The sequence below is a fragment of the Burkholderia sp. AU45251 genome (assembly GCF_030482905.1).
GTDB classification, from domain to species: Bacteria; Pseudomonadota; Gammaproteobacteria; order Burkholderiales; family Burkholderiaceae; genus Burkholderia; species Burkholderia aenigmatica.
Genome location: NZ_JAUJQH010000025.1, coordinates 1 through 57,671 on the forward strand (window position 1 = coordinate 1; position 57,671 = coordinate 57,671).

A 57,671-nucleotide genomic window follows, 5' to 3' on the forward strand; every position below is an offset into this window, starting at 1 on the left:
GCGTTCGTCTTCGCTCAGCACCAGTTCCACCTTCGGTCGTCCCATCGCCATGCTGATGTCTCCCGTTCCGTTGACGTCAACATGCTACGTGAACATAGATCAGTTAACAACGGAACGGGATACTAGCCACCCGCCGTCGGTGTCATGAAAATCTGACCATCGAAATAATCCTGGACGACGAGCGAGATTACGATCAGCCCCATCGCAAAAAGGTGACCGCAGCCCTGACCTCGGTCGCCGAGCGCCTGCCCGGTGCCTCGATCGCCGGAATGCTGTTGGGCAGCAACGTCGATCAGGCCAGCTCAGGTATCGACGACCTGCGCATCGTTCAGCGCGGGAAGGATCGGCTTGAGCTTCGCGAGCGCACGCGGGCTCCGTCGCGCTACCTTATGCTCGGTTTCCTGCGACATATCGGCATGAATCGGATGACTAACAGACCGATTCATCGCCCCCCGCGAGGCCGCGGTCTCGAATGCAGGCAATCCGATCCGTGCCCCGGAAGCGCGACGAAAACGGCGGTCCTTGCCGTATCGAGGCCCCACATCGGTAGATCGCGCAGTATCCGAGCGCTGCCGACATTCGCGTACACAATCGCACGCGGCGTTTCGCAGATCAGTTGATATGTGAAGCGCAATCGTAATGGCATCTATATCAAATTTCAACTGACATTCTTTCGGACATGATCGCGGGGCCATTCGCTCGGCGGCCGCATCCCGCGAAGAGTGTCGACTGCAGGCCAGCGCACATTTGTCTACCGCGGGAGAGGGGCTTTTCGTCAGCGGATCGGTGGACTTCGCCACGGCCATCGCGTTGTGCCGGGGGGGGGACTAGTGGCAAAACTTTACATAATTGACTCTCTCGTCGGACCGCATGCGAGCATCATCGCGGCTTACAGGGCGAGTCCCGAACGCAACCGAGCCCGTGAGGGCAACTTTTGGGGAATTTTGGCGGGAAACTGCTCGGCGTCCCTTTGCCATCAGGGCATTGCGGTCGATATTGGATTGCCGCTGAGCCCAATATGGGTAGGGAGGCTATCCGCAACTGCGGGAGTCTTACCTGGCGCGTCTCCGCGAGTGATAGTTGTAGTCGGCTGCCTTCCGCCACAACAGTTTTCCGCGATGTGCGCGCCCCGGGTGGCGTGCCGTGTATTGCGCGTTCGACGTGGCCGACTCGTGCGCGAGCACGCGACCTGCCATGTCGAAGTCAATTCCTCCGTCGATCCTTTTCGACGCGGCGCGATGCCGCCGGTCGTGACAGGGACATCCTTTCCCCCCAAGTAGCAGGTGCGAAATTCTTCAAATTCGCATTCCGAAGTAAATGGCGGCGTGAATTGCCGCGGGCCTGGTTTGGACAGCAGGATTTCAGCGATTGCATAATAAATGGGCTTGATTGTGCATTGCGGAAATTTTCCGGTTTACATCAACTTGATCGATGATCCGCGCACCGAATCCGAATGCCTGGATAAGTGAATAAGTGAATTAACGTGGCGATTAAAACGCTGGCGCGATTGTGTGATTTCCAGAAATTATCAATCTGATTGCTGAGCGTATTTCGATTGGGAATGTTTTGTGACATCGGCTTTACAAATCCGATGCATCATCCGGCTGGACGGCAGTCTGGCGGTGCGGAACCCCGATGCGCCGCGTGCAACGAGATTTTCGACCTCCTGATTTTTCCCTCGAAATCTGTCGAAAATGTAAGGCGATTACAAACCGAAATCGCGGACTGATTATTTCGGTTGCTGTGCGTGACTTTATTTGGCAGGATTTTCATCTGGTTGCTCGGTTCAAAAACAACAAAGCGGTCGACAATTCAATTAACCGAAATGACACGCTTCCGGAAGAGCAGCGGTTTGACAGACGGATGACAAAAACAGGTGGCGAGGCGGCGAACAGGCGGCATTGTTCGCAATTGGTGAATCAATCGCTTGCCCGGCAGTGTCGATGCGTCACTGCATCGATCCGGGCGAATCCGACGCGGGGCGGTCATGGCGATACTCAAGAACGGTTCTTCCGGAGAAGCGTGCCTGCTCCGCGCATATCACGTGTTCGGTCGCGATGCCGCGCGCTGCGACACGGTCATCCGGGATGCGTCGGTGTCTCGCGTCCACGCCCATGTCCGCTGGAGCGGCGGGCAGTGGGAACTCCACGATCACAGCAGCAACGGCACGTTGGTTTCGGGCGTTCCGTTGCGCGACGGCGAGCATGCGGTGCTGCAACCCGGCGACGTGATCCGGTTCGGCCGGGCCGGTCTCGCCCCCTGGCATGTCGATGCGCTCGACGATCCGGCCGATACGCTGTGGCCGATACGAGGCGCGGCGCCGCCGATCGTGCTCGCGCCGAGCCAGATCCTGCCGGCCCGCGCCGCACGGCCGGTCACGATCGTCCGGTCGGCGGCCGGTGAATGGCTGTGCGACGACGCGCTTCCACCTCGCACGCTCCACGACGGCGACGAAGTGTCGACCGGCGACTGCACGTGGCGCGTGGCGCTCGTGAGCAGAGGCTCGACGATGATGCTTGCCGTGCCGGCCGATCCGGCCACGCCGGCGCAACTGCTCGAATTCTTCGTCAGCCGTAACGAAGAGCACGTGCGCATGCTGCTGCACGTTCGCGGCGGCGTGGTCGACCTCGGCGAGCGGGCCCATCACTACAGCCTCGTCACGCTCGCGCGCGCACGCTCGGCTGACATGCAGGCCGGTTACGACGCCGCCTCGCAGGGCTGGATCGACCTCGGGCGGCTGGCGCACATGCTCGGCATCGATCCATCCCATGTCAACGTGCAGATCCACCGCGCCCGGAGCCAGTTCGCGGCGCTGCCGGGGCTCGACGCGAGCCTGCTCGTCGAGCGCCGGCGCGGCAGCGTCCGCTTCGGCGATTGGCCGTTCCGCGTGATGCGCGGCGAGCATCTCGAATGCCAGTCGGTGCCGGGCGTCGAGCTGCGGATGGGCGCGCATCGTCCGGTGCCGGGCCAGGTCGTCCATTACTCGTGAACGCGGACGAGCCGGCCGTGATGCCGACCGTGTCCCGCGCCCCCGTCGTGCCGGGAATGCCTGAATCGTGGCAGCCCGCCGCGCCTTTCGCGGCGCTGGCCGGCAAGTGGCATTACCGGCTCGGCGCGCTGCTCGGCGAAGGCGGCAACGGCGTCGTGTTTCGCGCGACCTGCGGCGAAACAGGGCAAGCGGTCGCGATCAAGCTGATGCGCGACGACACCGGGCGGACCGCGGCGGAGCGCGCGCGCCAGCGTGCGCGCTTTCGGCGCGAGACGAGCCTGTGCGAAGCGCTGCGGCACCCGAACATCGTGGCGCTGCTGGACCAGGGGGAAGCGCCGGACGGGCGGCTGTTCGCGGTATTCGAGCTGGTGCAGGGCCGGACCCTGCGTGACCGGCTCGCGGCGGAAGGGCCGCTGTCGGCGGTCGACACGGGGCGGCTGATGACGGAGGTGCTCGACGCGCTCGCGGCCGCGCATCGGCGCGGCATCGTGCATCGGGATCTGAAGCCGCAGAACATCGTGATCACGATGGCCGATGACGGCCCGCACGCGAAGCTCCTCGATTTCGGTATTGGTGCGCTGTTGCCCGGCACGCAAGACATCGCGCGCCAGACCACGACGTTGGAGACCGAGGTGCTCGGCTCCCCGTCATATTGCGCCCCGGAGCAATTGCGCAACGAGTCGCCCACGCCGCGCAGCGACCTGTATGCGTGGGGCCTGGTCGTGATCGAATGCCTGACGGGCGACGTCGTGATGCACGGCGCAAGCGTGGCCGACATTCTCTATCAGCAGCTCAGCCCGGTGGATGTCGCGCTGCCGCCTTCGATCGCGTCGCATCCGCTCGGTTCGGTATTGCGGCGCGCGCTGAACAAGAATCCGGAGCAACGCGCCGCGTCGGCCGACGAACTCGCGGCGCAGTTCCGCGCGCTCAACTTCGCGGCGCTCGTCGGCCGGTTCGAGGCCAGCCGCGCAAGCCGGCGGGTGCATCAGCACCCGTTCGCGCCGCGCAGCGAGACGATCGAAGCGGCCGACGAGTACCGGCAGGTCACCACGCTGTGCTGCTGCGTGACGATCGCCGGGGAGGGCAGGCAACGCCATGCGGGGCCCGATCACGGCGATTTGCTCGACGGTTACGAGGAGCAATGGCTGACGAAGTGCGCCGACATCGCCGTCGGCTATGGCGCGCACGCCGGCGGACGGCTCGGCGACACATTGTTGTTCCATTTCGGCTTGCAGGGCGACATCGACCGGCCCGAGCGCCGCGCGGCGCGCGCGGCGCTCGACATGGTACGGGTGGCCGAGCGCGCGCGGCTGCCGGTGCCGGTGACTGCCGGCGGCATCGGCGGCGGCGAAGGCTGGCGTGTCGAAGTGGCCGCCGCGATTCACGTCGGGCAGGTGCTCGCGCACGCATCGCACATGTCGGGCGTCTCGACGTCCGCCGCGGCGTCGCGATTGCTGAGGCTGGCCGGACCCGGGCAGATCCTGATCAGCGACGATGCGCGGCTTGCACTCGAACGGCATGCCGACCATCGGCCGACTGCAATGCGGTTGACGCGCGCCGGCCTCGTGCCGCAGCCGGTTCACGAATTGCTCGGCGAACGGCGCGCCGATACGCCGTTCGATGCGCTCGACACCGGCATGCGGGCGCCGATGGTCGGACGTGCGCGCGAACTCGACGCGCTGTTGCGCGCATGGCAGGAGACGCTCGCACGGTATCGCCGCGCGATGCGAGGCGAGCCGGCACCGCACGGCGTGCCGCGGCTGGTCGTCGGCGACGCCGGCATCGGCAAGTCGCGCCTCGTGCACGAACTGTGCGAGGCCGTGCGGGGCCAGGGCCACGCGTTCGCCCATTGCGGGTGCCTGCCCGAGCGCGAGAATCATGCGCTGTTTCCGATCCTGAGGTTCATCGGCGCGCACTGGCATATCGATGCGGACAGCCAGGCCGGCGGCGCGCTCGCGGCGATCGACGCGATGATCGCGCCGCTCGAATGCGATCATGCGGCGGCCCGCGCCGCGCTCGCGACCTGGCTGGGGGTGCCCTGCGATGTACAGGGGTTCCTGTGGTCGAGCGCGCGCGAACAGCACGCGCTGTTCGACGTCCTCGAGCAACTGATCGTGTCGCTCGGCAACGGCGCGCCGGTGTTGCTCGTCGTCGAGGACGTCCAGTGGCTCGACCGCTCGACCGAGGATTTTCTCGCGCACCTGCAGCGCTCGCCGCGCGCCGCGGCGCTCGCCGTCGTGTTCACATCGCGCCCCGCCAGGCTGGAGCGCTGGCGCGGCGCGACCGAACGCCTGATGCTGCGCCGCCTGCCGCGCGACGACGCGCAGCGCCTGATGTCCGCGCATCTCGGGCGAGGTGCGTTCGATCCGGCCTGGCTCGACCAGCTGGCCCACCGCACGGCGGGCATCCCGCTGTTCATCGAGGCCGTCGCCCGCGAGCTGATGGCGAGCGGCGCCGACGGCTCGCTCGCGGGGCTGCGGGCAGCGGATCCTTATCCGCTTCCGCTCAGCCTGGGCGGCATGCTCGGGCTCGCGTTCGACCGGATCGACGACGCGCGCGACACCGCGCAGCTCGCCGCGACCATCGGGCTCGAGGTGGATGCGCAACTGCTCGCCGACGCATCGCCACATGATCGGGCCACGCTCGACGCGCACCTGCGGCTGCTGCTCGAAGAGCGGATCGTGTATGCGCAGCACCGGCGCGATCGGGTGTTCTATGCATTCCGCCACGCGTTGATTCGCGATGCGGCCTATGAATCGATGCCGCCCGCGGTGCGGCGGGGCAACCATGCGCGGGTCGGCCGTGCGCTGATCGCGGAAGCCGATCGCGGTGCCGGTGCGCACACGTTCGGTGTCGCCGGGCACTTCTCGCGTGCGGGGGTCCTGACCGACGCAATCGCCCACGGCATCGACGCGTCGCGTCGCGCGCTCGCATGCTCGCGGTACGACGATGCGATCCGCTATGGGCAGTGCGTGTTCGACTGGCTTGGCAACGCCGACTACGCGCAACGCGAACATGACAGCGCGCGCATCCGTGCGACGTTGACGCACGCGACGATGGCGCGGTTCGGCTGGGCGGATCCGCAGGTGCGCGAGCATGCGGAGCAGCTGTTGCGACAAATGCAGACGCTCGACGACCCGGAGCTCGAGATCAGCGCGCTATGGACCTTGTCGACCTACTACCACGTCGCGGGCGATCGTCCCACCGTGCGCGGGATCGGCGTGCGGCTCGATGCGCTCGCGAGCAAGCGCGGCGACGCCGGGGTTCAGGTCGCGGCGGATGCGATGCGCGGCATGAGCCTGTGGGTCGACGGCCACTATGCGCGCGCCCGCGCCGCGTTCGACGCGGTGCTGGCAGGTTACGACGTGCGGCGCGACGCGGACCACCGGCGCATCCTCGGGCTCGACACGCGCGCGTGGACGATGGCGGCGCTGGCCAGCGTGCGCTGGTGCATGGACGACGATCCACAGGCCGCGCTCGCGTTGGCGCGCGACGCGGTGTATAGCGCGACCTGCCTCGACCATTTGCCGACGCTCGGCGTCACGATGATGTACCTCGCGCGCACCTACCAGCTCGCGGGCGATCGCGATGCGGCGCTCGCGCTGTCGGAAGCGATCCTGCGCCTGTCGGAGGTTCACCGGTTACGCGCGGTCGGGCACTACGCGGCGATCATTCGCGCGTGGGCGCAAGGGGATCGTGCGGGTGTCGTCGCGCATCTCGATGCGCAGCGGCAGTCGGGCGGACTGCTCGGGCTGACCTATTACGCGTCGCTGCTTGCCGAGCTGGATGCCGCGCGCGGCGATTACGGCGCCGCGCTCGCCTGGATCGAACAATGCCTCGCATCGTGCGAGTCGACCGGGGAGCGCTATTACGAAGCGCAATTGCTGCTGAAGAAGTGCGAGTACTTGCGCCTGGCCGATCCGCGATGCGGCGGCGTGGCCGCGCTGGACGCGTGCCGGCGCGCAGTCGAAATTGCAACAACGGCGGGCATGGGCCGCATCGCCCGGTTCGCCGGAGCGCTGTTGCAGTCGTTGCCGTAAGTGGTTCCATTCGTCAATCAGGAGAGCAGAGAGATGAGCAAGGATCTTCGATTACCGACGTACGAACAGTTTCTCGAATACCGTGCCACCGTCATCCGGGCGATTGCGCTGGCGTGGCATTCGCCGGCGTTTCTCGACGAACTCGAGGCCGATCCGATCAAGGCGCTGCGCGAGCATTTCGACTATCACTTCCCGTTCCGGCTCGACCTGAAGGTGCAGCCCAAATCGTCGGTGTGGACGCCGACCGTCAACGGCGACTGGACGGCCGGCCGCAGAAACAAGCTCACGCTGTACTTGCCGCCCGCACCGGCGGACGAAGCGCAATTCGCGCAGGCGCTGGCCGCCTACAACGCGAACCACATCACCATCATGGAATGACCTCGGGGAAACCGACATGGCAAACAACAACGCCAATCCGACGCTCGAATCGATGCTCGAGTTCCAGAAGGTCTACCTGCGCGCCATCGCGCTCTCATGGCGGGACCCGGAATTCAAGGGCGAGCTGCTGGAGAAGCCGCTGGAGACGCTCGCGAAATACTTCGGTTACCAGTGTCCGTGGATCGTCGACATCGAGGTCGTCAAGACGCCCGGGGGGCATGGCTGGACGAACCACGGCAACGGCAGCGGGAGCTGGAACCTGCCGCGCAACGTGATGACGGTCGGCATACCGGAGCAGCCCGCGATCCTGGACGAGGAGGCCGTCGCACTCGCGGCCTACTGCGACGCCGGGCCGAGCTACCTGTTCACCTGCTGCTGACGCGGCGCGGCTGCGCCGTGTGCCGTCGCGCGGCCCCGAGGCAGGCGCCCCGGGGTCGCGCGACGTTCGTTTACCTGCCGCATGGAACCCCACGATGCTCGATGACCTTTCGCGCGTGTTGCGCTTCAAACCGCATTTGCTCGTGCTCGATGCGGGGCCCGAGACCCTGTTCGTCGTCGACGAATTCAAGCGCGTGATGCTGTCCGGCGCGATCTTCGTGCAAATCGCGGCCTGCTTGCGGGCGCGGATGACGATCGCCGAGATCGTGACGTCGCTCGCCGGTGCGTTCGGCGAATGGGACGTGCTCGCGCGTCTCGATCAACTGATGCGTCGCGGGTACGTGCGCGCCGACGCGCCGCACGACGACGATGCGGCACGCGGCTTCTTCGAGCGCGCCGGGCTCGACGGCGACGCGGCCTGCACGCACGTCGCGCAATTGCGCGTCGCGGTCGAGCGGTTCGGCGCCGACGATACGGCGCTCAGGCGCGCGCTCGACATGGCCGGCATCGACGTCGTGACGGATGCCGGGCTGACCGTCGCGATCGCCGATACGCACGACCGCGACGATCTCGCCGCGTGTGCCGCCCGCGTTGCGGCGCGCGGCGGGGCGTTGCTCATCGTGGCGGCCGGCGGCGTGCAGACGCTGATCGGGCCGTTGCTGGCCGGCAGCGGCGCGCTTGCCGACGCGCCGTGCATCGAATGCGTGCGCTACTGGATTCGCATCAACCGGCCGGTCGAAGCGCTGCTCGCGCGCCGTCATGGCAACGACGCGACGCGTCTGCCCCAGGCCGCGTCGCGTGCCGCGGCGTCTGCCGCGGCGGCGCTCGTGGCGGCGACGGTCGAGCAGATTGCCGTCAATCCCTCGGCATCGGAACGGGCGCAGACCCATCTCGTGGCGCAGCGCATCGACACGCTGGCCGCCGAGCGGCACCGCGTGCTGAGGCGCCCGCAATGCCCGTGCTGCGGCAATCCTGCGTGGATGCGCGAACAGGCGGCACGGGCGCCGCGCCTGACCAATGATGCGCCGCTGGCGCGCGCCGACGGCGGCTACCGGACCGCCGATCCGCAACAGGTGTTTGCGCGTCATGCACACCTGATATCGCCGGTCAGCGGCGCGATCGCGTATCTGCATCCGATGCCGAAGCGGCACGCGGGCCTGCGCAAGGTCTACGCATCGGGCTTTCTCGTGTGCCCGGCCGCGGTGCCGGGCAGCAACCGGTTCGACAGGATCTGCTCCGGCAAGGGCCGTACCGACGAGCAGGCCCGGGCGAGCGCGCTATGCGAGGCGCTCGAGCGATTCAGCAGCGTGTATCAAGGCGACGAGGCGACGCTGACGGGAAGCATGGAAAGCCTGCTCGCCGATCCGGCGTGCGACGCCGCTCCGATCCACGTGAACGACCTTCAGCAGTTCAGCGACCGGCAATTCGACACGCGCGAGGCGATCAACGCGTTGACCCGCGATGTGCGCAAGCAGGTGCCGCCGCGCTTTACGGCGCGCGACGTCATCGACTGGACGCCGGCCTGGTCGCTCGTGACCGGCCGGCGCCATCTCGTGCCGCTGAGCTACTGCTACGCTGAAACGCCCGACAGTGCGCAGGCGCCGGCCGCCTGCGTGCACAACCCGAACGGTTGCGCGGCGGGATCGAGCGTCGAGGAGGCGATCCTGCACGGCATGCTCGAATTGGTCGAGCGCGATGCGGTCGCGATCTGGTGGTACAACCGGATTCCGCGCCCGGGCATCGAACTCGCGAGTTTCGAGGATCCGTATTTCGATGCGCTCGTGCGTGAGTACGCGACGTTCGGATGGCGTTTATGGGCACTCGACATCACCGCCGATCTTGGCGTGCCGACCGTGGCCGCGCTGGCGGAAAACCCGCAGGACGGGCGCTTCTCGATCGGCTTCGGCTGCCATCCGGACGGCCGTATCGCGGTGCAGCGGGCGCTGACCGAAGTGAACCAGTTGCTCGATGTCGCGGCGGATGCCCCGCACCCGTGGGATCGCGACAAGCTTTCGGATACCGGATTCCTGTATCCGGCGACGGATGTGCGTTGCACGGCGCGCTCGACGTGGCAGCCGATCGACGCCGCGTCGTTGCCGGCGGCGATCGCGGATGGCGTCGGACGCATCGCGGCGGCCGGCATGGATGTGCTCGTCGTCGACAAGACGCGGCCCGACATCGGTTTGTCCGTGGTGCAGGTGATCGCGCCGGGGCTGTGCCATTTCTGGCCGCGTTTCGGCGCGCCACGGCTCTATTCGGTTCCCGTTCGGCTGGGTTGGCGCGGGCAGCCGTGCCGTGAGCCGGAATTGAACGAGGCGCTGCTGTTTCTTTGATGCGCCGATCGCCGCAAGCGGGCGGCCCGGCACCGCCTCGACCGCGGTCGTACGGCGGCGCTCGGCCCGCTTGCCCGAGTGCCGCCGCACGGTGTCGCGTCAATGCCGGCCGGTGCCGCGACGATCGACCGGCGTCACGCCAGCGCCTGGGCGGGAAGGCGCTTCGCGACGGCCTCGTCGGACTTCAGCGACGCGGCCAGATGCAGCGCGGTCGTCGTCATGCCGCCCAGGCCGACGATGACGAGCAACGCGAGGAGCGAGATGCCCTCGGTCGAGGCGACCACCGCCTTGACGCCCAGGAAGCGGAACACCTGGCTGGTGATCGTGTCGACGAACAGTTCCGCCGCCTCGATGCCATCCAGTTCCTCGCCGCTCTTCACGGCCCACACGATCCCCAGGGCCAGCCGCGCGCAGCCCCACAGGTTGACGGTGACCTGATCCACTTCCGCGGGGATCTTGTATTTCTTGCCGGCGATCTTGAGCGCCCCGGCCCGTCCATAGCCCACGACGGTGTTCAACAGCCACAGCAGGTTGTTGAGCCCTTTGGCGTCGTTGCACGAAAAGCCGCCCGCATCGCTCGCGATCATCCACGGCACGCTGAAGAATGCGGAGCCGAAGCCCATGAACAGCGAGCCGGTGCCGATCGCCTCGACCTCGACCTCTTCGGTTTGCAACGCGATCTCGATGGTGTCGAGAATGGTCGCGGCAAAGATGCAGACCGACGCCGACACGCCGAAGAAGATCGAGATGGCCGATTTCTGCTCGGCGCTGACCATCAGCGACACGTCGGACTTCGGCGCGATCCCGCTCTGCTCGGCCAGCCACTGCGCGGTGAACGACGACTTGAAGCGGGTCACGCTCGCGGCGTCGGGGAACGGCGCTTCATGTTTCACCAGCTTGTACAGCAACGTGCCGGGAATCGCGACGATCGTCGAGAACAGGTCGCACACCTTGAAGCTCAGCGACGAGCCGGTGATCAGCTTGTAAAGCTGCGACACGAACGGGATTTCCCATTCCGTGTTGAACAGCGCCTTGATCGCGCCGATCACGTCGCCGACCAGGTCGAGAATCGTCAGGACCAGCCCCTTGGCCGCGCTCAGTGCAAACTGGGTGACGGCTTCCATCACCTTGACGGTGCCGGCGAACAGCAGGTCGAGCACGCGATCGGGGGTGCGGCCGATTTGCTCGAAGTACGTGGCGGCGTCGTGGAACGCGTTCTTGCCCTGACCGAACTCGAAGTTGTCGGCGACGTCCTTCAGCTTCTCGCACAGGTCCTGGAGCGGATCGGCGGCGAGGGCCAGCGCATCGCCGCGCGCCAGCACGCGGGTCGATTTGTAGTTGTCCGAAAACGCGTTGAGCAGCACGTTGTGGCTGGTCGATTCGTCGATGCGCGGGTCGGGGCGATCGACGTCGTCCGCGTACTGGCCGATCGCGAGCTTCGGATCCAGTTGCGCGAGGAACGTGTTGACGGCCTTGTCGATCTCCGTCTGCAGGTGATCGAAGCCGGCCGTCACCTGGCCTTTCACGGCATCGACCGCCAGGAGCAGATAGTCGAAGGTCGCGTCGAACGTATGGCGGGTCGCCTCCGCCGACCGCTTGATGTCGCCCCATGCGAAGAAGAAGGCCAGCCACTCGTACAGTTCCTTGAAGAACACCTTGATCTTGTTCCAGATGCCCTCGACGATGTCGAACGCCTGCTGGAAGAGCTTGATGGTCTTGTCGATCAGGTACGTCACGCCGTCGATGAGGAAATTGAAGACGACCTTGATCTCGTTCACGAGGCGCGTGACCGGATCGACGATGGTCGTCACGACGAATTCCTTCAGGCCGTCGACGATGCGGCCGACGCCGTTCTTGATCGCGTTCCAGATATCGCCCCAGTCGATGCCGAGGAAGCCGGCGTTCGCCAGGGTTGCATCGCCGGACGACGCCAGTGTGCGGGAACGCAGCAGGTACGCGCCGGCCTGGTCCGCGGTCAGGTCGTCGTAGTGCACGCCGGTATCGGTGAACGACACCCGCCAGTGCTGCGCGGGGACGTCCTCCGGCACGAGCGCGAACGGATCGGCGGTGCCGCGCACCGTATGCCGCAGCCCGACGACGGAGCGGTTGGCGCCGAGGTAACGCCGGCTCCGGGCCGCCGCGTTCGCCGGCATGCCGAACGACATCGACTGCCGCATGATCTTCGCCATGTTCTCGGCGTTGTCGCGGGTCCGGAATTCCCCGGTCAGCAGGTAGGCGCCGGAGGCGGTCTTCGCGTTCCAGACGGCATCGGTGTCGACCGCGTGCATCTTCTCCTGCAATGCGCCGTTCGGCTCCACGGTGACGCCTTCGCCCGGCTGCATGTACTGCGTGCGGACGTGGTAGCTCGGGCTCGCGAGGCTGTTGGTGAAGCGCTCGATCACCACCTTGCCGCCGCCGCCCGACAGCACCGGGATCGTGTAGTCGGGGCTGGCCTGGTAGTACAGGCCGTTGATGCGCAGCGGCACCATCGACGCGGCATCGATCTGGACCTGCGCATTGACGGCCAGCTGACCCGCGTCGTCGAGCACCGTGATTTCCGTTGCATGGGTCGGCACCGACGTCATCTCGCCCGAGCCCTGCAGGCGGATTGCCTCGTTGGTCCACTGGGTCGTCTTCGGATCCTGCCAGAAGCGATACAGCTTGCTGTCCGACGACACGGAATACGCTTCCGAGTAGCCGGCGGCATTGCGGCCGACGGTGAATTTCGTGTTGGGCACCGGGTTGCCGAGTTCGAACAGGCTCGACCAGCTCACCTTGTTGAGCCCGCTGCTGATCTGCCGCGTATGGTAGAGCCGCTGATCCTTGCCGATCGCGAAGATCTCGAGCAATCCGCCGGCGTTGATGACCGCCCGCAGCGACGTCACCGGGGCCGCGTTGCTGACCAGCACCCAGTCGTCGAACTGGATGCCGGACGTGCTGTACTTCTTCTCGCGCTTTTGCCAGATGCCGAAGTCGGTATCGACGATGAAGATGTTCAGGCGTTTCTCCTGATCGGACACGACGGCGAGGTCGATCGCCTTCTTGTAGCCGAGCGTCGTGAAGTAGGAGAACCGGAAATCGCTCTGAGCGAACAGCACGGCGTTGTCCGGGCCGATGGCGAACAGCGACTGCTGCACCGGATCGTTCGCGCACATCGCGATGCGCTTGACGGTGGCGTTCTCGGTGCTGTCCTGGCTCTTGCGGATCGGCACCCAGTCGGTCGACCCCCAGGTGCCGTCCTTCCTCAGGTAGCTGCTGCCGACTTCGTCGTTGTCGAGCACGACGTTGACGTAGACGTTGCCGAAATTCCGGGTTGACAGCATCTGCTTGAGCGGGCGTTTGGCGCCGGCGGGCTGGCAGTCGGCCTGCGCGTAGCGGCCGTCCTTCCATTGGCTGAGCGTCAGCTTGCCGTTGGTGCCGATGCCCAGGAGGTTGGGGTTGTCGTAATCGTCGCTGCGCGCGAGGTAGGGGCTGACCTGGCTGGCGGTGACGCCCAGGTCGGCTTCGGCCCAGCCGGTGTCCGACTGGTTGTCCGCGCGGATCCGGTAGACCTTTTGCGCGGTACCGGACGAATAGATATCGAGGCGTCCGGCGGAATTGAGGAACGTCGAGATGTCACTCGCGCCGGTGACCGGGCGGACGATCTCGTAGCTTTCCATCAGACGGGTGCTGACCTGCAGGCCCGATTTCGGATCGGGTGCGTTGCCGTAGAGCGAAGCGGACAGGGACGGCGGGACGGTATGAACGCCAGGCATGGAATCTCTCCAGTTGAAGGGGTGGGCGGTGACGGCTAGGGCGTGTCGCGCGTGAGCGTGCGCGCCGTTTGCAACAGGGGCGCGGTCCAGAGCCAGCGCCGGTCGGTGGACGAGAAGACGGTGGCGTGCGCGCCGGCATGGGGAGCGAGCATGCCGGCCAGCTGCGCGGCGGCGGGTGCGAAACCGGCCACGCCGCGCCGCGCGCCGCGGCGCAGCGCATGCACCAGTTCCCACAGGTCGGGGTAGAACGCAGTCAGCCGTGCGCGATGCGCGGGGTTCTCCGCGACGAACGCGATGGCGTCGAGCACGGTGTCGCGCGCCGCGCGGCAGGCTGCGTGGCCGGCGCAGCCAAGCGAGGTCAGCGCCGTCGCGACGTTCGCGTTCACGCACGCATCCACCGGATTGGGCGCTGCACGGCGGTCGAGCCAGGTCCGGCATGCCCCTTGTGCAACCCAGGGATCGACGGACTCCGGACGGTAGTGCAGCCGCCACGGATGCAGCGCGCGGTCCAGCGCGTCGACGGCCTGGGCCGCGCTGCGTCGCCCGAACCGGGCGAGCAGCGTCAGCGCGAGCGCGGTGTCGTCGGCGTCCGCGGGCAGATCGACGCCCAGCCAGGACGGCATGCGGTCGGGCGGGTAGAAATGAAACGCGCCCGCGCAGGTCCGCGATGCGCAGTGCTCGAGGAAGTCGAGGCCGCGGGCGATGGCGCGATCGGCCGTGCCGGCCGGCAGGCGCGCCAGCTCGTCGAGGACCAGGGCCGTGACGAACGCATTCTCGTCCGCGTAATGGCGGTCGCCGACGGTCACGCTCGACGGGAACGCGCCGCTCGGCCGTTGCGCGGCGATGAGCGCATCGAGCGATGTGCCGGCGACGCGGGCGGGCAGCGTGGCGCTCATGACAGCGTCTCGGGCTGGTCCGGCGTCAGCCCGATGGCCACGGTCGCGGGCTGGTCCGACGCCACGACGATGCCGAACATCCCGTGCCGTGTCACGAACCCGCTCGCGTCGGCCAGCGGTTCGCTCAGCGCGCGATAGAAGTGCGTGTTCCATCCGCGGGCGGCGGCGACACGGAGCACCGTTTCGCGGATGCGTCCGTCGCCGCCGAACAGGTCGTTGGCGACCGCGTACAGCGTGAAGGTCGACGTGCCGTCCGGGCCGGCGCCGATGCTGACGCCGAAGTCGGCCGCCGGCAGCGTGGCCTCGATGGCGCTGCAGCAGGCATCCTGCAGCAGACCGAGGACTTCGTCGGCGCGGTGCGCGAGTCGCGCCGACGCCATCAGCAGCGGCACATCCGCGCGGAACAGCCGGCGCGTGCGGAGATAGAGCTCGGCCCGCCGGCCCGCGGGCTGCCAGCCGGCCATGACGGGCCACGCGCCGCGCCGGACGATGCCGGACAGGTCGCCGAGATGGCGGGTGGCCCAGGCCAGCGCGTGCTCGGCGCCGCGCTCGGGTACTTCCGCATAGAGCTTGAAGCGGGGCTTGCCGTCGCCGTGCCGGCCGCCGATCCACGCGCCGTACGCGAGCGCCGCGTTGCCCTGGAAGGACGCGATCGCCGCGAGATCCGCCGGTTCGATCGATTCGTCCGATAGCGCGGCGATGGCCGCGGCCGCGCGGCTCAACCGGCGTGCAGGCGGAATGTCGGGGCCGGCGGGCTCGACGGTGTAGCGCAGTTCCGGGCGGCCGAACGCGATGGAGATTTCCACCGGAAAGCCGCTGCGTCCCAGCTTGCTGTCGTTCCAGGCTGCGGGTTCCGCCGGCGAACGGTCGCGCAGCAGGTGGCGCAGCGCGGCGTCCGGCGCGGGTGCTGCGACCTGGCGTGCCGGCGTCCCGTACGAGGACGCCAGCGCCAGCGCGCGCTGCACTGCCGGGTGGAGTTCGGCCATGGGCATGGTGGGCGTTCGTGCGTGAAGGCCGCGGTCAGGATACGGTCGGCGGCAGCGACAGATTCGGGTTGTCGCTGGCCGCCGGCGCCTTGTGCAGCGGCGATGTGCCGTCGGCCGGATAGTAGGTCGCCGACCACCGGAACGTCGGGCCGTAGGTTCCCGACGGCGGCAGGTAGGCCCACCACGCATCGCCGCTGTTGCGGTCGAAGGCGATGGTCTGTTCGTTCTCCCGTTTCGCATCGCTGCCGGTCCACAAGGTCGCTTCCACGCGGACGTAGCGCCCCCAGGAGACCGATTGGGCGGACACCTGGACCGTCGCGATCTTGATCTCCGGCCCCGCGGGCGTCATCTCGAATGGCGACCGGGTTGGCACGATCTGCTTCGTCTTGCCGCCGCCCTCGGGCGTTGCCATACCCGAGAAAAATAGCGCGACCCGCGCCGGGTCGACCGCGGCGACACGCGTTTCCCAGGTGGGTGCGCTCGGGGTGAGGCTGATCGGCAGCAAGGTGGTCTGGAGCTGCCAGCCGGAACCGACTTCCCGCGTCTGGACCGACGTGAGCGTGATCGCGCTGTAGAGCGGCGGCGTGGTCATCATGCCGGGCGCGAAGACACGCACGAGCCGCGTGCTGAGCGGATAGGGCACCTCGAAGCGGCCCTGCGGCACCGCCTCGCCCGCGAGATTCGTCGACCCGCTGGACAGCGCATAGGTCAGGCCGGCGACCAGCGGCTGCGCACGATCGTAGTCCTGGCCGGGGCGCAGCAACAACGACCGCTGCACGCGCGACAGCTCTGCGGTCTTGGGTTTGCTGTCGTACTGCCAGGACAGCGTCACGGTCTGGACCACGTCGAAGTCGATCTCGTCGCTGGCCAGCAGGATGCGGCCGACATCGTCGAGTACGATCGATTGCGCGCCGTCGCTCGAGCGGGCGGGCGCCGTCCACGCCGGCGTGCCGTCGGTATAGGTGACCGTCCAGTCGTAGACGAACCACGCCTGTTTCGGCGGTGCGAATGGCAGCGAAAGCGTCACGCTCGGCTGCGTCTTGCCGAGTGTGGCAGTCCTGACCACGCCGTCGTAGCCGGTCACGCGCAGCGCGACGGCGGCGACCGCGAACGCGTCGAAATCGGCCGCGACGATCGAGAAGCTGACCTCGGCCGGCGGCGCGGGGATGACGGCGACGCCCTGCGTGGCGACGCCCGTGCCGGATCGCCGGGCGCCGTCCGTCATCGTGTAGTCGGCGGTCCATTCGACGATGCCGGGACTGGGCAACGCGAAGCACCACACATACGGCCGCTCGCGGGAGAACGCGTGGGACTTCCCGCCGACGGTGACCCGAACCGAGGAGACGGCGCTCCAGTCGAGCGTGTCGAGCAGCGCCATGAAGGAGACGGGCTCGACCGGTCCGCCGATGGTGGCCTCGGTGCCGGTGAAGGCGACCGGGGGGCGCACGACCTGTTCGCTGGCCTCGTAATCGAGCACCGAGGAATAGAACGCCTGCCCGGTGTCGGCCGCGGTCACGTCGACCTGCCACGTGCGCTGTGGCGTGTCGGCGTCGAGGACGAGCGTCGTTTGCCGGTAGGCGTCGTTGACCGGATCCTTGAACTCGAGCAGCAGCGTCGCACGCCGCGGGGCGGGAGGTGACGCGGAGCCGGATTCGGTCGCCAGCTTGACGGTGTAGGTGAGGGTCGTCATGGTCGTGCGCCTCGGTCGGTCAGGATGGCGGTCAGGCCAGGTCGGTCTCGTCGGCCTCGTCGGTCTCGGCGAGGTCGCGCGTCATGACGTCGCTTGCCGGCAGCGGTACCGAGTAGACCGGCTTCGTCCCGCCTTTCGCGTCGTGGGGCAGGGTCAGTATGTTGCTGTCGTAATTGCCCGACGGGCCGGGGATGCCGCGTTCGCTCCCGACTTCGAAGTAGGTCAACGCGTAGTGGAATTCCGTCGTCGCATCGACTTCGCGCGAGAAGGTGTAGTAGTAGGGCGACGGGAAGACTGTGGTGCCGTTCGGGAGGGTCACGGGGTTGAATTTCTGGGAATCGATGTCGGTCTTGCCGTATTTCGACGTGCGGTACACATCGACCGTGACCTGGACATACGCCTTCCAGTCGACCAGTGACGGATCGAAGGTCACGGTGAAGGGCAATTCGACCGGGAACAGGTTCAACGAGAATGCCGGCTGGTTGCCGTAACGCACCTTGCGGACCGTCACGGTTTTGCGCGTGTTGTTCAGGTCGCGGTAATAGACCGTGCCGTCGACCTGAACGGTCGAGGTGTTTCGCTGGACGTTCTGATATGTCCAGGTGCTGGTGTAGGTTTCTTCGATCTTCAAGTTGGTGAAGTTGTGCGTCTGGTGGTCCGGGCTGTCCGGCTGGTCCGTGTAGTCGGTCGACAGCGAGATGCCGGTGATGGCCGGCCGCGCAATACTGCCCCCCGGGATTGTGTCGTTCGTGACGTTGACCGTGAAGTAGGCGGGGCTGATCATGCTGTAGACGGTCTGGGTCTTGCTGTTCACCACCGGGTACGCCGACTGCGGCTGGTTGACGATGATGTTGCCGTTCGTCAGCACGTAGGTGACGGTGTAGGTATAGGCCGCGCCACTCGGCTGATAGCTGTGGCTCCTGAATTGCACGGCCTCGCGGTTCTTGATGACCTTGCGTTGATCGACGTACAGCTTGCCGTCGGCGGTCGGCAGGTACGTGAAGTCGATCAGCACGAAGTCGACCTCGTTCTTCGGGTTTTCCGACGCGAACGCGATGTTCGAGCAGATGAACTCGGCTTGCTGGTAGCCGAGGTCGGTGTTGGAGATCTGAAGCTGGTTGCTGCTGCTCTTGAGCTTCGGCGACGTGAAGCCATCGCCGCTTTCGGGCTCGACCTGGTACCAGTACGTGTATTCCGAAACGAATTTCTTGCCGGCGTCGAAGAAGCCGTTGGAATGGTAGGACCACGTATTGGCGCTGGTGGCCGTGAATGCGTTGGATTCCGCCTGACCCTTGCCCGGATAATCGATGGTCACGGTGACCTTCTTGATGCCCGCGCTCTTCAGGTCGGCCGACATCGTCACGGCCACGTCCAGCGTGCGGTTATCGACCGTCTTGTCCAGCCGGCTCCAGACATTCTTGTCGAAGGTCGGCAGGAAGCCCTGCGGCATGATCGTCCAGTCGATGACCTCGTTTTCCTCGTAGACGCGCGTGAACGAGCCGATGGAGTTGATGCTGAAATCGTCGGCCGCGCTCGCGCCGAGGCGGCGCGCGACGTCGTCCGCGGCTGCCTGGACCAGCCCCTCGAGCGTCGTGAACGCCCAGTCGTGGACGCGTTGCCGGAACTCGTCCGACGGCTGCACCGACCAATCGAGTTTGACCTTGCCGGAATCCGACTTCTGCATGTATTCGCGGATCGTCGTGCGCCGCCCGGTCTCGCTGCCCCAGACGTTGCGGTCGATCTGGACCGTCTTCTGGTAGCTGGCGGCGATGGCGCAGTCGTAGGTCACGGTGGCCTTGACGGCCGGCAACTGGCTCAGCGTCGTGGCGACGTACTGGATCGACCAGGTCGACAGGCCGACGCCCGTGTCGAAGATGTCGCGGATCGTCTTGACGTCGGCGGCGGTTTTCAGGTCGATGATGAACGTCGCCGCGTTGCTGCCGAAGTTGGACGGCGTCACGTTGATCTGCGTGTCCGGCTGGCCGGACGGGAGCGTGAGCGTCAGGAAAGCCTGGGCGTCGTTCCACGTGAACTGGCCGAATTCGATGCCCTGGCCCAGGACGTTCTTCACGGCCTGGTAGGCCTCCTGGTCGATCACGAGCTCGGCCGTGAACGTCACCGTGCCGGCCGAGCCGCTGTTCGTCCTGAACTCGGTCAGCGAGAAAGCGGGGAGCGTGATGCCGTCGACGGTCTGGGTGGCCAGCTGGGGCTTCGGCACGATATACCAGAGATTGGTGTTCTTGAAATCGCGATAGACAGTGACACTCTTCTTGTCGTTGTCGTACTTGATGACTCGGGAATCCTGAATGTTGATCATTTCCATCTCCGGTTGAGAACGTGCGGTGCGTTATATCGAGTCAGGCAGGGATGCGCGCGCGGTGTGGCGCGAATACCCGCCTTGGATCGGAGGCCGGGTTAAGGTGCCGATTTTCTGAATTGCCCTGTTCCGGACAGGTGCCGGGTTGATGCGCCAAGCTCGCGGATCCTTCGGGGCGATCGAGCGGGTTGCGTCGGCGCGCCGAATGTACAGGTGGAAATTAGGCAGTTTGGAGGGGCGGTTCAATTACACTCGATTACGCCTGGGGCGGCGGCGTGAAATCGATCGGCGGACAGGCGCGGCGCGGCGTGCGGGCCGGAGGCGGGCGGCCGCGGCCGGGAAAACTTGATCGGTAAAAGCCCTGAAGCGCCGTGAATTATTTCCCGGCTATAGTGGGTGTGCTGGCGGCAGGCGCGGAGCCTTTTCCCGATGCCGGCCAAGGAATGACTGTAGACGGGTGCTGTATGAAAAACAAAACCGACAAGACCACCGGACCGATCTGGGGCGTGGCGGCAGGATTGCTTCTTGCTGTCGCCGGATTGAGTCTCGGCATTTTCCCCGAAGCCCTGCGCCATTCGGGAGGCGCAAACGACTTCATGGCGTCCGGCGCCGCGATGCTGGGCATCTTCCTCGTCGTCTATTCCACACGCGAACTACGCAGAAAGCGCGCGCACTGAGCGCCCGCGCGTCCGCCGATCCACGAAATACGCCTGAGCCGGCCGCCGGCTCAGGCGTGCGCTCGTCCGTCGCGCGCTACGACTGGGTAATTTCGTGTTGGTAAACGAGTTCGACGATTCGCTTCGTCGGAATGCTGGCGCGCAATCCGTCGACGCTGTCGATCGGAAACCACTTGCATTTCTCGATCTCGTTGTTCGCCTGCGGCGTCTGGTCCGGGGCGACTTCCGCGAAGAACACGTGATGGATCTTGGCGAGCCCGGTGAACTGCATCGAGTACGCGAGAGGCTGGCCGGTCATGCCGGTTTCTTCGCACAACTCGCGATGTGCGGCTTCGAGCGGCGTTTCCCCGCGCTTGATCGTGCCGCCAGGAAGGGCCCAGCGCGACGCCGCGCGGGCGACGAGCAGGACGTGTTCGCCGCGGTAGCAGACGATGGTCGCGCGTTCCTTGACCGGGACGGCGCTCGTTTCGGGGGCGGTGTTGGGGGCAGGGGCTTGGGGCATGCCTTGATTCTAACCAGCGCGAATCGATCGGCCAAGGCGGCCTGACCGGGTTTGACCTTTGAGCGCCGACGGCACGCGGCCGATTGCCCGGAGACACGTCGAACGTGCAGGGTGGGGTGCGGGACACATGGCAGGGTCCGGCCGGGCCGGACGCCCTTGCGAGGGGTGGGGGTATGCCGCTTCGCATCGCCGCGGGACGTTACGATCGCCGGACTGTCCGTACGCGCTTTCTCTGCGAGCAAGCCTCGCATGGAGCCCGATACGGCGCGCTCAAACGCGGCCGCCGGTAACGTGGGTCGCGCAACCATCGGGAAACCCGCCATGAGGATCATGATTGTCGGCGCCAGCAGAGGGCTGGGCCGTGCGCTCGTTGAAGGCGTCTGCCGCGCTGGCGACACCGTTATCGGCGTATCGCGCAGGCGTCCGGACGCAGTGACGTTGCCGCCGGGTGTCGAGCTTCGGTGGATCGAGGCCGACATGGCGTCGCCTGCCGAAGCCGCCGCGCACATTGCGCAGGCCGCGCCGTCCGCGTTCGATGTGCTGATCTGCAACGTGGGTATCTGGGAGGCGTCAGCCTTCACTGGCAGCTACGCATTCCTGGGCGAGTCGGACGATGCGATCGTCGATCTGGTGAACGTCAACATCACGGCCACGCTGCTGCTGCTCAAGCGCCTGGTGCCGCGCTTGCTGCAATCACGCAAGCCTCAAGTCATCCTGACCGGTTCCACGTCCGCGCTTCGGCAAAGCGGGCGGCCGGAAGTTGCGTTCGGCGCGTCGAAGTTCGCGCTGAACGGCGTGGCCGATGCGTTGCGCGAAGGATTCAGAGGGAGCCGGCTGGCCGTCACGTGCCTGCAACTCGGCAATCTCAATACCGACGATGCGTTGTCCGTTCCGATCGAAGAGGCCGCGGCGCGCGGCGATGGCGGGCTGGTGCCGGTTCACGACGTGGTGGCTGTCGTGCGCACGCTGCTGCATTTGTCCGATGCCGCGTTCGTACGGGAACTGGTGATGCCGGCGATAGCGGACGAGCGGTTTTGAGGATGATGCGGCGCGGCACGCAAGCGGTGCGACGGGTGGCGTGGCCGGAATCGGCCGGTTGGCGATGCGTTGATCGCACAGCCTGCACCGGGAGCCGCGGGTGCCGACTGGCACGACACGCGGTGCGGCCCGTCAGGCGCACCGCGCGTCGCGCGGTTCATGCGCTTACTTCTTTTCCGGCAGGAACCAGTTCATCACGAGCGCGCAGATGCCGCCCGTTGCCACACCCGATTCCAGCACGTTCTTCAGCGCGTGCGGCAGGCTGTTGAGGATGTCCGGCACCTGCGACACGCCGAGGCCGAGCGCGAGCGACACCGCGATGATCAGCAGTGCGCGACGATCGAGATGGACGCCCGCGAGGATGTTGATGCCCGATGCGGCCACCGCGCCGAACATCACCATCGCCGCGCCGCCGAGCACGGGCTCCGGCACGGCCTGCAGCACGCCGGCGACGACCGGGAACAGGCCGAGCACCACGAGCATCCCCGCGATCCAGATGCCGACGTAGCGGCTCGCGACGCCGGTGATCTGGATCACGCCGTTGTTCTGCGCGAACACGGAGCTCGGGAACGTATTGAACACGCCGGCCAGCAGCGAGTTCGCGCCGTTGACGAGCACGCCGCCCTTGATCCGTTGCATCCACACCGGGCCTTCGACCGGCTCGTTCGAGATCTTGCTGGTGGCTGTGACGTCGCCGATCGCTTCGAGCGACGTGACGAGGTAGATGATCAGCATCGGCACGAACAGCGACCACGAGAAGCCGATGCCGAAGTGCAGCGGCGTCGGGACCTGGAACAGCGCGGCCTGGTGCATGCCGGTGAAGTCGAGGCGGCCGAGGAACGCGGCCGCGAGATAGCCGATGACGAGCGCGATGACCAGCGCGGTGCTGCGCACCCACACGATCGGCACGCGGTTCAGCAGGATGATCGTGCCGAGCACGAGGCCCGATAGCGTCAGGTTCTCCGCGCTCGCGAACGTGCCCTTGGCCATCGCGCCATAGCCGCCGCCCATGCTGATGAGGCCGACCTTGATCAGCGTGAGGCCGATCAGCAGCACGACGATGCCGGTGACGAGCGGCGTGATCAGGCGCTTCACGAACGGCAGGATGCGCGACACGCCCATCTCGACGAACGACCCGGCAATCACGACGCCGAAGATCGCGGCCATCACGGTTTCGACCGGCGTGCCTTGCTTGACCATCAGGCTGCCGCCGGCGATCAGCGGGCCGACGAAGTTGAAGCTGGTGCCCTGGACGATCAGCAGGCCGGCGCCCAGCGGGCCGAAGCGCTTGCACTGGACGAAGGTGGCGATGCCGGAAATGACCAGCGACATTGACACGATAAGGGTCGTATCCCGGCTGGACACGCCGAGCGCCTGGCAGATCAGCAGGCCGGGCGTGACGATCGGCACGATGATCGCCAGCAGGTGCTGCAGCGCGGCGACGAAGGCGACCATCGGCGCCGGCCGGTCGTTCGGGCCGTAGACGAGGTCGCGGGTCGAATCGGCGGCGTCGGCGCCGTGGGCGGCGGGTTGGGCGGGGGAGGCGGGTTGCATGGCGAGCGGGCCGGACAAGGTGGAAAGTGCGGCATTTTAGCCGAACGGCCCGCCGCCGCCGTCAGGGGCGCTGCAATAGCGGGGATTCGACGAATCGGGAAACGGTGGCGGATCGGCACCCGGGCGGCCGTGAACGCGGCGTCCGTCCGTCAGCGGGCCTGCCGCGACGCGGGCGCGGTCGGGGTGGTGGTCGGGGCCGTGGTCGCACGGAACCCGGGCAGTTCGGGAATCCGCCGCTCCATGAACTGCAGGAACGTGCGGGTCCGGAGCGGCAGATAGCGGCGCGACGCGTACACGAGATGCAGTTCGTGCGGCGGCACCATGTCCCACTTCGGCAGCAACCGCACGAGCTGCCCGCTGTCGATCAGGTCCTGAACGAGCCACGCGGGCCCGCTGCCTACCGCGTTTCCCGCCAGGAAGCACTCCCGCAGCGCCATCGAGCTGTTCACGCGATACCGGCCGTGTACTGGAACGACGACCTGCTCGTCGCCGCGGGCGAAGGTCAGTTCGTTGCCGATGTCCGCGCGTGCGTAGCCGACATATTCGTGCCTGGCCAGGTCTTCCGGCCGGCGGAGCTTCGGCGCCTGCGACACGTACTCCGGCGTGGCGACCAGCAGGCGCGGCGACGACGCGATGTGGCGCGCCACGGCATCCGGCGGCAGCAGGTGGCCGAGGCGAATGGCGACATCGACGCCTTCTTCGACCAGGTCGATCACGCGGTCGGTCAATTGCAGCTCGACCTCGATCTCCGGCCACGCGGCGAGGAATTCGAGCACGAGCGCGTTCAGCCTCAGCTCGCCCAGCCCGAGCGGCACGTTGACGACCAGCTTGCCGACCGGCCGCACCGTTTGCCCGCGCACCTCGGCGACCGCGCTCGCATATTCGTCGATTACGCGCTTGCAGCGATCGTAGAACCGGCGCCCTTCGTCGGTGGGCGCGAGGCTCGTGGTCGAGCGTTCGAGCAGGCGAACGCCCAGTTCCTGTTCGAACGCGGCGACGATCTTGCTGATCGTCGGCTGGCCGGTGCCTTCCTCGCGCGCGACCGCGGAGAAATTGCCGAGTTCGATCGCGCGGACGAACACGCGCATGGCTCGCAGCGAATCCATTTCATTCCTTTTTGGCATGAAGCTTATTCAAGTCTCCCACGTTCCTGCGCAACAGGGAATGACCTAACGTTCGTGAACCTTCAACCCCTGATGAGGAGTCGACATGAACGAGGCAACGCAATCTTCTGCACTGGACGGTGCACACGTCGTGGTATTCGGCGGGAGCTCCGGAATCGGCCTCGAGGCGGCGGCGGCCGCGAAGGCGAACGGCGCGAGCGTCACGCTGGTCGGCCGGACCCGCGCGAAGCTCGAGGCTGCCGCGCAAGCGATCGGCGGCGCGCGCATCGCAGTGGCCGACATCGCGGACCGGCATGCGGTGCAGGCCGTGTTCGACACGATCGCGCGCGTCGATCACCTGGTCATTACCGCCGGCCGCTTCATTGCCGGCAAGCTGAACGAGACCGATCCCGATCACCTGCTCGCCGCGCTGCAGGAGCGGATCGCCGGGCCGGTCTACGCGATCCGGGCCGCGTTGCCGCTGATGCCCGCCACCGGCTCGATCGTGCTGACCGGCGGGCAACTGTCGGATCGTCCGGCCGCACACGGCACGTCGGTCATTGCCGCCGCCGTGCGCGGCGTCGAGGCGCTGGCGCAGTCGCTCGCGCTCGAATTGAAGCCGATTCGCGTGAACGTCGTCGCGCCCGGCTTCGTCGAAACGCCGCTGTATGACGCGTTCGGCACGGAAGCGCGCGATACGATCCTCGCGGGCGCGGCATCGGCGCTGCCCGGCGGCCGTGTGGGGCGTGCCGATGAAGTGGGGGAAGCGATTGCGTTCCTGCTCGGCAACGGCTTCATGAATGGCGAGATCCTGCACATCGACGGCGGTGGCAGGCTGGTCTGAGCCGCGCGTCAGCTTGCGGTGCGCGTGTCGGTGCGGCGCACCGGTGGGCGCGGCGCGCGGCCATCCGGATACGCGCGCTGGCAGACGGCGATGACCGCATCGCGCAGGCGGCGATGTACCGGGTCGCCGTGCATGCGCGGATGCCACAGCGCGGAAACGAGAATTTCGGGCAGGTGCTCCGGGATCTCGAAGCTGCGCAGCCCGAGGGCCTCCGTGAGCCCCGGCGAGAACGCGTTGCCGAGACTCGAGCGCGGCACCAGCGCGATCAGGTCGGTGCTGGCCGCGACCCGCATCGCATCGGGGTAGCCCGGTACGACGACCTGCACGGTGTGGCCCGGGCGGGCCCTGTCGGTCGAGTCGTCGGCCGGCCCGCCGAAATCGCCGAGCTGCGACGCGATCACGTGACGGCAGGCCGCATAGCGTGCGGGCTTGATCCTGCCCGACGCGAACAGCGGATGCCCGGCGCGCGCCACCGCGACGTGCCAGTCGTGAAACAGCATGCGCGTGTGCAGCTCGGGGGCATCGTCGCCGCGCTTGCCGATTTCCAGGTCGACGGTGCCGTCGCGCAGCGCTTGCGGATCGCGGTCGGGCTTCGGGACGAAGCGGATGCGCACCTGCGGTGCGATTTCGCCGAGTGCGGCGACCACCGGGCCGGACAGCATTTCCATGAACGATGCGGCCGCGCGGAGGGTGAACGTGGATGCGTGCGTCGCGATGTCCACGTCGGCCGTCGCCGGCCGCAGCACCGCACGCGCATCGCTTGCGATGGCATGCACGCGGTCGCGCAACGCGGCCGCGTGTGGCGTCGGCACGAGCTTGCGCCCGGCGCGCACGAGCAACGGATCGCCGGTGGCGATCCGCAGCCGCGTGAGCGTGCGGCTCATCGCGGACGTGCTCAGGCCAAGCCGGCGTGCGGCACCGGTCACGCTGCCTTCCGACAGCAGCACGTCGAGCGCCGTGACGAGATTCAGGTCGATGTCTTCCATGCCGACAGGATACGCCACCGTGCGATTTGACACGGCGTTCGGTGCAACTATAAGTTGAATCGGGTGCGTCTGGCGCCTGTCGTGATGCGCACCTATAGTGGCTGCATGACGAAACCCGGCAAAGGCGGAAACCATGCAATCAACTGTATCGAACGGAAATGTGCCCGCGATCCTGCTCGTCGCGGCCTCGCGCGGCCTCGGGCTCGCGATGGCGGAGGTGTTGCTTGACAAGGGGTGGCGCGTAACGGGCACCGTGCGCGCAGGATCGGGGCGCACGAAGCTGCACGACCTCGCCGACCGGTTCGACGGCCGGCTCGACATCGAGACGCTCGACATCTGCGAGCCGGTGCAACTGGCCGCGCTGCGCGAGCGGCTGTCGGGCCGGCGCTTCGACATGCTGTTCGTGAATGCGGGAACGACGAACGAGCCAACCGAAACGATCGGCGAAGTGACGACCGACGAGTTCGTGCGCGTGATGATCACGAATGCGCTGGCACCGATGCGCGTGATCGAGATGCTGCAGGATCTCGTGACCGCGGACGGCCTGATCGGCGCGATGTCGTCGGGGCAGGGCAGCGTCGCGAACAACGTCAGCGGGATGCGCGAGGTCTATCGCGGCAGCAAGGCCGCGCTGAACCAGTTCATGCGCAGCTTCGCGGCGCGTCAGGCCGATACGCGGCGTGCGATGGCGCTGATGGCGCCCGGCTGGGTCCGCACGGAGCTGGGCGGGCCCGATGCGCGCCTGACGATCGAGGAAAGCGTGCCGAGTCTGGTCGACGTGCTGATCGCGAAGCGGGTGCGGCCCGGGCTCGAATATCTCGACTATCTGGGGCGGACGGTGCCGTGGTGAACGGCGCCTCACGCGGGTAGCGGGCAATTACGATCCGCCGTGCCGTGCCGTGCCGTGCCGTGCCGTGCCGTGCGGTGCGGTGCGGTGAACGGGGTACGGGATTCTCCACGTTTTTGTGGCCCGATGTCGGCACTGCGAAGGCCGTGGCGATTCAATACAATGCGACGACCAGCCAGCGACACGGCGTTGCGCCGTCGCGTCCGGATCCCTCCGGTTCGCCGCGCGTGACGTGCGTCCCCGTCGTGGCGGGCCCCAGTCGAACACGGAGCGCACCATGAACGAACCTTACCTTCAGGTCATCGCGCATTACTACGCGAAGCCCGGCAACGGCGACCGCGTGATCGAATTGCTCGCCGAGCTCGCGCCGCCGACGCGCGCCGAGCCGAAGAATCTCGACTATGGGTATTTCCGGTCGCCGGAAGACCCAGACCACATCGTGATCCTCGAACGCTACCGCGACGCGGACGGCCTCGACGTGCATCGGGAAACGCCGCATTTCCAGCGGATCGGGATCGGCGCGATCATTCCGTTGCTCGATCGCCGCGACGTGTCGCGCTACATGGTGCAGCCGGACACCGGCACGGCGACGCCACCGGGAGGCACCCGATGAACCCGTTTCAATTCCGTACCGTTCCGACACAGGTCGTCGAATTCGGCGCCGCGCGCCGGCTCGGCGCGTTGTTGCGCGAACGTTTTCCGGCGCTCGTGCGGCTGTGTGTCGTCACCGACGCGTTCCTGCATCGCAGCGGCGTGCTCGCGCCCGCGCTGGAGAGCCTCGCCGCGCACGGCTGGCAAGTCACCGTGATCGACGACGTGATCGCCGATCCGCCCGAGCACGTGGTGCTGGAGGCGACCGAACGGGCCGTCGCGGCCGATGCCGAGATCGTGCTCGGCCTGGGCGGCGGATCGTCGATGGACGTCGCGAAGCTGATCGCGGTGCTCGCGCCGGGGCAGCAGGCGCTGGCCGACATGTACGGCGTCGACAAGGTCACGAGCGCGCGGCTGCCGCTCGTGCAGATGCCGACGACGGCCGGCACCGGCTCGGAAGTCACGGCCGTGTCGATCGTCACGGTCGGCGAGGCGCGCAAGATGGGCGTCGTGTCGCCGCACCTGTTCGCGGACGTCGCGATCCTCGACGCCGAACTGACGCTCGGCCTGCCGCGCGCCGCCACGGCAGCGACGGGGATCGACGCGATGGTGCATGCGATCGAGGCGTACACGTCCGCGCGGCTGAAGAACCCGGTGTCCGACATGCTGGCCGTGCACGCGCTGACGCTGCTGTCGCGCAACCTGCTCGCGGCGTGCGACGACGGTGGCAACCGCGACGCGCGCGAGGCGATGCTGGTCGGCGCGATGTTCGCGGGGCAGGCGTTCGCGAATGCGCCGGTCGCGGCCGTGCATGCGCTGGCCTATCCGGTCGGCGGGATCTTCCACGTGCCGCACGGGCTGTCGAATGCGCTCGTGCTGCCGCACGTGCTGCGTTTCAACGCGCCGGCTGCCGCGCCGCTGTATGCGGAGCTCGCGGCGATCGTCGCGCCGTCGGCGACGGGCAGCGATGAAGCGCGCACGCACGCGCTGATCGCCGAGATCGACCGGCTGATCGTCGCGACGGGCATTCCGCGCACGCTGCGCGAGGTCGGCATCGGGGAGGGCGACCTGCCGAGGATGGCGTCGGACGCGATGCTGCAGACGCGCCTGCTCGTGAACAATCCGCGCGAGGTGACGGAGGCCGACGCGCTGGAGATTTACCGGCAGGCGTGGTGAAGCGGCGGCGCGTCGACGGCAGGCAGGCGACGGCACGCTGTCGTTTGCATGCCGCACCGCGTTACTTCAGGTCGCGATCCTTGCAGGTCGGCTCGAGGTCGCCGTCGAAGTATTGATACAGGTGTACGAGCAACTTGCCGTTGCCGACCTTGCGTCCGAGATAATGCGTGCCTTCCGTCGACGTGCAGGTCGAGAACGCGAGTGGCAGACCGCCGTCGAGTACGGCTTCCGGGTGGGCACCCTGACGCACGAAGCGAGCGGTGCCGACGACGCCGAAGCCGCTCGCGTCCGCCGGCACGGACTTCGGCAGCGACAGTGCATATGCGACGATCGTCCGGCCTTCGCTCCGGTCGTCGTGCAGGTTGTCGTATATCTGATTGGCCGGCTTGCTCGCCGGCCCGGTAATCGTGGCGCAGCAGTGCGCGATACCCTTGTAGTCGTCCGGCAGGATCTGCAGCGATGTGCCGGCCGTCAGGTGCGCGTTCGGCGTGTAGTAGACACCGAACGCGACGACGCCGACCTGCTGCGCATGTGACGCAACGGAGACGGAGAGGGCGGCGGCGGTCAGCAGCGGACGGAGCGAACGGATCGGCATGATGGCGGCGATGATACACGCCGACCGCGCGATCGGCGAGGCGGCGCATTCACGATGCGCGCGCCGTTTGCCGCACGGGCTACGCCGCCACCGGCCGCCTTACGCGCGTGACGCGTCGGTGCCGGCCGCCACCACGTACGCCGACGCCTGCTTCGTGCCATCCGGCAGGGTTTGCAGATAGACACCCTGGATTTCCGGCTCGAAACCCGGCAGCGCGTTGATTCCGGCTTCGAGCGCGCGGAAGTAGTCGAGCGCCGGGCCGCCCCATACTTCGCCGGGCACCACGCAGAAGATGCCGGGCGGGTAGGGCAGCGCGCCTTCGGTCGCGATCCGGCCTTCGATGCGATCGAGCGTGACGAGCTCGACGTTGTTGCGGATCAGCTCGGCATTCGCGGCCTGCGGCGAGATCGCCTGCTTCGGGAATTGTGCGCGCCGGAACATCAGCTTCTGCAGATGCTTCATGTCGTGGCTGCGGTAGAAGTCGTGCATCCGCTGGCACAGTTGCCGCAAGCGCATGTTGCCGTACAGCTCCGGATACGCTTCGCACAGCGACGGAATCGCTTCGCGCAGCGGCGTGTCCTGGTCGAGATGCCGTTCGAACTGCGCGAGGTGCGCGACCAGATGCTGCAGCTTGCCGAAGCTTTCCGACGGCGTGAGCAGGAACAGGATCGTGTACAGATCGGCCTTCTCGGGCACGACGCCGTGCTCGCGCAGGTAGCGCGCCAGGATCGGCGCCGGCGCGCCGAACGGCGCATATTCGTGCGTGTCGCGATCGACGCCGGGTGTCGTCAGCAGCAGCTTGCACGGATCGACGAAATACTGATCGTCCGCATAGCCTTCGAAGCCGTGCCACGTATCGGTCGGGTGGAAGCGGAAGAAGCGCAGGTCGTCGACGATCTGCTCGGTCGGGTAGTCGGCCCACGGGCGGCCGTCGATCTGTTGCGGAACGAACGGACGGATCTGGCGGCAGGTCTTCATCAGCAGCTTGCGCGCATCGACGCCGTGCGCGACGCAGTCGCGCCACAGGCGTTTGCCGGCCGGGCCCGCATGCATCTGCGCGTTCACGTCGAGCGCCGCGAACATCGGGTAGAACGGGCTCGTCGACGCATGGATCATGTACGCGTTGTTGAAGCGCCGGTGATCGCAGAAGCGCTTCTGGCCTTCGATGTGACTGTCCTTCTTGTGGATCTGCGACGTCTGCGAGAAACCGGCCTGCTGCTTGTGCACCGACTGCGTGACGAAGATGCCGGGATCGTCGGGGCCGAGCGTGAGCATCAGCGGCGAGCAGTCCTGCATCATCGGGATGAACTGCTCGTAGCCGACCCACGCCGAATCGAACAGGATGTAGTCGCACAGGTGCCCGATCCGGTCGACGATCTCGCGCGCGTTGTAGATCGTGCCGTCGTAGGTGCCGAGCTGGATCACTGCGAGCCGGAACGGGCGCGGCCGGTCGGCGCGCTCCGGCGCGACGTCGCGGATCGCGTCGCGAATGCGGGCTTCGTCGAGCGCCGCGCTGTCGACGCCGCCGATGAGGCCCCACGCGTTGCGCGCGGTTTCGAGGTAGACCGGCCGCGCGCCGGACAGCACCAGCGCACCGAGGTGTACCGACTTGTGGTTGTTGCGATCGAACAGCACGAGATCGTCGGGGGCGAGCAGCGCGCTCGTGACGACCTTGTTCGACGTCGACGTGCCGTTCAGCACGAAGTAGGTCTTGTCCGCGTTGTAGATCCGCGCGGCATTGCGCTGCGCTTCCAGCGCGGGGCCTTCGTGGATCAGCAGGTCGCCGAGCCGGACGTCGGCGTTGCAGAGGTCGGCGCGAAAGATCGTTTCGCCGAAGAAGTCGAAGAACATCCGGCCGAGCGGGTGATTCGAGAAGAACTGGCCGCCCTGGTGGCCCGGGCAGTCGAACTCGACGTAGCCGCGCTGCACGTATTCGCGCATCACCTTGAAGAACGGCGGCAGCAGGTTTTCGCTGTAGATGTCGGCGGCGGCGGAGATCTGCCGGCCGTAGTAGTGGCGGCCGCCGTGGCGGAGCTGGATCACGCCGCTCGCGCTCGGCAGGATCGACGGCGGCACTTCCTGGTTGGGCTCGATCGCAATGAAGAATGGAATCGCGAACCCGGTTCTTTCGACGGTTTTAAGCACCTGTTGCGCCGATTCGATTCCGACGACGATTGCCGCGATATTCGTGAAATCGGTCTGAAATACATCGACCTGTTCATGCGTGGTGAGGAAGGCGCCAATCAGCGCCGGCTCGACTGCGATTTTCAACAGGCTCACGCGAACTCTCCCGTAAATGTGCGGATGCGGGAGCCGCATTCGCACGGCTGCGTAATCTGCGTAATCCGATACGCGCTGCAGCCGATTGAAATGCTCCCGCGGAATGCTGAATGCCGATTGGCGCGCCGCACGAAGAAGCCTTGTCCGGCGAGGCACAGCCGCCATCGGTCAATGCACGGCGCAGCCGATCGTAGCAACAAAACCACGCAAATTCAATCGACCGGAATCGACAATCTCAGTGCAGGATGAGAATGATCAAATAATCAGGAATTGACATGCTGCAGTGCACATAAAAATGAACCAATCGTGAAATACTATTTGAAAACAGCCACCAGTTTCGCCGAATCGTCTGCTGTTCATCGAATGGCATCTATGGCATAGTCGGCACCGAATTGGATGGCGAATCAAATCGGATTTGCGAGCGTCTCACGCCGCCGCCCGTGGCCTGCTGTCCGCGTGCTCGTGAGACGCATCACCCCAACGAAGCATCGGAACAACGAGGGCAACAACATGAATACGTCCGTCGGTGGCATTCGCCGTCTCGGCATGCGCGCGCTTTTGGTCGACGACGAGATCACCCAGGAAACCGCGACCGGGCGAGCGGTCCGCACGCTGAGCGCGGAGCTCGCGCAGCGCGACATCGACGTGCTCACGGCAACCTCGGCCGACGACGCGATCATGCTGATCCGTTCCGATCCATCGATCCAGTGCGTGCTGCTCGACTGGGATCTCGGCGTGGACGGCCACGGGCCGTCCGAGGCCGTGGTCGACGCGGTCCGGCATCGCAACGGCAACGTGCCGATCTTCCTGCTGGCCGACCGCAGCGTCGCGTCGACGGTGCCGTCCGCGGTGATGGGCCAGGTCGACGATTTCGTGTGGCTGCTCGAAGATACGGCCGACTTCATCGGCGGGCGCATCCATGCGGCGATCGAACGCTATCGCGCCACCGTGTTGCCGCCGATGTTCGGCGCGCTCGCGAAATTCTCACGCGTCTATGAATACTCGTGGCATACGCCCGGCCACACGGGCGGCACGGGCTTCCTGAAATCGCCGGTCGGCCGCGCGTTCTTCGAATACTTCGGCGAAGCGCTGTTCCGTTCCGACCTGTCGATCTCGGTCGGCGAGCTCGGCTCGCTGCTCGACCACTCGGGCCCGATCGGCGAAAGCGAGCGCTACGCGGCGCGCGTGTTCGGCGCGCATCGCACGTATCACGTGACCAACGGCTCGTCGACGTCGAACCGCATCATCCTGATGGCGAGCGTGAGCCGCGACCAGATCGCGCTGTGCGATCGCAATTGCCACAAGTCGGCCGAGCATGCGATGACGATGTCGGGCGCGATTCCGACTTACCTCGTGCCGACGCGCAACCGCTACGGGATCATCGGACCGATCGCGTCGGAGCGCCTCACGCAGACGGCGATTCGCGAGGCGATCGCGTCGAACCCGCTCGCAGCCGAGCTCGCCGACCGCCAGCCGAAGCATGCGATCGTTACCAACTCGACGTACGACGGCCTGTGCTACAACGTCGCGCGCGTCGAGGAACTGCTCGGCGCGAGCGTCGACCGGCTGCATTTCGACGAAGCCTGGTACGGCTACGCGCGCTTCAACCCGATCTACCGCGATCGCCATGCAATGCACGGCGACCCGCGCGATCATCGTGCGGACCGCCCGACGGTGTTCGCGACGCAGTCGACGCACAAGCTGCTGACCGCGCTGTCGCAGGCGTCGTACATCCACGTGCGCGACGGCCGCAACCCGATTCCGCATGCCCAGTTCAACGAAACGTTCATGATGCATGCGTCGACGTCGCCGAACTACGCGATCATCGCGTCGAACGACGTCGCGGCCGCGATGATGGACGGCCCCGGCGGCGCGGCGCTCACGCACGAGTCGATCGAGGAGGCCGTCGCGTTCCGGCAGATGATCGCGCGGATGAACGGCGAGTTCAGCGCGAAGGGTGACTGGTTCTTCGAATGCTGGCAGCCCGACACCGTGCTCGAGACACGCACGGGCCGCACGCTGCCGTTCCATGATGCACCGCCCGAGCTGCTCGCGAGCGACCCGTCGTGCTGGGTGCTGCGCCCCGGCGCGCAATGGCACGGCTTCGGCAATATCGAGGACGGCTACTGCATGCTCGATCCGATCAAGGTGTCGATCGTCACGCCGGGCGTCGCACCGGCCGGCGGCCTGATGCCGGTCGGCATTCCGGCGAGCGTCGTGACCGCGTATCTCGACGCGCGCGGGATCGTCGTCGAGAAGACGACCGATTTCACGATCCTGTTCCTGTTCTCGATCGGCATCACGAAGGGCAAGTGGGGCTCGCTCGTCAGCGCGCTGTGCGATTTCAAGCGCGACTACGACGCGAACCTGTCGCTCGACATGGCGATTCCGTCGCTCGCGAAGGAACATGGTTCGCGCTATGCGGGCATGGGGCTGAAGGACCTGGCCGACACGATGTTCGCGGCGATGGAGCAGCTCGGCACGACGCGGCTGATGTCGGAAGCCTTCTCGATCCTGCCGAAGCCGGAGATGAGCCCGGTACGCGCGTACGAGCATCTGGTGCAGGGCCGCGTCGAGCAGGTCACGCTCGAAGAGCTGGCCGGACGCACCGTCGCCACCGGCGTCGTGCCGTATCCGCCGGGCATTCCGTTGCTGATGCCGGGCGAGAACGCGGGGCCGGCCGGCGGCCCGGTGCTCGGCTACCTGAAGGCGCTCGAAGCGTACGACCGGCGCTTCCCTGGCTTCGCGCACGACACGCACGGCGTGGAAGTGGAAGACGGCACGTACCGCGTGACCTGCCTGACGGCCTGAGCATCCGGCCGGACGAACGGACGAACATGCGACCGGCCGCTCGGCGGCCTCACATCGAAGGATCGACATCATGGAAAACACAGCGCGCATGTCCGGCGCGGCCTCGGCGGCCGCGCCGAAGAACCGGATGAATGTCTGGCAGCTGACCATCCTCACGGCGGTCAACATGATGGGCTCCGGCATCATCCTGCTGCCGTCGAAGCTCGCGCAGGTCGGCACGATCTCGCTGCTGTCGTGGATCGTCACGGCCGGCGGTTCGCTCGCGCTGGCCTATGCGTTCGCCCGCTGCGGGATGCTGAGCCGCAAGCCGGGCGGGATGGGCGGCTACGCGGAATACGCGTTCGGCAAGGCCGGCAACTACATGGCGAACTACACGTACGGGCTGTCGCTCGTGATCGCCAACGTCGCGATCGGCGTCACGGCGGTCGGCTACGGCACCGTGCTGTTCGACGCGACGCTGTCGCCGCTGCAGACGTGCCTGTGGACGATCTTCCTGCTCGTGCTCACGACGGTCGCGAACTTCGGCGGCTCGCGCATCACCGGCCGGATCGGCTCGGTGACCGTGTGGGGCGTGATCATTCCGGTCGTCGTCGTGTCGCTGATCGGCTGGTTCTGGTTCAGCGGTGCGACCTGGGGCGCCGCGTGGAATCCGCACAACATGCCGTTCGGGCCGGCCGTCGGCAGCTCGATCGCGGTGACGCTGTGGGCGTTCCTCGGGCTCGAATCGGCGTGCGCGAACTCGGACGCCGTCGAGAATCCGGAGCGCAACGTGCCGATCGCCGTGCTCGGCGGCACGATCGCGTCGGCGATCTTCTACATCGTGTCGACCAACGTGATTGCGGGGATCGTACCCAATGCGATCCTCGCGGCGTCGAACGCGCCGTTCGGCATCGCGTTCGCGACGATGTTCACGCCGACGGTCGGCACGATCGTCACCGCGCTGATGGTGATCGCGTGCATCGGCTCGCTGCTCGGCTGGCAGTTCACGGTCGCGCAGGTGTTCAAGAGCTCGGCGGATGTCGGCTACTTCCTGCCGGTGTTCGCGCGGGCGACGCGCACCGGCACGCCGATCGTCGGGATGGTGATCCTGCTGGTCGCGCAGGTCGCGCTCGCGCTGATGACGATCAGCCCGGAGCTGAGCAGCCAGTTCCAGAAGATCGTCGATCTCGCGGTCGTCACGAACCTCGTGCCCTACGTGATGTCGATGGCCGCGCTGATTACGATCCAGAAGGTCGCGAAGGTGCCGCCGGCCAAGGCGCTGCTGACGAACGTAATCGCGATGGTCGCGACCGCGTACAGCTTCTATGCGCTGTTCAGCTCGGGCGAGCAGGCGCTGATGCTCGGCGGCCTGTGCGTGTTCCTGGGCTGGACGCTGTTCGGCTTCGTCAGCGCGCGCTTCTACCAGATGGAAGTCGATGCGCACGTGAAGGAGCCGGGGAAGTCGCTGCAGGCGTGATGGGGGCGGCGGTCGCCGCCGTTATCGGGCAGGGCGGGCCAGCAGCGGCGGAAGGTCCTGCTTCAGCAGTTCGACGACGGCCCGCACGCGCGGGGGCAGCGGCCGCTGCGCGTGCACGAGCACGTTGAGCGCGAAGTCGGGAATCGCGTACCGCGGCAGGAGCTCGACGAGCGTGCCGGCCGCGAGCGCGTCGGCGCAGGCCGGCTGCTGGACCACGCCGATGCCGCCACCGGCCACGATCGTGTCGAACATCGGGCGCCAGTGGCTCGTCGTCATGATCGTGCGGATGCGCACGGTTTCGAGCGCGTCGCCTTCGCGCTGCAGCGGCAGCCGTTCGCTGGCGAAGACCCCTTTCACGCGGATGAACGGATGGTTTGCGAGATCGGCCGTCGTGTCGATCGGGCCGTGCCGCTCGAGATACGACGGCGCGGCGACGAGCCGGCGGCCGACCGCGCCGACCGGATGCGCGACGAACCCGCCGTCGCCGAGCTGGCCGACGCGGATCGAGATGTCGACGCCTTCCGTGACCGGATCGACGATGTCGTCGTTCAAGACCAGATCGATGTGCAAGCCCGGATACGCGCTGCGGACATGCATCAGCACGCCGGGCAGCACGACCTCGCCGACGCATTGCGGCGCCGCGAGCCGGATCGTGCCGTCGAGTGCGTTTTCCGTCTTCGAGACCGAGGCGACCGCATCGTCGGCCGCGTCGAGCAGCGCCTTGCTGCGTTCGTAGAAGATCCGGCCTTCTTCCGTGCACACGAGGGTGCGCGCACTGCGCAACAGGAGCCGTGTGCCGAGATGCTTCTCGAGTCGCTCGATGCGCTCACTGACAGCCGGCTGGCCCATGTCGAGATCCCGCGCCGCGCCGGACATCGTGCCGCGCTCGACGACCCTGACGTAGATACGCATCGTCGCCAGCAAATCCATGAAGTCGCGCCCCTTGTCCGGTTCCGGTTGATGCCGATCGACGGATGGTACCAAAGCAGGGCGGCCGGAAGGTGCGCGGCGAACCGATACTGACCATCGGTTGCCGATGCCGCGTGTGTTCGCCAGCGCGATGCGCGACAATCCGCTTCCGTGCGAACGACTGGAGGCGACGACATGACGCAACAGGATGAAGCGGTGCGCACACGCTGCGTCGCATGGCAGATCGTGCAGACGTGGCAGGCCGCCGAATGGTGCCGGCTCGTCGAGTCGCGCACGGGAATCGACCTGTCGGGATCGGTGGCGGGTGCGATCGACGGCGCGCCGTTTCGGATCGATTACGCGATCGCATGCGGCGCCGACTGGCGCACGCGCTCGGCACGCATCACGCAATGGGGCGGCACGCAGCCGCCTCGGCAGTGGGCGATCGCGTGCGACGCCGGGCGGTGGACGATCGACGGCGTCGACGTACCGGCGCTCGCGGGCGCGACCGACCTCGATCTCGGGTTCAGCCCGTCGACGAATACGCTGCCGATCCGGCGGCTCGGGCTGGCCGTCGGCGAGGCCGCCGTGATCCATACGGCGTGGCTGCGCTTTCCGGATTTCGGGTTCGTGCGAGGCGAGCAGCGCTATACACGCACGGCAGAGCACGCGTACCGCTACGAAAGCGGCACGTATGCGGCCGATATCGCGGTCGACGAAGCGGGCCTCGTCACCGACTACGACGAATGGCGGCGCATCGGCTCCGCGCCCGTGCGCTGACGCATGCGTACCGCGCCGTGCATCAGCGTGCGCTCGCCACCGACAGCTTGCCCGGAATCAGCTTCAGCGTGCTGAACGCGTCGGCGATGTTCTGCTGATACGCGAGCGTCGCATCGCTGATCGGCTGCACGCCGTAGCCGGCGCGCTTGAGCGCGACTTCGAGCGTCGGCGCGTCGAGGCCGACGAGCGGCGACAGTTGCGCCGCGACTTCCGGCACATGGTCGCGCGCCCAGCGGTCGACCGCGTCGACTTCGTCGAGCAGCGCGCGCAGCACCTGCGGGTGCGCGGTCGCGTATTTGCGTGCGGCGAGGTAGTACTGCGTATTGCGCACGAGCCCTTCGCCGTTCGTGATCACGCGCGCGCCGATCTGCCGCTCGGCGGCGGCCAGGTACGGATCCCAGATCACCCATGCATCGACGCTGCGCTGCACGAATGCAGCGCGTGCGTCGGCGGGCGTCAGGTAGATCGGCTGGATGTCGGCGTACGTCAGGCCCGCGTGTTCGAGCGCCTTCACGAGCAGGTAGTGGACGTTCGAACCCTTGTTGAACGCGACCTTCTTGCCGCGCAGCTGCGCGATGGTGCGGATCGGCGAATCGGGCAGCACGACGATTGCCTCGCCCTGCGGCGCGGGCGGCTCGTTGCCGATGTAGACGAAATCGACGCCGCCCGCCTGCGCGAAAATCGGCGGCGTCTCGCCGACCGTGCCGACGTCGATCGCGCCGGCGTTCAGGCCCTCGAGCAACTGCGGGCCGGCCGGAAATTCGAGCCATTGCACGGTGACGCCCTGGCTCGCGAGCCGCTTCTCCAGCGTGCCGCGCGCCTTGAGCACGACGAAGTTGCCGTATTTCTGGAAACCGATGCGCAGCCGCGTGCCGCTGTCTTGCGCGTGGGCAGGCAGGCCCGCGAGCGGGCCGAGCGCGAGCCCGGCCAGTCCGGCGGCTGCGCCTTGCAGCCACTGGCGGCGATGCGGGTTCGCCGGTGTCGGTTCAACGTCTGCGTGCGGTGTGTCGTTCATCGAGGCGTCCTGCGTGCGGGTTCACGGGCCGCGCGAAAGGCGGCGCGGCCGGCGCAGGGCGGGGCCCGAAGCGGGCGATGCGCGCCACGGACCGGCCCGCGCCGGATTCAGGACGATACGGCCGCGCAGGCCGGCGGCCAACCAACGAATCCGCATATGCAAATCAGCGGCGGAGTCGGTGGCGTCGGTCGGGCGGGTGACGAGCACCGGAACCGGCCGGAACGAGCCAGCACGAGCCGGCACGGCGGGCCGCGCAGGCTACATTGCGGCCTCGCACGCGCGGCCGCCTGGCGCGCGACGCACGGCTGCCACAAGGCTCAATCGGAGCCGGCCGGGCTTTCCTCGATCGAATCGACGCGATCCGGATAGAACGCGAGATGCCCGCGGATCGCATCGACGGCCGGATAGGGCGCCTCGTAGGTCCAGACGGCATTGACCGCGCGCTCGCCGCCGACCGGAATCGAGTAGTAGGCGGCGTCGCCCTTGTACGGGCAGTACGTCGCGTGATTGGTACGCTGCAGCAGCGTCAGGTCGGCGTCTTCGCGCGGGATGTAGAGCACGGCCGGGTAAGCGGCTTCGCGCAGCGCCAGCGCGCGGCGCGTATCCGCGACGACCCTGCCGGCCGCCTTGACCACGACGCGCCGCGGGTGCGGTTCGACCGTGATCGGGTGATCGGGGCCCGGCGTCTTCACCGGGCGAGTGGACGTATCGGAGCTGACAGGCATCGTGAGTCCTCCTGGAATCGGCGGCGCGGCAGGATGCGCGCCGGCGTTGGCCAGCCGATACGATGCGCCATTTCGCGCAAGTCTGCAGGGGGCCGGAAGACGGCGGCGCGAGCAGGCCGACCGGCGCTCGCGTGGACGTTTTCATGCACGGGCAGCGGGATGCATCCACGACGATAAGCAACGCGAAATTAATTGGTAAGCGATCGACGTGAGGCGCGCGAAGATCGGCGGTCGTCATGTGCATGACAGCCCTCTCTCATCTCCGCCACCATGAAGAACGCTTTCGTTTCGCCTGCTGCGCGTCGTGCGCGTGGCATCCCCCATGCCGCAACGGCCCTGCGCTGCATCGCGGCGTCGCTGCTGCTCGCCGGCGCGGCGACGCAGGCGCTCGCCGCACCGGCCGGCAAGACGCTCGTGTATTGCACCGAAGGCAGCCCGGCTGGTTTCGATCCGGGCCAGCACACGACGAGCACCGATTTCGACGCGAGCACGTACCCGGTCTACAACGGGCTCGTGCAGTTCAAGCGCGGCACGCTCGATCTCGAACCGGCGCTCGCGACGAGCTGGGACGTGTCGCCCGACCAGCGCACGATCACCTTCCACCTGCGGCACGGCGTGAAATTCCAGACCACCGCGTGGTTCAAGCCGACGCGGCCGCTCCAGGCCGACGATGTCGTCTTCACGTTCCATCGGATGCTCGACCCGGACGATCCGTTCCGCAAGGCCTACCCGGTCAGCTTCCCGTATTTCAGCGACCTCGGTTTCGACCGTAACGTCGCGCGCATCGACAAGGTCGACGACTACACGGTGCGCTTCGTGCTGAAGACGCCTGATGTCGTGTTCGTGCGCAATCTCGCGATGGCGTTCGCGTCGATCCTGTCGGCCGAGTATGCGTCGCAGCTCGCGGCGCGCCATCGCGAGGCCGACATCAACCAGTTCCCGGTCGGCACCGGGCCGTTCCTGCTGCGCGCGTACCAGAAGGACGCGCTGATCCGCTACGACGCGAATCCCGACTACTGGAAACCGGACGACGTGAAGCTCGCCCATCTCGTGTTCGCGATCACGCCCGATCCGGCCGCGCGCCTGCAGAAGCTGGTGGCCGGCGAGTGCCAGGTATCGGTGTTCCCGCGGCCGGCCGACCTCGACACGGTGCGGCGCGACCCCAAGCTGACGTTGTTCTCGGGGATGGGCTTCAACGTCGGCTTCGTCGCGTACAACACGCAGCATGCGCCGCTCGATCGCGTCGACGTGCGGCGCGCGCTCGACATCGCGATCGACAAGTCGGCGATCGTGAAGACCGTGTTCAACGGCGACGCGAAGATCGCGACGAACCCGATGCCGCCCGCGCAATGGTCGTACAACCCGCGCCTGAAGGATGCGCCGCGCGATCCGGCCGCCGCGAAGGCGCTGCTCGCGCAGGCCGGGTTCCCGAATGGCTTCGACCTGACGCTGTGGGCGATGCCGGTGCAGCGCCCGTACAACCCGAATGCGCAGTTGATGGCGCAGCTGATCCAGCAGGACTGGGCGAAGATCGGCGTGCGCGCGAAGATCGTCAGCTACGAATGGGGCGAATACAACCGCCGCGCGAAGCACGACGGGCAGCACGACGCGATCCTGTACGGCTGGTCGGGCGACAACGGCGATCCCGACAACTGGCTCGGCACGCTGCTCGGTTGCGACGCGGTGCACGGCAGCAATCTGGCGAAGTGGTGCAACCAGGATTTCGAGAAGCTGGTGGACGCGGCGCGTTCCAACGCGGACGTCGCGAAGCGCACGGCGCTGTACGAGCAGGCGCAGGTCGTGTTCAAGGATCAGGTGCCGTTCACGCCGATCGCGACGTCGATCGTGTCGCTGCCGGTGTCCAAACGCGTGCACGGGCTGACGTTCTCGCCGCTCGGCGGGCGTCGCTTCGATGGGGTCTGGCTGGATTGACGGGAGAGCCGCGTGGACGATGCTTTCGTCCGCGTGGCGTGACGGCGGGAGCGGCCGGCGCGATGCAGTGCGCGCCGGCCTTTCCCACCTTCAGGTCAGGTCGGTTCAGTTGAGCGCGACCGCCGCCGCGGCTTCGACCGGCGAGCCTTCGAGCGCGACCGACGGTCGGCCGTCGGGGCCGACCGGCACGTCGCCGGTGAGCGTCGTGCGATAAAGCTGGCGGTCGAAGTCGAGATCGAAGATGTCGACGGGTGCGAGGTGGGCGGTCGCGCGGTTGTCCCAGAACGCGATGCTGCGCGGTTCCCACTTGAAGCGGATCGTGAATTCCGGCCGCGTCACGTGTTCCCACAGCAGTTCGAGCAGTGCCTGGCTCTCGCGCGGCGTCAGCCCGACGACCGATTTCAGGAAGCTCGGGCTCACGTACAGCGCACGTTCGCCGGTCTCCGGATGCACGCGCACGAGCGGATGCTCGGTCACGAGCGGGCGGCGTTCGACCGCCTCGTCGAACGCACCGGTGGCGCGCACACCGACCGGCGGCGTGAAGCGGTGAAGGCCGCGCAGGCCGTCGACGAAGCCGCGCAGCGGCGCGGACAGCGTGTCGTACGCCCGCACGAGGTTGGTCCAGTGCGTATCGCCACCGTATGGCGGGATCGTCACGCCGCGCAGGATCGACGCCCACGGCGGGTTCACGGCGGCCGTCACGTCGGTGTGCCAGCCAGTCCAAGGCCGGCGCACCGGCTCGCCTTCGAAGCGCGTCGCCTTGCGATGCTTGGCGACCGAATAGACGGCCGGATGCCCGTCGACGTGCCCGAATACCGGGTGGCCAACCGTCGGCTCGCCGAACTGCGCGGAGAACGCGACGTGCTGCTCGTGCGTGAGGAACTGTTCGCGGAAGAAGATGACGCGCCATTGCAGCAGCGCGGCGCGGATCGCCGCGATCTGCGGCGTGGTCAACGGTTGCGTGAGGTCGACGCCGCGGATTTCCGCACCGATATGGGCGGACAGCGGGATCACGTCGACCGGCTGGGCGGCGGGTTCGAGTAGGGCGCTCATGCGACGCTCCTGGCGGAAGTGAACGGGATGGCGGGCCGACATCGTGGCGCGTGCAGGCGTCGGTCTGGTGGCGGAAAGGGCATGGTCGCGTGTCCGGTGGCGGAAAGCGGGGTAGGCACGGCGGCGCGCACAAGGCGCCGCCGCCGCGGGATGCGGGCGTTATTGCAGCGTCGCGCCGGGCCCCTTCAGCACGACGCTCTGGCGGCCGTCGATGCCGACCGGCACGTCGCCGTGCACGGTCGCGCGGCGCACGACACGGCGCGCATCGCCGTAGTCGTTGATCGCGTAGTGCTGCGTCGCGCGGTTGTCCCAGATCGCGACGTCGCCTTCCTGCCAGTTCCAGCGCACCGTGTTCTCGAGACGCGTCACGTGTTCGTGGAACACCTGCAGCAGGTGCGCGGAATCCTGCGCCGACAGACCCTTGAGTCGCTGTACGAAATGCCCGAGCACGAGCGTGCGTTCGCCGGTTTCCGGATGGACGCGCACGACCGGGTGCTCGGTTTCGTAGACGGTCGACGTGAACACTTCGCGGTAGCGCTTCAGTTGCGTATCGTCGGCATGCACGTGCGTCGACGCGTAGTCGTACGCGTTCGTATGCAGCGCCCACAGCGTGTCGGCGAGCGCGCGCAGCGGGTCGGGCAGGTGCGTGTACGCGGCGGCCGTGTTGGCCCACACGGTATCGCCGCCGAACGGCGGAATCACGACCGCGCGCAGGATCGAGATCTTCGGGTACGCATCGACGAAGGTCACGTCGGTGTGCCACGAATTGGCGCGGGCGCCGTGTGCGGAATCGAGTTCGAGCAGGTGCGCGCTGCCGTCGACGGACGGCACGGTCGGGTGCGCGACGGTATTGCCGAAGCGGCGTGCGAACGCTTCCTGCGCGGTGTCGTCGAGATGGTGCTGGCCACGGAAGAACAGCACCTTGTGGCGCAGCAGCGCGGCCTGGATCGCGTCGAACGTCGCGTCGTCGAGCGTGCCCGACAACCGCACGCCGACGATCTCGGCGCCGATCCGTCCGGCGACCTGGCGAAGCTGGAGCGGCGTGGCGGCCGTGCGCGGCGCGGCGTGCGAAGCATGCGAGGACGGGTGAGCGGCGTGCTGGACTTCGGACATCGGGAGTCTCCTGGAGTCGGGTCGGTCGAGTCCCCATTCAAGCAGGGACCGCGCGCAATCGGAACCGATGAATCGTCACAACCTTAGCGTGTGCGCAGCGACGATCGATATGCGTCGTGATGCTGAGCCATTCGGCGCGTCGGGCGTGTTACCACGCAAGCCGCCATTCGCCGATCCGGTGCGGGCGCGGTGGGTCGATGCGCTTGCCGCCCGCGCGATCGTCGCCCGGCGGTTCGCTGTCGTCGAAATCGGCGAGCACGGTGTCGCGCAACCGCGCGAATTCCGGCGAATCGCGCCGTCGCGGGCGCGGCAGCGCGACCTCGACGATGCGTTCGATGCGGCCCGGGCGCGGCGCCATCGTCACGACGCGGTCGCCGAGATACACGGCTTCGTCGACGTCGTGCGTGACGAGGATCATCGTGATGCGCTCCTGTTCCCAGATGCGCAGCAGTTCGTTCTGCATCCGCGCGCGCGTCTGCGCGTCGAGCGCGCCGAACGGTTCGTCGAGCAGCAGCACGCGCGGGCGGTTCACGAGGCCGCGCGCGATCGCGACGCGCTGCGCCATCCCGCCCGACAACTGGTTCGGATACGCATGCTCGAAGCCGTTCAGCCCGACGAGCGCGATGTGATCGGCGACCGCGCGCCGCTTCGAGGCCGCGTCGAGCGGCGCGTTGCGCAGCGCGGCCTCGATGTTCTGCGCGACCGTCAGCCAAGGGAACAGCCGGTGATCCTGGAACACGATCCCGCGCTGCAGCGACGTGTCGCGCACGCGCTCGGCGCCGGCGCGGATCTCGCCCGCGTAGTCGGTGTCGAGCCCGGCGATCAGCCGCAGCAGCGTCGACTTGCCGCAACCGCTCGCGCCGACGATCGTGACGAATTCGCCGGCGCGAACGTGCAGCGACACGTCGTCGAGTACGGCGAGCGCGGCGCCGCGTTGCGCGTAGCGCTTGCTCACGTGGAGGATGTCGAGCGTATCGGAGGCGAGGGTCGTCATGGCGGTGCGAGGAAGCGTGTGGGGAGGAAGGGAAAAGACGATCAGCGCGTCAGGTCGCCGCGCCGGGCCAGCACCTTGCGCTCGATCGCGCGCGCAATCGCGTTCAGCGCCCAGCCCGTTATGCCGACGACGATGATCCCGAACAGCACGAGATCCATCCGGAACTGCTCGCTGCCGTCGATCAGCGTGTTGCCGATTCCGCTGCCGGCGACCAGCAGGTATTCGGCACCGAGCGTCGCAAGCCACGAATAGATCAGGCCGAGATACAGCCCGGTGAAGATCGACGGCAGCGCGGCCGGCAGGATCACGTGGCGCACGAGCTGGAGCCGCGAGTAGCGCAGCGCGCGGGCGACGTCGACATACGCGCGCGGCACCGCATGAATGCCGTCGCAGGTGTGCGCGGCGACCGGCAGCAGTGCGGCGAGCGACAGGAATACGACCTTGGCGACGTCGCCGAGGCCGAACCACACGGAAATCAGCGGAATCCACGCGAACAGCGAGATCTGCTTGAACGTGTCGAAGCTCGGGCCGACCAGCCGCGCGGCGACGCGCGACAGCCCGAGCGCGGCGCCGAGCAGCAACCCGCCGGTCGCGCCGAGCGCGAACCCGCAGGCTTCGCGCGCGAGCGACGCGGACAGCGCGCGGCCGAGTGCGCCGCTCGTGGCCTGCGCCCACGCGGTGCGCAGCACGTCGGCCGGGCCGACCAGCAGCCCGCTGCTCACGAGATGCGCGGAAGCGATCGCCCACCACAACGCGAACGCGACGAGCGGCAGCACGAAGCCGCGCCAGTCGGGCGCGTGCAGGCGGCGGGCGGCCGTGGTGGCAGGCGGGGTGGCGTCAGGCGCGGCAGCAGAATACGTCAAGGGTGGGACTCCTTCGGTGGCGCGGGCAGGGCGGATGGTTCAGCCGCGGAACGCGGACGGCACGCCGCGGCGCAGGCGCGCTTCGAGCGCGTCGAGCAGCCGGTTGATCAGCAGGCCGACCGCCCCGACGACGATCACGGACGCCATCACGAGATCGAGCTGGAACAGTTGCCGCCCGTACACGATCAGGTAGCCGAGCCCTTCGGACGACGCGACGAGTTCGACGACGACGAGCGCGAGCCACGACTTCGTGAACGCGAGCCGCACGCCGGTCGCGAGCGTCGGGATCGCGGCGGGCAGCACGACGTGCACGATGCGTTGCCGGCGCGTGTAGCCGAACACGCGTGCGACTTCGTCGAGCGTGGGCGGTGTCTGGCGAAACCCTTGCAACGTGCTCAGCGTGACGGGGACGAGCGCCGCATGTGCGATCAGCAGGTACTTGAGCGGTTCGCCGACGCCAACGAGCAGCAGCAGGAACGGCAGCCAGCCGAGCACCGGAATCTGCACCAGCGCATTGAAGCTTGGCAGTACGTAAGCTTCCAGCGTGCGCGACAGGCCGAGCGCGACGCCGGTCGCGAAGCCGAGCAGCGTGCCGGCCGCGAAGCCGACCAGCACGCGCTGCAAGCTGATCAGCGTGTGGCGCACGAGATCGCCGCTCGTCGCGAGATCGGCAAGTGCGTCGAACACGCGTTCGGGCGGCGGCAGGATTTGCGGCGCGATCCAGCCGCGCGCGCTGCCGATGCTCCACAGCGCGAACAGCAGCGCGGGCAGCAGCCACGGCGCGAGCCGCCACGCCCACCGTTTCACGCCCGCCGCACGGTGCGGCGGCGTGGTGAGCGCGTGGCGCTCGGATGACGGGATGGAAACCGCGGTGTCGCTCATCGGGAGGGTCCGGGTCAGGACAGCGGCTTGCCGGCCGCGTCGTAGCGTTGCCAGTAGCTTTCGAGCTTCAGCGTGCGCAGCGCATTGTCGAGATACTTCGGTTCGAACCAGCCATCGACGTCGACCGGCTGGCGGATCAGCTTCAGCGCGAGCGCATCCTGCGCGACGGACTTGTAGCGCGCGACGACGAACGGATCGATCAGCGGCGACAGGCGATCCTTCAGGCGCTGGTTCGCATAGTCGGCCTGCCACGACGAAACCGGCACGCCGCTCTTCGCCCACAGCTTGAACAGCGCATCGCGATTCGCCTCGTCGGACGACCATTGCGCGCCCTTCACGAGCGCGGTGACGACGCGCTGCACGATGTCCGGATGCGCGCGCTCGAACTCGTCGAGCACGAGCAGGTGGGTCTGCCGCGTGAGTTGCGGCCCGTCGTTCTGCGATTCGTAGATGATCTTCGCGAGCCCTGCGTCGCGCAGCTTGTACAGCTGGTAGTCGCCCACCGACGCGTCGATGCCTTTCGACGCGAGTGCGGCGAGCGAACTCGCGGAGTCGAGGTTGATCACGCGCAGGTCGCGTTCATTGAGGCCGTTTTTCGCGAGCGCGTTGTCGGCGACGAGCTGCAGGTTGGTGCCGCGGAAGATCGACACGCGGCGGTCCTTCAGGTCCTTGATCGAGCGGATGGTGGAGTCCGGCGGCACCGCGATCTTGACGCCCGAGCGCACGCTCGCGGCGAGCAGCAGGCGCGTCTTGATCCCGTTCGCTCGCGCGAGCACGGCGGGCAGGTCTCCCTGGTACGCGAAGTCGAGCGCCTTGTTGGCGATCGCCTCGTTGACGGCCGGCCCCGCGCCCTTGAAGAACAGCCACTGCACCTTGATGCCGTCGGCCGCGAATTCCTTTTCGACCAGTTGCTGCAACTGCGCGGTGGCGGCGCTCGATCCACCGAACGTCGGCGGATCGCCGGCGCCTTGCTGGGCGACGCCGATGCGGATGGTGGCGGGCTTGTCGGCGTGCGCGGCGGCGGCCGGCAACGCAATGAGGGACGCGATCAGCAGCGATCGAAGCAGGCGCAGTGGAAGCATGAATCGATGGATCCGGAACGTTGGAGGAGGCAAGGCCGGGCCGCAGCCCGTCGACGCATTCTCGATGGCGTGCCGGGGCCGGACAAGCAACGATTTGAACTATGCTTATCGCGGTGCGGCCGATGACGATACATGCCGCGCGGGCACCCAACTGGTGCGGCTGCGCGCACAACGGCCGGGATGTTTTTCATTGCGACGGCGACGATGGAGGCGGGCATGCAAGTCCAGGACCTGACAGGCGCGGCGCTCGACTACTGGGTGGCAATGGCGGCGGATCTCGACGCTCCCCGCGCCGACGCATCCGGATGTACGGCGATCCGCGAACCGGGCGGCGCGCCGGCTCCGTTTGCGCCGTCGTCGTCATGGGCCGACGGCGGCCCGATCGTCGAGCGTGTGCCGTTCGCCGCATTCGAGCGCGACGGCGGGCACGGTGCGTGGCGGGCCGTGCTGCACCGTGCCGTGCCTGCCGCCGGCGAGCGCTGCACGTTCAACCAGTCGGGGCCGACGCTGCTGGTCGCCGCCATGCGTACGCTCGTCGCGTCGACGTTCGGCGACGACGTGCCGGATCTCGACATGGCGCGGCCACGCTGAACGTAGCCGCGCGCGGCTACGTTCAGGCGGAGACGTTCCGGATCGCGATCGATGCGAAGTCGACGTGCCGTGGCAGGATCGCGCCGGCGGCCGTGACGGCGGCAAGACGCTGCAGCATGGGGCGGCGCGCCGGGGTGGAGGATTGGGTCATCGGCGGGGGCTCCGTGATCCGCGCGCAGGCGAAGCGACTATCGGGCAGGTGACGGATACGGTTTCCGGCCGACAAACATCGAATCGTGCAATGCCTATTCGCGCGGCGACGGCCGGCCTGGCCGCCATCGACGGGCACGGGCGTGTCACGGTGCGCGTTACACGGCCGACGGAACCGTCCGCAGGAACGCGCGTACCGCCGGCGCCTTTTCGAAGCGCCGGTGCGCGAGCGCCAGTTCCGACGTGATCGGCTTGCCGGCGATCGGCCGGTACACGACGCCCGGCAGCGACACGCAGCCGGCGAGCGCATCGGGAATCACCGCGACCCAGCCGTTCACCGACACGCACGCGAGCACCGCGAGCAAGCCGCCCGGGCGGGCGGCGATCAGCGGCGCGAAGCGGCCGCGGCGCGCGACTTCGAGCGTGCCGCGCTCCTGTTCGGGCACCGCGAAGCGCGCATCGGCGAGGTCGGCCGCACGAATGGCGGCCATCGACGCATAGCGCGACCCGGCCGGCACGGCCGCGACGAATACGTCCCGTTGCAGCGTGACGATCCGCAGGCCGCCGGGCAGCGGCAGCGGCGGGCGCACGTATGCGAGGTCGAGCCGGCCCGTGTCGAGCTGGTTCGGGACGTCGTCCATCGGCACTTCGCGCAGGTTCAGCTCGATACGCGGGTGCGCGTCGCGAAATGCGCCGACCGTGCGCTGCAGCGTGCCCGAATAGACGGCCGACGACACGTAGCCGATTTCGATCCGGCCAAGTTCGCCGCGCTCGGCCAGCGCCGCGAGTTCGCGGCCGCGCTGCAGGTGTTCGACTGCGGCGCTGGCCTCGGCGAGATAGGCTTCGCCGGCCGCGCTCAGCGTGACCGCGCGGCGCGACCGGTGAAAGAGGCGCACGCCGAGCACGCGTTCGGCCTCCTGGATCTGCCGCGTGAGCGCGGGCGGCGCCATGTCGAGCGCTTCGGCCGCACGGGCAAAATGCAGGTGCTGCGCGACGCTCAGGAACGCGCGCACGTGACGGAATTCGAGCCGGTCCATGATTGCAATTTTCGTCAATAAAACAGCATCGGAGTGTCAATGACAGGCAATACGGGCCAAGCCTAGCATACGGCTCGTTCTTCCTGTTCCGGAGTAGCCGATGTCCCAGTCTTCACCGGCGTCGCGCGCGGGCGCGGCGGCCGCCCCGCGCACCGGCGCCCGCCTGCCGGCCGCCGCGACGCTCGCCGTCGCGTCCGCAACCTGCTCGCTGATCGTGCTCGACACGAACGTCGTCGCCGTGTCGCTGCCGAGCATCGCGCGCAGTTTCCATGCGAGCTTCGCCGAGATCGAATGGGTCGTGAGCGCGTACATGACCGCGTTCGCCGCGTGCCTGCTGCCGGCCGGCGGGCTCGCCGACCGCTTCGGGCGCAAGCGGATGCTGGGCGCGGGGCTCGCGCTGTTCTTTCTCGCGTCGCTCGGCTGCGGCGTTGCGCCATCGGCCGGCTGGCTGATCGCCGCGCGAGCGGTGAAGGGCGGCGGCGCCGCGCTGCTGCTGACGGCCGCGCTTGCCGTGATCGCGAACCGTTTTCCGGACGGGCGCGAGCGGGCGCGCGCGTGGGCGATCTGGGGCATGTGCATGGGGATCGCGACGGCCATCGCGCCGCTCGTCGGCGGCGCGATCACGCAATGGATCGGCTGGCGCTGGGTGTTCCTGCTGAACCTGCCCGTCTGCCTGCTGCTCGCGGCCGGCGCGCGTGTCGCGATCGACGAGTCGCGCGATCCGCACGCGAAACGCGTGGATGCGGCCGGCAGCCTGCTGTTCGGCGCGGCGCTCGCGTGCGCGATCGCCGCGCTGATCGGCGCACCGTCGCACGGCTGGCTGTCGGCCGCGACGCTCGGCCGGCTCGCGCTCGCCGCCGCGCTGTGCGCGGCGTTCGTCGGCGCGGAGCGCTGGCAGGCGCGGCCGATGATCGATCTCGCGCTGTTCCGCCAGCCGCGCTTCGTCGGTGCCGTGCTCGCGATGTTCGGCTATGCGGCGTGCGCGCAGGTGATGATGACGTTCCTGCCGCTGTACCTGCAGAACGCGTTCGGGATGTCGGCGATCGACGCGGGGCTCGGCATGCTGCCATTCGCGTTCGCGATGATCGCCGGGCCGTCGCTCGGCGCGGCGCTTGCCGCGCGCGTGTCGTCCGGCGGCGTGCTGGCGGGCGGGCTCGCGCTGATCGGCGCGGGCAACCTCGCGACCGCGGCGCTGACGGCCAGCGGCGACTACCGGCTCGTCGCGCTCGGCATGTTCGTGACGGGCTGCGGCGCAGGCATCATGAACGGCGACACGCAGAAGGCGATCATGGCGTGCGTGCCGCCGAACCGCACGGGCATGGCGTCGGGCATCAGCACGACGACGCGCTTCTCGGCGATCGTGACGGCCGTCGGCGTGCTCGGCGCGGTGCTGGCGGCGAGCACGCAGGCGCGGCTCGACCGGCTGCTGTCCGCCGCGCCCGGCCTGCGCGCGTTCGCCGACGCGCCGTTCATGTCGAGCCTGCTGGCCGGCGACCTGGCGCGGGCGCTCGAGCGCGTGCCGTCGTCGGCCGCCGGTGCGCTCGCGCAGGCGGCGCCCGTCGCGTTCGCGAGCGGGTTCGCCGATGCGCTGACGGTGAGCGGCGTGCTTGCGCTGGTCGCGGCCGTCGTTGCCTACAAGTTGCTTACGCAACCGATGCGCGACGGCGCGTGACGCACGGCGCGGCACGCACCGCGCATTGGACGCGACCCGGCGGAACCATTAAGCTGGCGCGTTCCGGTTTCACGCAGCGTATTCAAGATGTCATCGACGATCGAGATTCTGTTGCCCGTGTTCGGGCTGATCGCGGCTGGGTTTCTGTGCCGCCGGCGCGGCGTACTCGGGCCCGCCGCGGCCTCGGAACTGAACCGGGTTGTCGTCTGGCTCGCGCTGCCCGCGCTGCTGTTTCAGATCATGGCGCACGCGTCCTGGCACCAGCTGTATCAGCCGGCCTTCGTGGCGACGTTCGCGCTGACCTGCGCGCTCGTGTTCGCCGGGGTGCTCGCGTGGCGCCTGTTCGCGGGGCGCGGGCTCGCCGATGCGAGTATCGACGCGATCGCCGCGTCGTATCCGAACACCGGCTATCTCGGCTTCCCGCTGTGCCTGCTCGCATTCGGCACCGACAGCCTCACGCCGACCACGATCGCGACCATCCTCGTGGCGTGCGTGCTGTTCGCCGGTGCGATCGTGCTGATCGAGATCGGGCTGCAGCGCGACCGCGCGCCGTTGAAGCTGATGTGGAAGGTGGTCGGCGCGCTGCTGCGCAACCCGCTGATCGTCGCGCCGCTGGCCGGCGTCTGCGTGTCGGCCGCGCAGGTGCCGCTCGGCGCGCCGGTCGATACGTTCCTGAAACTGCTCGGCGGGGCCGCGAGCCCTTGCGCGCTTGTCAGCCTCGGGCTGTTTCTCGCGGAGAAGCGGGAGGCGTCCGGCGCGGCGCCGCGCGGCAGCGTTGCCCTGACGGCGGTGAAGCTGTTCGTGCAGCCCGCACTCGCGTGGTGGCTCGGCGTGCGCGTGTTCGCGCTGCCGCCGGTGCTCGCGCAGATCGCCGTCGTGCTCGCCGCGTTGCCGACCGGCACCGGGCCGTACATGCTGGCCGAGTTCTACGGGCGCGAAGCGCAGGTGACGTCGCGCACGATCCTGCTGTCGACGCTCGGGTCGATCGTGTCGCTGTCGGTGCTGCTCGCGATCGCGCGGCACGGGTGATATGGCGCGGTCGATCAAGCGCTTGGCGCTTCATCGTATATCGCGTCTTGCGAATCGCCTCGCGACGAAGTCGCATTGAATTGACGGGTGCAATCGACAGGCGAAACGACACGCCGATTCGCAGCCCAGGCTACGTCGACGAGCACTTCGGGGTCGGCTGTTTTGCCGTGCTGGTTTTCGACGTGGCCTGAGCCGTGTATCGATCTATTGGCCCGTTGACGCGCCTGTCGATCACGCCGGTCAATGCGACTTGGTCGCGAGGCGGTGGATGCGTGCCGCATGGGCGACACGCCGCGGATGCGACGCATGGCAATGCGTTGCCTGCCTGCGGCGCGTGCGTCGTGTGGGTTCGGGCGTATCGGTCGGGGCTGGCGTACTGTTCCGCGCGTCCGAGTTCGCGTCCGCACCGTCCGCACCGACCGCACCGACCGCACCGACCGCACCGACCGCACCGACTGCACCGACTGCACCGACTGCACCGGCCGCTACCGCCGCAACAGCCGGCAGCATCGCCTCCGCATCGAGCCAGGCACGCGTCGCTTCCGCGATCAACCCGCGCAGCCAGCGCACGCCGTCTGCGCACGCGCCCGATTCGTTCCAGGTCATCCGGTACACGATGTCCGGCGGCTCTGCCGGCAGCGCGACGGCGGCGAGCGGCAGCAGCTTCGCATAGTGCCGCGCGAGCCGGTACGTGGTGGTGAGCAGCATGTCGGTGCGCACGAGCGCATGCGCGGCAAGCTCGAAGTGCGGCAACGTGACGACGATCCGCCGCTGCAGCCCCACGCGTTCGAGTTGCCGGTCGATCGCGCCGGATGCTTCGAGCCACGACGGCGTCGGGCACAGCTGCGGCGCTTCGGCAAAATCGGCAGCCGTCATCGTGCCGCGCCGTGCGAGCGGATGCGTCGCGCGCATCAGGCACACGACGCGATCGTCGAACAGGTCGTCCTGCCGGAACCGCGACGAGCGCGCCGGGCGATTGTCGATCACGACGTCGAGCTCGCCGTCGGCCAGCGCGCGCTCGTCGTCGAAGCCGTCGCCGAGCGGATGAAACACGAGCTGCGCGTTCGGCGCGCGTTCACGGAACAGCGCGACGAGCTTCGGCACGAACAGCACGTTCAGGTAGTCGGGGCAGCCGATCCGGTAGGTACGCACCGACGTGCGCGCGTCGAACGTCGGTTGCTGGATGCGGATGAAGTCGATCACGCGCAGCGCGTTGCGCAGCGGGTCGATCAACCGTGCGCCGAACTCGGTCGGCACCATCCCGTAGCGGCTGCGCACGAGCAGCGGATCGCCGAGCAGTGTGCGCAGGCGCTTGAGCGCGGCGCTCGTCGCCGGTTGCGACATGTTCAGGCGCACGGCCGCACGCGACACGGTGCGCTCGGTCAGCAGCACGAGCAGGATGCGCATCAGCCGCGCATCGAGCACGTCGAGCGCGCCCGCGGCGTCGGCCGCGTCGCGGGGCAGGGCGTTCGGGTCTAGCGTGTCTCGCATGCCGAACCACCTCCCGGCGACCCGATCCCCGAGCGTGACGCCGCAGCAGGCCGGCGGTGCGTCATTTGGCGAAGGTGCCCGGCCAGCCGACGATCCGCTTCGGGCGCGGCGGCGCATACGTGCGGACCTTCGACGTTTTCAGCTTCAGGCGTACCAGCGACTCGGCGAGCGCGACCGCGGCCGATACGCCATCGACGACCGGCACGCCCGTGCATTCCTCGATTTGCCGGTCGAGGCCGGCCATCCCGCCGCAGCCGAGGCAGATCACTTCCGCGTGATCGTCCTTCACCGCGCGCTGCGCTTCGTCGACGATCGACTCGATCGCGCGGGCCGGATTCTCTTCGAGCTCGAGCACCGCGAGGCCGCTTGCGCGCACCGACGCGCAGCGCGCATCGAGCCCGGCGAGCTTCAGGCGATCCTCGATCAGCGGCACCGTGCGGTCGAGTGTCGTGACGACCGAGTAGCGATGGCCGAGCAGCATCGCGATGCTCGCGGCCGCTTCGGTGATGTCGACGACGGGCACCGTCAGCAGTTCCTGCAGGCCTTCGCGGCCGTGTTCGCCGTAGCCGGCCTGGATCACCGCGTCGTATGGCTCGTCGTAGCTCAGCACGCGATCCATCACGGCGATGGCCGCGAGGTAGCTCTCGAAGTTGCCTTCGACCGATTCCGCGCCGAAGCGCGGCGTCAGCCCGACGATCTCCGTGCCCGGCGACGCGGCGGCCTGCGCCTGCGCGGCGATCGCGTCGGTGATCGACTCGGTCGTGTTGACGTTGACTACCAGGATCCTCATTGCGACTCCGTATGCATGTGTTTCAGTGTTGGGCGCAGGCGACTGCGATATGTTCGCCCGAGCGCTCCTCGTAATGCCGATTGCGATCGGCCAGCAGCCAGTACACGCTGCCCGCGATGGCCGCGCCGAGCAGCCACGAGAACGGCGTCATCGCGCTGAACGCCGGCACGACGGCGAGCGTGATCGAGATCAGCGCGGACGGCACGAGCGCTGCGAGCGCCTTGCGGTTCACGCCGCGCGTGTAGAAATAGGCACCGGTCGGCGCTTCGGTATAGAGGTCGGGCACGTTCACGCGCTGCTTGCGCACGAGCCAGTAGTCGACCGTGATGATCCCGTACAGCGGGCCGAGCAGCGCGCCGAGACCGGACAGGAAGTAGACGATCACGATCGGGCTGTTGTACAGGTTCCACGGCAGGATCAGCACGGCGACCGTCGCGCTGATCAGGCCCGCGCGGCGGAACGACAGGCGGTGCGGCGCGAGGCTCGTCAGCACGAAGGCCGGTGCGACGAAGTTCGCCATGATGTTCACGGCGACCGTCACGATCAGGAACGCGAGGCAGCCGAGCACGAGGAACAGCTTGTTCGGCACCGTCGCGATGATTTCCGTCGGGCTGTGGATGATGTGGCCGTTCAGCTTGAACTGCGCGCCGGCGAGCACGAAGCTGATCGTCGCGAACACGAGGATGTTGACCGGCAGGCCCCAGAAGTTGCCCACGCGCACCGTCTTCGCGCTCGGCGACGAGCGCGCGAAATCGCAGAAGTTGAGCACCAGCGTGCCGTAGATCGCGAGCCACAGCGAGCCGCCCGCGAAGATTTCCGTCCACATCTTGAAGCCGGTCGGCGGCTTGCCGATCGACATCGCGAGATGGCCGCCCGTGCGGCTATACATCCACGCGGCGAGCGACAGCGTCGTGACGAGGATCACCGGGCCGGCCAGCCCCTCGTACTTGCGGACCATTTCCATCCCGTACGTGAGGATGCCGATCTGCACGAGCCAGATCGCGACGAACGTGACCCAGCCGAGCGTCGACAGCCCGAAGATCGCGTTCTGGTCGAATGCGGCGAGGCCCGGCCAGATCGCGGTGAGCAGCACGCGGAGCACGACCGACGCGAGATAGGTCTGGATACCGAACCAGGCGATCGCGATCACCGCGCGGATCATCGCGGGCAGCAGCGCGCCGTAGATGCCGAAGCTCATCCGGCTGATCACCGGGAACGGCACGCCGGTCTTCTGGCCCATGTAGCCGGTGAGGTTCATGAAGCAGTACACGAGCACCGCGCCGATCGCGAGCGACGCGAGCATCTGCCAGCCCGACAGGCCGAGCGCGAACAGCCCGATGGCGAACGAGTAGTTCGCGATGTTGTGTACGTCGTTGGTCCACAGCGCAAAGATGCTGTAGCGGCCCCACGTCCGGCCCTCGGCCTTGGTCGGCGCGAGGTCGGCGTTGTGCAGCCGCGGGCTAAGCGCGGCGTCGCGCGCGGCCGAATCGGTTCGATGCGATGCGTCGTCCGCGCCGAGCACGAGGCCCGGGCGGTGGGTGGCTTCCAGTTGCACGCCGTTGTCTCCTTCCATGTGCGGGGCGCGAAACCGGCAGCGTGGACACGCTGCGCCGGCCCGGCCGCCGTGGACGTTATGTCTCGGATTTGTTCGCGAGTATGGAAGGCCGAAACGGTGATGGGAAATTAAATATTCGGTTAGGCGTCATTTGAAAAATGAATGGAATTCGGGTGGCTGCTGCGGCGGCGCGGCACGCGAATTGCTCGCCTGCGGGCTCCATCCACATCGACATCAGCGGAGGTGTCATGCAGCGATATTCATTTCGTCATGTATCGCGAGCCGTCTTCGCCGGCATCCTGATTGCGGGCCTGGCGGCAGGCGCGGGTTGCCAGAAGAAGAGCGATAGCGAAAGCGGCGGCGCGAGCTCGGACACGAGCGCCACGGGCGGCATGTCGGCCGCGCCGTCGGCTGCGCCGAGCAGCGGCGCGGCTGGCAGCAGCGGCGGCGAAAGCGGCGGCGCGAGCATGCCGGGCGCGGCCTCCGCGCCGGGTGGTGCGAGCGGCGGCTGACCCGCGGCTGACCAGGGCGGCGGACGTCGCGCGGGCTGCGCGCGGGGGCGACGTTTGCGGGACGGGTGCCGTGTCGGCCTGACACGGGCGCCGGGTGGCGCGCGCGCTCTGCCGCGCACATGAAAGATTTGCAAGGACCGTTGTAGCGATTCCCGGACCGGCGGCGCCAGCGTGTTGCCGGCGCGCGCCGGCCGGACAAGGAGGTGCGATGCAGCGGTGTCCGCCTATGATTCATATGGATAAAGGGTTTTAACGGTTTTTATTTTTCAACCCGCCAACCGACCCGCCTTACTTGAAATATGGGGGGGCGGAGCGATTCTGGTAACCTCGGCACTCATTCAAACAATCTTGAGAGTCGTATGGCGGACAATCGCTATTCCTACAACGGGCATACCAATCTTCAACCGGGCGATTTGTTTTTTGGGTCGCGGTCGACCAACTTTGCAAGCGGTTCGGCTTCACCGATCTTGCTGCCGCTGCTGGCATTCTGCTAGGGCAAAACGATGTGCCGGTGCCGGGAAAAATGCGCGGCGCGGTTGCTGGCACGTCTGTTGTTTCAATGGCCGCACGAAAACTTTTGCCGTTCAATATCGGTATGCGGATGCCGACCATCACGAAGGCCGGTGCGGGTGGATTGCGAATCGCGATGACGCGCAATCTCGGGGCGTTTGTGGGGCGTGCGGTGCCTGTCGTCGGAACCGTCATGCTGGCGACCGATGCGGCAATCGTCATGTGGAATACGGTGCAGGTCTATAACGGCATCGTGAAGCCGGAAGATCGGGTGCTGTGACATGACAGACACGACATGGGAGCGGCTTGAGGCGTTCGCCCGTGAAGAGCTAGGACGGCCGATGTTTGGTGGTCCGCTGAAGCTGACGCGTGATAGCCGGATGGAAGAAGACCTTCGCATTACCGGAATCGACGCAATCGAGTTCATCGACAAGTGGGCCGAGACCTTCGGCGTCGACGTGACGAACTTCCCGTACAAGCGCTACTTCGGCCCCGATACCCTTGACGTGGTTCGGTCGATTCTCGGGCTGTTCTCTTCTAGGTATCGCGACCCGGAGTTGGTCCCTCTTACGCTCGGGATGTTGGAAGAGGCAATGCGCCTTGGTCGATGGGACACGGAAGCGATTGAGCGCGCCGCCCATAGCGAATAGCTGCGCACAAATGAAAAACGGGCCGCGCGGATTGCTCCGGCGGCCCGTTCTGCCTGCGCCCTAGCAGGGTAGAAGTGCATAGCGGAATCGAACCCTGACCCGACATATCGGCAG

At 67.5% G+C, this 57,671-nt stretch carries 45 protein-coding genes and 1 pseudogene; 21 read left to right on the forward strand and 25 right to left on the reverse strand.

Annotated elements, in window-relative coordinates; translation table 11 throughout:
- Positions 1–1,987: 1,987 nt before the first annotated feature.
- From QZM67_RS32215 to QZM67_RS32235, 5 genes are all read left to right on the forward strand, one after another.
- Positions 1,988–2,989 (forward strand): FHA domain-containing protein, encoded by a 1,002-nt coding sequence (locus QZM67_RS32215; protein ID WP_301809531.1) that lies wholly within the window; start codon positions 1,988–1,990, stop codon positions 2,987–2,989.
- Positions 2,986–7,029 (forward strand): TOMM system kinase/cyclase fusion protein, encoded by a 4,044-nt coding sequence (locus tag QZM67_RS32220; protein ID WP_367620455.1) that lies wholly within the window; start codon positions 2,986–2,988, stop codon positions 7,027–7,029. The genes QZM67_RS32215 and QZM67_RS32220 overlap by 4 nt, the downstream gene beginning before the upstream one ends.
- Before the next feature lie 33 nt (positions 7,030–7,062).
- Positions 7,063–7,407 (forward strand): BMA_0021/BMA_0022 family TOMM bacteriocin, encoded by a 345-nt coding sequence (locus tag QZM67_RS32225; protein ID WP_043179516.1) that lies wholly within the window; start codon positions 7,063–7,065, stop codon positions 7,405–7,407.
- 16 nt (positions 7,408–7,423) lie between these two features.
- Positions 7,424–7,786, forward strand: coding sequence for a BMA_0021/BMA_0022 family TOMM bacteriocin (locus QZM67_RS32230; RefSeq protein ID WP_043179514.1), 363 nt, complete (start codon positions 7,424–7,426; stop codon positions 7,784–7,786).
- 94 nt (positions 7,787–7,880) lie between these two features.
- Positions 7,881–10,118 (forward strand): TOMM precursor leader peptide-binding protein, encoded by a 2,238-nt coding sequence (locus QZM67_RS32235; protein WP_301809536.1) that lies wholly within the window; start codon positions 7,881–7,883, stop codon positions 10,116–10,118.
- A gap of 134 nt (positions 10,119–10,252) precedes the next feature.
- Here the strand turns inward: QZM67_RS32235 and QZM67_RS32240 are convergent, their stop codons facing one another.
- From QZM67_RS32240 to QZM67_RS32260, 5 genes are read right to left on the reverse strand one after another with little or no spacing between them, the layout of a single operon-like run.
- The gene (locus tag QZM67_RS32240) at positions 10,253–13,873 is read right to left on the reverse strand and encodes a hypothetical protein (protein WP_301809538.1); all 3,621 of its coding nucleotides are present in this window, start codon (positions 13,871–13,873) and stop codon (positions 10,253–10,255) included.
- Between the two features lie 35 nt (positions 13,874–13,908).
- Positions 13,909–14,769 carry a hypothetical protein gene (locus QZM67_RS32245; RefSeq protein WP_301809540.1) on the reverse strand — a complete coding sequence of 287 codons (861 nt, stop codon included), beginning with the start codon at positions 14,767–14,769 and terminating at the stop codon, positions 13,909–13,911.
- A complete protein-coding gene (locus tag QZM67_RS32250) occupies positions 14,766–15,761 on the reverse strand; it encodes a hypothetical protein (protein WP_301809542.1) in 996 nt (331 codons plus the stop codon). The genes QZM67_RS32245 and QZM67_RS32250 overlap by 4 nt, the downstream gene beginning before the upstream one ends.
- A gap of 28 nt (positions 15,762–15,789) precedes the next feature.
- Positions 15,790–17,445 carry a hypothetical protein gene (locus QZM67_RS32255; protein WP_301809545.1) on the reverse strand — a complete coding sequence of 552 codons (1,656 nt, stop codon included), beginning with the start codon at positions 17,443–17,445 and terminating at the stop codon, positions 15,790–15,792.
- A 31-nt stretch (positions 17,446–17,476) separates the two neighbouring features.
- Positions 17,477–19,762 carry a hypothetical protein gene (locus tag QZM67_RS32260; RefSeq protein ID WP_301809546.1) on the reverse strand — a complete coding sequence of 762 codons (2,286 nt, stop codon included), beginning with the start codon at positions 19,760–19,762 and terminating at the stop codon, positions 17,477–17,479.
- Between the two features lie 464 nt (positions 19,763–20,226).
- On the opposite strand from QZM67_RS32260, the gene QZM67_RS32265 reads away from it, so the two are divergent.
- Positions 20,227–20,439, forward strand: a complete 213-nt coding sequence (locus QZM67_RS32265) for a hypothetical protein (RefSeq protein ID WP_175025188.1) — start codon at positions 20,227–20,229, stop codon at positions 20,437–20,439.
- 76 nt (positions 20,440–20,515) lie between these two features.
- Here QZM67_RS32265 and QZM67_RS32270 read toward each other — a convergent pair whose 3' ends face one another.
- Positions 20,516–20,941: an NUDIX hydrolase gene (locus tag QZM67_RS32270; protein WP_301809550.1), complete on the reverse strand. Its 426-nt coding sequence runs from the start codon at positions 20,939–20,941 to the stop codon at positions 20,516–20,518.
- A 249-nt stretch (positions 20,942–21,190) separates the two neighbouring features.
- Between QZM67_RS32270 and QZM67_RS32275 the strand changes: the two genes are divergently transcribed.
- A complete protein-coding gene (locus tag QZM67_RS32275; protein WP_301809553.1) occupies positions 21,191–21,979 on the forward strand; it encodes an SDR family oxidoreductase in 789 nt (262 codons plus the stop codon).
- Between the two features lie 165 nt (positions 21,980–22,144).
- Here the strand turns inward: QZM67_RS32275 and QZM67_RS32280 are convergent, their stop codons facing one another.
- Together QZM67_RS32280 and QZM67_RS32285 are read right to left on the reverse strand one after the other, a co-directional pair.
- On the reverse strand, positions 22,145–23,533 hold the full coding sequence (locus tag QZM67_RS32280) for a nucleobase:cation symporter-2 family protein (RefSeq protein WP_301809554.1): 1,389 nt from the start codon (positions 23,531–23,533) through the stop codon (positions 22,145–22,147).
- Positions 23,534–23,682: 149 nt separating this feature from the next.
- Positions 23,683–24,639 (reverse strand): LysR family transcriptional regulator, encoded by a 957-nt coding sequence (locus QZM67_RS32285; protein WP_301809557.1) that lies wholly within the window; start codon positions 24,637–24,639, stop codon positions 23,683–23,685.
- A gap of 103 nt (positions 24,640–24,742) precedes the next feature.
- On the opposite strand from QZM67_RS32285, the gene QZM67_RS32290 reads away from it, so the two are divergent.
- Positions 24,743–25,480 carry an SDR family oxidoreductase gene (locus tag QZM67_RS32290; RefSeq protein WP_301809560.1) on the forward strand — a complete coding sequence of 246 codons (738 nt, stop codon included), beginning with the start codon at positions 24,743–24,745 and terminating at the stop codon, positions 25,478–25,480.
- Positions 25,481–25,488: 8 nt separating this feature from the next.
- On the opposite strand, the gene QZM67_RS32295 is transcribed toward QZM67_RS32290, so the two are convergent.
- Complete coding sequence (locus QZM67_RS32295) at positions 25,489–26,466, reverse strand: LysR family transcriptional regulator (protein WP_301809561.1); 978 nt, start codon at positions 26,464–26,466, stop codon at positions 25,489–25,491.
- A gap of 133 nt (positions 26,467–26,599) precedes the next feature.
- Here QZM67_RS32295 and QZM67_RS32300 point away from each other — a divergent pair, with 133 nt between their 5' ends.
- The 3 genes from QZM67_RS32300 to QZM67_RS32310 all read left to right on the forward strand — a co-directional run bounded on the left by QZM67_RS32300 (position 26,600) and on the right by QZM67_RS32310 (position 29,080).
- Positions 26,600–27,316, forward strand: coding sequence for an SDR family oxidoreductase (locus tag QZM67_RS32300; RefSeq protein WP_301809562.1), 717 nt, complete (start codon positions 26,600–26,602; stop codon positions 27,314–27,316).
- A gap of 274 nt (positions 27,317–27,590) precedes the next feature.
- Entirely contained in the window at positions 27,591–27,926 is a 336-nt protein-coding gene (locus QZM67_RS32305; protein WP_175025195.1) for a putative quinol monooxygenase, read from the forward strand.
- The gene (locus QZM67_RS32310) at positions 27,923–29,080 is read left to right on the forward strand and encodes an iron-containing alcohol dehydrogenase (RefSeq protein ID WP_301809565.1); all 1,158 of its coding nucleotides are present in this window, start codon (positions 27,923–27,925) and stop codon (positions 29,078–29,080) included. Before QZM67_RS32305 ends, QZM67_RS32310 begins: the two co-directional genes overlap by 4 nt.
- A gap of 61 nt (positions 29,081–29,141) precedes the next feature.
- Here QZM67_RS32310 and QZM67_RS32315 read toward each other — a convergent pair whose 3' ends face one another.
- A complete protein-coding gene (locus QZM67_RS32315; protein WP_301809567.1) occupies positions 29,142–29,675 on the reverse strand; it encodes a hypothetical protein in 534 nt (177 codons plus the stop codon).
- Positions 29,676–29,774: 99 nt separating this feature from the next.
- On the reverse strand, positions 29,775–31,955 hold the full coding sequence (locus QZM67_RS32320) for an ornithine decarboxylase (RefSeq protein WP_301809569.1): 2,181 nt from the start codon (positions 31,953–31,955) through the stop codon (positions 29,775–29,777).
- Positions 31,956–32,465: 510 nt separating this feature from the next.
- Between QZM67_RS32320 and QZM67_RS32325 the strand changes: the two genes are divergently transcribed.
- Both QZM67_RS32325 and potE read left to right on the forward strand, forming a co-directional pair.
- Complete coding sequence (locus tag QZM67_RS32325) at positions 32,466–34,766, forward strand: Orn/Lys/Arg decarboxylase N-terminal domain-containing protein (RefSeq protein ID WP_175025199.1); 2,301 nt, start codon at positions 32,466–32,468, stop codon at positions 34,764–34,766.
- A gap of 70 nt (positions 34,767–34,836) precedes the next feature.
- On the forward strand, positions 34,837–36,222 hold the full coding sequence (potE, locus tag QZM67_RS32330) for a putrescine-ornithine antiporter (RefSeq protein WP_043179463.1): 1,386 nt from the start codon (positions 34,837–34,839) through the stop codon (positions 36,220–36,222).
- 21 nt (positions 36,223–36,243) lie between these two features.
- Here potE and QZM67_RS32335 read toward each other — a convergent pair whose 3' ends face one another.
- Complete coding sequence (locus QZM67_RS32335) at positions 36,244–37,152, reverse strand: LysR family transcriptional regulator (RefSeq protein WP_175025200.1); 909 nt, start codon at positions 37,150–37,152, stop codon at positions 36,244–36,246.
- 174 nt (positions 37,153–37,326) lie between these two features.
- On the opposite strand from QZM67_RS32335, the gene QZM67_RS32340 reads away from it, so the two are divergent.
- Complete coding sequence (locus QZM67_RS32340; protein WP_301809574.1) at positions 37,327–37,911, forward strand: putative glycolipid-binding domain-containing protein; 585 nt, start codon at positions 37,327–37,329, stop codon at positions 37,909–37,911.
- Positions 37,912–37,933: 22 nt separating this feature from the next.
- Here QZM67_RS32340 and QZM67_RS32345 read toward each other — a convergent pair whose 3' ends face one another.
- Together QZM67_RS32345 and QZM67_RS32350 are read right to left on the reverse strand one after the other, a co-directional pair.
- The gene (locus tag QZM67_RS32345; protein ID WP_301809577.1) at positions 37,934–38,926 is read right to left on the reverse strand and encodes a sulfonate ABC transporter substrate-binding protein; all 993 of its coding nucleotides are present in this window, start codon (positions 38,924–38,926) and stop codon (positions 37,934–37,936) included.
- 317 nt (positions 38,927–39,243) lie between these two features.
- Positions 39,244–39,651, reverse strand: coding sequence for a DUF427 domain-containing protein (locus tag QZM67_RS32350; protein WP_301809581.1), 408 nt, complete (start codon positions 39,649–39,651; stop codon positions 39,244–39,246).
- A gap of 270 nt (positions 39,652–39,921) precedes the next feature.
- Here QZM67_RS32350 and QZM67_RS32355 point away from each other — a divergent pair, with 270 nt between their 5' ends.
- A complete protein-coding gene (locus QZM67_RS32355) occupies positions 39,922–41,583 on the forward strand; it encodes an ABC transporter substrate-binding protein (RefSeq protein WP_301809584.1) in 1,662 nt (553 codons plus the stop codon).
- Between the two features lie 105 nt (positions 41,584–41,688).
- On the opposite strand, the gene QZM67_RS32360 is transcribed toward QZM67_RS32355, so the two are convergent.
- The 6 genes from QZM67_RS32360 to QZM67_RS32385 form a co-directional block, all read right to left on the reverse strand.
- Entirely contained in the window at positions 41,689–42,636 is a 948-nt protein-coding gene (locus tag QZM67_RS32360) for a TauD/TfdA family dioxygenase (RefSeq protein WP_301809588.1), read from the reverse strand.
- Positions 42,637–42,795: 159 nt separating this feature from the next.
- A complete protein-coding gene (locus tag QZM67_RS32365; protein WP_301809590.1) occupies positions 42,796–43,749 on the reverse strand; it encodes a TauD/TfdA family dioxygenase in 954 nt (317 codons plus the stop codon).
- A gap of 148 nt (positions 43,750–43,897) precedes the next feature.
- Complete coding sequence (locus QZM67_RS32370) at positions 43,898–44,743, reverse strand: ABC transporter ATP-binding protein (protein WP_301809592.1); 846 nt, start codon at positions 44,741–44,743, stop codon at positions 43,898–43,900.
- Positions 44,744–44,784: 41 nt separating this feature from the next.
- Positions 44,785–45,606 (reverse strand): ABC transporter permease, encoded by an 822-nt coding sequence (locus QZM67_RS32375; protein WP_301809593.1) that lies wholly within the window; start codon positions 45,604–45,606, stop codon positions 44,785–44,787.
- Between the two features lie 39 nt (positions 45,607–45,645).
- Positions 45,646–46,488, reverse strand: coding sequence for an ABC transporter permease (locus QZM67_RS32380; RefSeq protein ID WP_301809594.1), 843 nt, complete (start codon positions 46,486–46,488; stop codon positions 45,646–45,648).
- A 14-nt stretch (positions 46,489–46,502) separates the two neighbouring features.
- Positions 46,503–47,570 (reverse strand): ABC transporter substrate-binding protein, encoded by a 1,068-nt coding sequence (locus tag QZM67_RS32385; protein WP_301809597.1) that lies wholly within the window; start codon positions 47,568–47,570, stop codon positions 46,503–46,505.
- Between the two features lie 216 nt (positions 47,571–47,786).
- On the opposite strand from QZM67_RS32385, the gene QZM67_RS32390 reads away from it, so the two are divergent.
- Positions 47,787–48,161 (forward strand): phage protein NinX family protein, encoded by a 375-nt coding sequence (locus tag QZM67_RS32390; RefSeq protein ID WP_301809599.1) that lies wholly within the window; start codon positions 47,787–47,789, stop codon positions 48,159–48,161.
- Positions 48,162–48,183: 22 nt separating this feature from the next.
- Here QZM67_RS32390 and QZM67_RS32395 read toward each other — a convergent pair whose 3' ends face one another.
- Together QZM67_RS32395 and QZM67_RS32400 are read right to left on the reverse strand one after the other, a co-directional pair.
- Complete coding sequence (locus QZM67_RS32395; protein WP_265328609.1) at positions 48,184–48,312, reverse strand: hypothetical protein; 129 nt, start codon at positions 48,310–48,312, stop codon at positions 48,184–48,186.
- Between the two features lie 157 nt (positions 48,313–48,469).
- The gene (locus QZM67_RS32400; protein WP_301809603.1) at positions 48,470–49,348 is read right to left on the reverse strand and encodes a LysR family transcriptional regulator; all 879 of its coding nucleotides are present in this window, start codon (positions 49,346–49,348) and stop codon (positions 48,470–48,472) included.
- Between the two features lie 100 nt (positions 49,349–49,448).
- Between QZM67_RS32400 and QZM67_RS32405 the strand changes: the two genes are divergently transcribed.
- Both QZM67_RS32405 and QZM67_RS32410 read left to right on the forward strand, forming a co-directional pair.
- Positions 49,449–51,020, forward strand: coding sequence for an MFS transporter (locus QZM67_RS32405; protein ID WP_301809606.1), 1,572 nt, complete (start codon positions 49,449–49,451; stop codon positions 51,018–51,020).
- A gap of 87 nt (positions 51,021–51,107) precedes the next feature.
- Positions 51,108–52,049: an AEC family transporter gene (locus QZM67_RS32410; protein WP_301809607.1), complete on the forward strand. Its 942-nt coding sequence runs from the start codon at positions 51,108–51,110 to the stop codon at positions 52,047–52,049.
- Between the two features lie 240 nt (positions 52,050–52,289).
- Here QZM67_RS32410 and QZM67_RS32415 read toward each other — a convergent pair whose 3' ends face one another.
- The 3 genes from QZM67_RS32415 to QZM67_RS32425 form a co-directional block, all read right to left on the reverse strand.
- A complete protein-coding gene (locus tag QZM67_RS32415) occupies positions 52,290–53,540 on the reverse strand; it encodes a LysR family transcriptional regulator (RefSeq protein WP_301809609.1) in 1,251 nt (416 codons plus the stop codon).
- Positions 53,541–53,601: 61 nt separating this feature from the next.
- Positions 53,602–54,330, reverse strand: a complete 729-nt coding sequence (locus QZM67_RS32420) for an aspartate/glutamate racemase family protein (protein ID WP_043179429.1) — start codon at positions 54,328–54,330, stop codon at positions 53,602–53,604.
- Positions 54,331–54,352: 22 nt separating this feature from the next.
- Complete coding sequence (locus QZM67_RS32425) at positions 54,353–55,903, reverse strand: NCS1 family nucleobase:cation symporter-1 (RefSeq protein ID WP_301809610.1); 1,551 nt, start codon at positions 55,901–55,903, stop codon at positions 54,353–54,355.
- A 230-nt stretch (positions 55,904–56,133) separates the two neighbouring features.
- Here QZM67_RS32425 and QZM67_RS32430 point away from each other — a divergent pair, with 230 nt between their 5' ends.
- The 3 genes and pseudogenes from QZM67_RS32430 to QZM67_RS32440 all read left to right on the forward strand — a co-directional run bounded on the left by QZM67_RS32430 (position 56,134) and on the right by QZM67_RS32440 (position 57,557).
- On the forward strand, positions 56,134–56,397 hold the full coding sequence (locus QZM67_RS32430; RefSeq protein ID WP_043179409.1) for a hypothetical protein: 264 nt from the start codon (positions 56,134–56,136) through the stop codon (positions 56,395–56,397).
- A gap of 359 nt (positions 56,398–56,756) precedes the next feature.
- Positions 56,757–57,187 (forward strand): annotated as a pseudogene (locus tag QZM67_RS39980) (STM2901 family protein).
- A 1-nt stretch (position 57,188) separates the two neighbouring features.
- Positions 57,189–57,557, forward strand: a complete 369-nt coding sequence (locus QZM67_RS32440) for a DUF1493 family protein (RefSeq protein WP_301809614.1) — start codon at positions 57,189–57,191, stop codon at positions 57,555–57,557.
- Positions 57,558–57,671: the final 114 nt, after the last annotated feature.

Excerpts from the sequence above, each read along its gene's own strand:
- QZM67_RS32440 (WP_301809614.1), top strand. The coding sequence starts at position 57,189 with ATGACAGACACGACATGGGAGCGGCTTGAGGCGTTCGCCCGTGAAGAG.
- QZM67_RS32255 (WP_301809545.1), bottom strand. The coding sequence starts at position 17,445 with ATGACGACCCTCACCTACACCGTCAAGCTGGCGACCGAATCCGGCTCC.
- QZM67_RS32365 (WP_301809590.1), bottom strand. The coding sequence starts at position 43,749 with ATGTCCGAAGTCCAGCACGCCGCTCACCCGTCCTCGCATGCTTCGCAC.
- QZM67_RS32415 (WP_301809609.1), bottom strand. The coding sequence starts at position 53,540 with ATGCGAGACACGCTAGACCCGAACGCCCTGCCCCGCGACGCGGCCGAC.
- QZM67_RS32380 (WP_301809594.1), bottom strand. The coding sequence starts at position 46,488 with ATGAGCGACACCGCGGTTTCCATCCCGTCATCCGAGCGCCACGCGCTC.
- QZM67_RS32390 (WP_301809599.1), top strand. The coding sequence starts at position 47,787 with ATGCAAGTCCAGGACCTGACAGGCGCGGCGCTCGACTACTGGGTGGCA.
- QZM67_RS32420 (WP_043179429.1), bottom strand. The coding sequence starts at position 54,330 with ATGAGGATCCTGGTAGTCAACGTCAACACGACCGAGTCGATCACCGAC.
- QZM67_RS32395 (WP_265328609.1), bottom strand. The coding sequence starts at position 48,312 with ATGACCCAATCCTCCACCCCGGCGCGCCGCCCCATGCTGCAGCGTCTT.
- QZM67_RS32410 (WP_301809607.1), top strand. The coding sequence starts at position 51,108 with ATGTCATCGACGATCGAGATTCTGTTGCCCGTGTTCGGGCTGATCGCG.
- QZM67_RS32245 (WP_301809540.1), bottom strand. The coding sequence starts at position 14,769 with ATGAGCGCCACGCTGCCCGCCCGCGTCGCCGGCACATCGCTCGATGCG.
- QZM67_RS32230 (WP_043179514.1), top strand. The coding sequence starts at position 7,424 with ATGGCAAACAACAACGCCAATCCGACGCTCGAATCGATGCTCGAGTTC.
- QZM67_RS32325 (WP_175025199.1), top strand. The coding sequence starts at position 32,466 with ATGAATACGTCCGTCGGTGGCATTCGCCGTCTCGGCATGCGCGCGCTT.
- QZM67_RS32305 (WP_175025195.1), top strand. The coding sequence starts at position 27,591 with ATGAACGAACCTTACCTTCAGGTCATCGCGCATTACTACGCGAAGCCC.
- QZM67_RS32430 (WP_043179409.1), top strand. The coding sequence starts at position 56,134 with ATGCAGCGATATTCATTTCGTCATGTATCGCGAGCCGTCTTCGCCGGC.
- QZM67_RS32215 (WP_301809531.1), top strand. The coding sequence starts at position 1,988 with ATGGCGATACTCAAGAACGGTTCTTCCGGAGAAGCGTGCCTGCTCCGC.
- QZM67_RS32295 (WP_301809561.1), bottom strand. The coding sequence starts at position 26,466 with ATGGAAGACATCGACCTGAATCTCGTCACGGCGCTCGACGTGCTGCTG.
- potE (WP_043179463.1), top strand. The coding sequence starts at position 34,837 with ATGGAAAACACAGCGCGCATGTCCGGCGCGGCCTCGGCGGCCGCGCCG.
- QZM67_RS32350 (WP_301809581.1), bottom strand. The coding sequence starts at position 39,651 with ATGCCTGTCAGCTCCGATACGTCCACTCGCCCGGTGAAGACGCCGGGC.
- QZM67_RS32340 (WP_301809574.1), top strand. The coding sequence starts at position 37,327 with ATGACGCAACAGGATGAAGCGGTGCGCACACGCTGCGTCGCATGGCAG.
- QZM67_RS32260 (WP_301809546.1), bottom strand. The coding sequence starts at position 19,762 with ATGATCAACATTCAGGATTCCCGAGTCATCAAGTACGACAACGACAAG.
- QZM67_RS32355 (WP_301809584.1), top strand. The coding sequence starts at position 39,922 with ATGAAGAACGCTTTCGTTTCGCCTGCTGCGCGTCGTGCGCGTGGCATC.
- QZM67_RS32310 (WP_301809565.1), top strand. The coding sequence starts at position 27,923 with ATGAACCCGTTTCAATTCCGTACCGTTCCGACACAGGTCGTCGAATTC.
- QZM67_RS32315 (WP_301809567.1), bottom strand. The coding sequence starts at position 29,675 with ATGCCGATCCGTTCGCTCCGTCCGCTGCTGACCGCCGCCGCCCTCTCC.
- QZM67_RS32345 (WP_301809577.1), bottom strand. The coding sequence starts at position 38,926 with ATGAACGACACACCGCACGCAGACGTTGAACCGACACCGGCGAACCCG.
- QZM67_RS32280 (WP_301809554.1), bottom strand. The coding sequence starts at position 23,533 with ATGCAACCCGCCTCCCCCGCCCAACCCGCCGCCCACGGCGCCGACGCC.
- QZM67_RS32275 (WP_301809553.1), top strand. The coding sequence starts at position 21,191 with ATGGAGCCCGATACGGCGCGCTCAAACGCGGCCGCCGGTAACGTGGGT.
- QZM67_RS32285 (WP_301809557.1), bottom strand. The coding sequence starts at position 24,639 with ATGGATTCGCTGCGAGCCATGCGCGTGTTCGTCCGCGCGATCGAACTC.
- QZM67_RS32290 (WP_301809560.1), top strand. The coding sequence starts at position 24,743 with ATGAACGAGGCAACGCAATCTTCTGCACTGGACGGTGCACACGTCGTG.
- QZM67_RS32250 (WP_301809542.1), bottom strand. The coding sequence starts at position 15,761 with ATGCCCATGGCCGAACTCCACCCGGCAGTGCAGCGCGCGCTGGCGCTG.
- QZM67_RS32370 (WP_301809592.1), bottom strand. The coding sequence starts at position 44,743 with ATGACGACCCTCGCCTCCGATACGCTCGACATCCTCCACGTGAGCAAG.
- QZM67_RS32400 (WP_301809603.1), bottom strand. The coding sequence starts at position 49,348 with ATGGACCGGCTCGAATTCCGTCACGTGCGCGCGTTCCTGAGCGTCGCG.
- QZM67_RS32265 (WP_175025188.1), top strand. The coding sequence starts at position 20,227 with ATGAAAAACAAAACCGACAAGACCACCGGACCGATCTGGGGCGTGGCG.
- QZM67_RS32235 (WP_301809536.1), top strand. The coding sequence starts at position 7,881 with ATGCTCGATGACCTTTCGCGCGTGTTGCGCTTCAAACCGCATTTGCTC.
- QZM67_RS32425 (WP_301809610.1), bottom strand. The coding sequence starts at position 55,903 with ATGGAAGGAGACAACGGCGTGCAACTGGAAGCCACCCACCGCCCGGGC.
- QZM67_RS32405 (WP_301809606.1), top strand. The coding sequence starts at position 49,449 with ATGTCCCAGTCTTCACCGGCGTCGCGCGCGGGCGCGGCGGCCGCCCCG.
- QZM67_RS32225 (WP_043179516.1), top strand. The coding sequence starts at position 7,063 with ATGAGCAAGGATCTTCGATTACCGACGTACGAACAGTTTCTCGAATAC.
- QZM67_RS32240 (WP_301809538.1), bottom strand. The coding sequence starts at position 13,873 with ATGCCTGGCGTTCATACCGTCCCGCCGTCCCTGTCCGCTTCGCTCTAC.
- QZM67_RS32385 (WP_301809597.1), bottom strand. The coding sequence starts at position 47,570 with ATGCTTCCACTGCGCCTGCTTCGATCGCTGCTGATCGCGTCCCTCATT.
- QZM67_RS32270 (WP_301809550.1), bottom strand. The coding sequence starts at position 20,941 with ATGCCCCAAGCCCCTGCCCCCAACACCGCCCCCGAAACGAGCGCCGTC.
- QZM67_RS32300 (WP_301809562.1), top strand. The coding sequence starts at position 26,600 with ATGCAATCAACTGTATCGAACGGAAATGTGCCCGCGATCCTGCTCGTC.
- QZM67_RS32360 (WP_301809588.1), bottom strand. The coding sequence starts at position 42,636 with ATGAGCGCCCTACTCGAACCCGCCGCCCAGCCGGTCGACGTGATCCCG.
- QZM67_RS32335 (WP_175025200.1), bottom strand. The coding sequence starts at position 37,152 with ATGGATTTGCTGGCGACGATGCGTATCTACGTCAGGGTCGTCGAGCGC.